The 44,908-nt window shown below is 60.8% G+C and carries 37 protein-coding genes; 14 read left to right on the top strand and 23 right to left on the bottom strand.

The window, feature by feature from the left end; translation table 11 throughout:
* Nucleotides 1-87: 87 nt before the first annotated feature.
* The 8 genes from AC1DXW_RS10235 to AC1DXW_RS10200 all read right to left on the bottom strand — a co-directional run bounded on the left by AC1DXW_RS10235 (nt 88) and on the right by AC1DXW_RS10200 (nt 8,378).
* Entirely contained in the window at nt 88-1,401 is a 1,314-nt protein-coding gene (locus AC1DXW_RS10235) for a leucine-rich repeat-containing protein kinase family protein (protein WP_477759987.1), read from the bottom strand.
* Between the two features lie 170 nt (nt 1,402-1,571).
* Nucleotides 1,572-2,633, bottom strand: a complete 1,062-nt coding sequence (locus AC1DXW_RS10230) for an ABC transporter substrate-binding protein (RefSeq protein WP_477755679.1) — start codon at nt 2,631-2,633, stop codon at nt 1,572-1,574.
* Between the two features lie 18 nt (nt 2,634-2,651).
* Nucleotides 2,652-3,767, bottom strand: coding sequence for an NAD(P)/FAD-dependent oxidoreductase (locus AC1DXW_RS10225; protein ID WP_477755680.1), 1,116 nt, complete (start codon nt 3,765-3,767; stop codon nt 2,652-2,654).
* Nucleotides 3,764-5,119 (bottom strand): FAD/NAD(P)-dependent oxidoreductase, encoded by a 1,356-nt coding sequence (locus tag AC1DXW_RS10220; protein WP_477755681.1) that lies wholly within the window; start codon nt 5,117-5,119, stop codon nt 3,764-3,766. Before AC1DXW_RS10220 ends, AC1DXW_RS10225 begins: the two co-directional genes overlap by 4 nt.
* Before the next feature lie 268 nt (nt 5,120-5,387).
* Entirely contained in the window at nt 5,388-5,678 is a 291-nt protein-coding gene (locus AC1DXW_RS10215) for a (2Fe-2S)-binding protein (protein ID WP_477755133.1), read from the bottom strand.
* 7 nt (nt 5,679-5,685) lie between these two features.
* Entirely contained in the window at nt 5,686-6,480 is a 795-nt protein-coding gene (locus tag AC1DXW_RS10210) for an ABC transporter permease (protein WP_477755132.1), read from the bottom strand.
* A gap of 6 nt (nt 6,481-6,486) precedes the next feature.
* Nucleotides 6,487-7,356, bottom strand: a complete 870-nt coding sequence (locus AC1DXW_RS10205; RefSeq protein ID WP_477755131.1) for an ABC transporter permease — start codon at nt 7,354-7,356, stop codon at nt 6,487-6,489.
* The gene (locus AC1DXW_RS10200; protein WP_477755130.1) at nt 7,353-8,378 is read right to left on the bottom strand and encodes an ABC transporter ATP-binding protein; all 1,026 of its coding nucleotides are present in this window, start codon (nt 8,376-8,378) and stop codon (nt 7,353-7,355) included. The genes AC1DXW_RS10205 and AC1DXW_RS10200 overlap by 4 nt, the downstream gene beginning before the upstream one ends.
* Before the next feature lie 244 nt (nt 8,379-8,622).
* On the opposite strand from AC1DXW_RS10200, the gene AC1DXW_RS10195 reads away from it, so the two are divergent.
* On the top strand, nt 8,623-9,459 hold the full coding sequence (locus AC1DXW_RS10195) for an IclR family transcriptional regulator (RefSeq protein WP_477755129.1): 837 nt from the start codon (nt 8,623-8,625) through the stop codon (nt 9,457-9,459).
* Between the two features lie 123 nt (nt 9,460-9,582).
* On the opposite strand, the gene AC1DXW_RS10190 is transcribed toward AC1DXW_RS10195, so the two are convergent.
* Both AC1DXW_RS10190 and AC1DXW_RS10185 read right to left on the bottom strand, forming a co-directional pair.
* Nucleotides 9,583-10,335 (bottom strand): anti-sigma factor family protein, encoded by a 753-nt coding sequence (locus AC1DXW_RS10190; RefSeq protein ID WP_477755128.1) that lies wholly within the window; start codon nt 10,333-10,335, stop codon nt 9,583-9,585.
* The gene (locus AC1DXW_RS10185; RefSeq protein WP_151214457.1) at nt 10,332-10,838 is read right to left on the bottom strand and encodes an RNA polymerase sigma factor; all 507 of its coding nucleotides are present in this window, start codon (nt 10,836-10,838) and stop codon (nt 10,332-10,334) included. The genes AC1DXW_RS10190 and AC1DXW_RS10185 overlap by 4 nt, the downstream gene beginning before the upstream one ends.
* Nucleotides 10,839-10,996: 158 nt before the next feature.
* On the opposite strand from AC1DXW_RS10185, the gene AC1DXW_RS10180 reads away from it, so the two are divergent.
* Entirely contained in the window at nt 10,997-12,082 is a 1,086-nt protein-coding gene (locus tag AC1DXW_RS10180; RefSeq protein WP_477755126.1) for a catalase family peroxidase, read from the top strand.
* On the top strand, nt 12,079-12,624 hold the full coding sequence (locus AC1DXW_RS10175; protein ID WP_477755125.1) for a cytochrome b: 546 nt from the start codon (nt 12,079-12,081) through the stop codon (nt 12,622-12,624). The genes AC1DXW_RS10180 and AC1DXW_RS10175 overlap by 4 nt, the downstream gene beginning before the upstream one ends.
* Nucleotides 12,625-12,727: 103 nt before the next feature.
* Here the strand turns inward: AC1DXW_RS10175 and AC1DXW_RS10170 are convergent, their stop codons facing one another.
* Together AC1DXW_RS10170 and AC1DXW_RS10165 are read right to left on the bottom strand one after the other, a co-directional pair.
* Nucleotides 12,728-13,879, bottom strand: coding sequence for a M14 family metallopeptidase (locus AC1DXW_RS10170; protein WP_477755124.1), 1,152 nt, complete (start codon nt 13,877-13,879; stop codon nt 12,728-12,730).
* A gap of 484 nt (nt 13,880-14,363) precedes the next feature.
* Nucleotides 14,364-14,705: a DUF6124 family protein gene (locus tag AC1DXW_RS10165; protein ID WP_477755123.1), complete on the bottom strand. Its 342-nt coding sequence runs from the start codon at nt 14,703-14,705 to the stop codon at nt 14,364-14,366.
* A gap of 129 nt (nt 14,706-14,834) precedes the next feature.
* Here AC1DXW_RS10165 and AC1DXW_RS10160 point away from each other — a divergent pair, with 129 nt between their 5' ends.
* Nucleotides 14,835-15,482 carry a LexA family protein gene (locus AC1DXW_RS10160; RefSeq protein ID WP_477755122.1) on the top strand — a complete coding sequence of 216 codons (648 nt, stop codon included), beginning with the start codon at nt 14,835-14,837 and terminating at the stop codon, nt 15,480-15,482.
* 39 nt (nt 15,483-15,521) lie between these two features.
* Here AC1DXW_RS10160 and AC1DXW_RS10155 read toward each other — a convergent pair whose 3' ends face one another.
* The 4 genes from AC1DXW_RS10155 to AC1DXW_RS10140 form a co-directional block, all read right to left on the bottom strand.
* Nucleotides 15,522-17,477 carry an acetyl/propionyl/methylcrotonyl-CoA carboxylase subunit alpha gene (locus AC1DXW_RS10155; protein WP_477755121.1) on the bottom strand — a complete coding sequence of 652 codons (1,956 nt, stop codon included), beginning with the start codon at nt 17,475-17,477 and terminating at the stop codon, nt 15,522-15,524.
* Nucleotides 17,477-18,289, bottom strand: coding sequence for a gamma-carboxygeranoyl-CoA hydratase (locus tag AC1DXW_RS10150; RefSeq protein ID WP_108219087.1), 813 nt, complete (start codon nt 18,287-18,289; stop codon nt 17,477-17,479). The genes AC1DXW_RS10155 and AC1DXW_RS10150 overlap by 1 nt, the downstream gene beginning before the upstream one ends.
* Nucleotides 18,290-18,417: 128 nt before the next feature.
* Nucleotides 18,418-20,025, bottom strand: coding sequence for a carboxyl transferase domain-containing protein (locus AC1DXW_RS10145; RefSeq protein WP_015094351.1), 1,608 nt, complete (start codon nt 20,023-20,025; stop codon nt 18,418-18,420).
* Between the two features lie 12 nt (nt 20,026-20,037).
* Nucleotides 20,038-21,201: an isovaleryl-CoA dehydrogenase gene (locus AC1DXW_RS10140; protein ID WP_477755015.1), complete on the bottom strand. Its 1,164-nt coding sequence runs from the start codon at nt 21,199-21,201 to the stop codon at nt 20,038-20,040.
* Between the two features lie 248 nt (nt 21,202-21,449).
* Here AC1DXW_RS10140 and AC1DXW_RS10135 point away from each other — a divergent pair, with 248 nt between their 5' ends.
* Complete coding sequence (locus AC1DXW_RS10135) at nt 21,450-23,147, top strand: AMP-binding protein (protein ID WP_477759986.1); 1,698 nt, start codon at nt 21,450-21,452, stop codon at nt 23,145-23,147.
* Nucleotides 23,148-23,829: 682 nt separating this feature from the next.
* On the opposite strand, the gene AC1DXW_RS10130 is transcribed toward AC1DXW_RS10135, so the two are convergent.
* From AC1DXW_RS10130 to AC1DXW_RS10120, 3 genes are all read right to left on the bottom strand, one after another.
* Nucleotides 23,830-24,729, bottom strand: a complete 900-nt coding sequence (locus AC1DXW_RS10130; RefSeq protein WP_477759985.1) for a hydroxymethylglutaryl-CoA lyase — start codon at nt 24,727-24,729, stop codon at nt 23,830-23,832.
* Nucleotides 24,730-24,876: 147 nt separating this feature from the next.
* Entirely contained in the window at nt 24,877-25,278 is a 402-nt protein-coding gene (locus AC1DXW_RS10125) for a MerR family transcriptional regulator (protein WP_223544032.1), read from the bottom strand.
* Between the two features lie 149 nt (nt 25,279-25,427).
* Nucleotides 25,428-26,363 (bottom strand): LysR family transcriptional regulator, encoded by a 936-nt coding sequence (locus AC1DXW_RS10120; RefSeq protein WP_477755012.1) that lies wholly within the window; start codon nt 26,361-26,363, stop codon nt 25,428-25,430.
* 164 nt (nt 26,364-26,527) lie between these two features.
* Between AC1DXW_RS10120 and AC1DXW_RS10115 the strand changes: the two genes are divergently transcribed.
* The gene (locus AC1DXW_RS10115; RefSeq protein ID WP_477755011.1) at nt 26,528-27,757 is read left to right on the top strand and encodes an acyl-CoA dehydrogenase; all 1,230 of its coding nucleotides are present in this window, start codon (nt 26,528-26,530) and stop codon (nt 27,755-27,757) included.
* An 82-nt stretch (nt 27,758-27,839) separates the two neighbouring features.
* On the opposite strand, the gene AC1DXW_RS10110 is transcribed toward AC1DXW_RS10115, so the two are convergent.
* Both AC1DXW_RS10110 and xthA read right to left on the bottom strand, forming a co-directional pair.
* A complete protein-coding gene (locus AC1DXW_RS10110; protein WP_477755010.1) occupies nt 27,840-29,180 on the bottom strand; it encodes a substrate-binding domain-containing protein in 1,341 nt (446 codons plus the stop codon).
* 181 nt (nt 29,181-29,361) lie between these two features.
* Nucleotides 29,362-30,174, bottom strand: coding sequence for an exodeoxyribonuclease III (gene xthA, locus AC1DXW_RS10105; RefSeq protein ID WP_477755009.1), 813 nt, complete (start codon nt 30,172-30,174; stop codon nt 29,362-29,364).
* A gap of 233 nt (nt 30,175-30,407) precedes the next feature.
* Between xthA and AC1DXW_RS10100 the strand changes: the two genes are divergently transcribed.
* The 7 genes from AC1DXW_RS10100 (at nt 30,408) to AC1DXW_RS10070 (ending at nt 41,611) form a co-directional block, all read left to right on the top strand.
* A complete protein-coding gene (locus tag AC1DXW_RS10100) occupies nt 30,408-31,058 on the top strand; it encodes a GNAT family N-acetyltransferase (RefSeq protein WP_477755008.1) in 651 nt (216 codons plus the stop codon).
* A gap of 65 nt (nt 31,059-31,123) precedes the next feature.
* Nucleotides 31,124-32,851 (top strand): autotransporter assembly complex protein TamA, encoded by a 1,728-nt coding sequence (locus AC1DXW_RS10095; protein ID WP_477755007.1) that lies wholly within the window; start codon nt 31,124-31,126, stop codon nt 32,849-32,851.
* Nucleotides 32,848-36,519, top strand: coding sequence for a translocation/assembly module TamB domain-containing protein (locus AC1DXW_RS10090; protein ID WP_477759984.1), 3,672 nt, complete (start codon nt 32,848-32,850; stop codon nt 36,517-36,519). Before AC1DXW_RS10095 ends, AC1DXW_RS10090 begins: the two co-directional genes overlap by 4 nt.
* A gap of 213 nt (nt 36,520-36,732) precedes the next feature.
* Complete coding sequence (locus AC1DXW_RS10085) at nt 36,733-37,206, top strand: MarR family winged helix-turn-helix transcriptional regulator (RefSeq protein ID WP_477755444.1); 474 nt, start codon at nt 36,733-36,735, stop codon at nt 37,204-37,206.
* Nucleotides 37,203-38,672: an efflux transporter outer membrane subunit gene (locus AC1DXW_RS10080; protein WP_477755443.1), complete on the top strand. Its 1,470-nt coding sequence runs from the start codon at nt 37,203-37,205 to the stop codon at nt 38,670-38,672. The genes AC1DXW_RS10085 and AC1DXW_RS10080 overlap by 4 nt, the downstream gene beginning before the upstream one ends.
* A gap of 15 nt (nt 38,673-38,687) precedes the next feature.
* On the top strand, nt 38,688-39,890 hold the full coding sequence (locus tag AC1DXW_RS10075; RefSeq protein WP_477755442.1) for an EmrA/EmrK family multidrug efflux transporter periplasmic adaptor subunit: 1,203 nt from the start codon (nt 38,688-38,690) through the stop codon (nt 39,888-39,890).
* A 188-nt stretch (nt 39,891-40,078) separates the two neighbouring features.
* Nucleotides 40,079-41,611 carry a DHA2 family efflux MFS transporter permease subunit gene (locus AC1DXW_RS10070; RefSeq protein ID WP_477755441.1) on the top strand — a complete coding sequence of 511 codons (1,533 nt, stop codon included), beginning with the start codon at nt 40,079-40,081 and terminating at the stop codon, nt 41,609-41,611.
* Nucleotides 41,612-41,671: 60 nt separating this feature from the next.
* On the opposite strand, the gene lpxH is transcribed toward AC1DXW_RS10070, so the two are convergent.
* Both lpxH and AC1DXW_RS10060 read right to left on the bottom strand, forming a co-directional pair.
* Complete coding sequence (gene lpxH / locus AC1DXW_RS10065; RefSeq protein ID WP_477755440.1) at nt 41,672-42,424, bottom strand: UDP-2,3-diacylglucosamine diphosphatase; 753 nt, start codon at nt 42,422-42,424, stop codon at nt 41,672-41,674.
* A complete protein-coding gene (locus tag AC1DXW_RS10060; RefSeq protein WP_046037821.1) occupies nt 42,421-42,924 on the bottom strand; it encodes a peptidylprolyl isomerase in 504 nt (167 codons plus the stop codon). The genes lpxH and AC1DXW_RS10060 overlap by 4 nt, the downstream gene beginning before the upstream one ends.
* Before the next feature lie 267 nt (nt 42,925-43,191).
* On the opposite strand from AC1DXW_RS10060, the gene AC1DXW_RS10055 reads away from it, so the two are divergent.
* Nucleotides 43,192-44,889, top strand: coding sequence for a glutamine--tRNA ligase/YqeY domain fusion protein (locus tag AC1DXW_RS10055; protein ID WP_477753965.1), 1,698 nt, complete (start codon nt 43,192-43,194; stop codon nt 44,887-44,889).
* Nucleotides 44,890-44,908 lie beyond the last annotated feature (19 nt).

Raw genomic sequence — 44,908 nt, 5'->3', positions numbered from 1 at the left:
GAGCAAGCTCGCTCCCACAGGTTTAGCGCTACCCTTGTGGGAGCGAGCCGGCTCCGGGCGGCGATCCGACGATTGACCGCGCAGCGGTCACAGATTTTTCAGTTGCTCCACGACTTCGCCAAACCCCGGCCGCTCCAGCACGTGCGGCTGACAGCAACGCCGCTCCAGATCTTCCAGCACCCCACGCTCTTCATCGCTCAACCCCGAATCAACCCGCTCCAGCAACTCCCCCAACAACACCCCGAACGCCCGCACCTCGATCCGCTGCAAGGCACGGCTTTCAAGGCTGTCGGAAATCGCGTGGAACGACGCCGCACCAAAGTCCCCCAGCAAGCAATCACCCTGTTCATTCCACAGAATATTGTGCCCATAGAGATCACCATGGGTGATGCCATGACCGTGCAGGTGCTCGGCCACCGAGGCAATGCCCGAGGCAATGCGCAGCGCCACCGCGGCACTGAAACGCAAATCGTCGGGGTAAATGTCGCGGCTGCATGACGCCAGGCTCGGCAGCGCGGCGAGGTTGCGAAAGCTCGGTGCGATCAGTTGCATCACCAGCCCGGCGGTTTGCTGCGGGTGATCGACAATCCGCCCTTCGACGCGGATCAGATTCGGGTGCAGGCCAGCGGTGATGCAGGCGTTCATTTCGTGCAATGGCGAACCGTCGCTGGTCATTTCGCCCCTGTAGAGCTTCACCGCAACGGCCATGGGCGGCTGCCCGGCGGGTTGCCAGGCGGCCTGATGAATCACCCCGGACGCACCTTCGCCGAGTTTCTTCTCCAGACGTAACGCCGACCAGTCAATGCGCGGTGTGGCGTCGAGGGCCGCGGCATCGGCTTCGGTTTCCAGCGGGTTACCGGCGTACGCCAGCCAGGTCAGGCTCGGCAGTTCCAGCAGCCATTGCGGCAACCCGGTCAACCGGTTGGCGGCGATGCGGATCAGTTCCAGCCGATGGCACTGGCGCAAAGACTCCGGCAGCGCGTGCAAACGGTTGCCGGCGAGCATGAGCTTTTGCAGGAACGGGCGCTCTCCCAGTTCGGTCGGCAAGGTTTCGATGCAGTTGTCGGTCAGGATCAGCCAGCGCAGCAGCGGTGGGAGCGCCGCTGCGGGCACGTGGTCGATGCGGTTGGCCTTGAAGCCGATCATCGTCAGTGCGGTGCATTGGCCCAGGCAGGCCGGCAACTCGGTGAAGCGGTTATCGGAACAGAACAGCACGCGCAAACGGGTCAGGCGATGCAAGTCCTCGGGCAGGGCGCTCAAGGCATTGCCGCTGAGGTTGAGCACTTCCAGCGAGTCCGCCAGATCGAAGATCTCCCGGGGGAATTCGGTCAGGCCGTCGACCAGATCCAGCCGCGTGATGCCCGACAACTCGCCGTTACGCAATTGAGCAAGGGTATGCATGAACAGATTCGCTATTGATCAAGGAATAGGCGCGTGGCCCCGGAAATGCGCGACATGATAGCGGGAAAGATGTGGCGACTGTCAGGCCGCCTTCGTCGGAACGCCGCCCGGAGCAAGCCCGCACTCACAAGGTCATGCCGATGCCCACACAGCTGTGCGTTGCCAGTGACCTAGCGCTCGATACTGCGGCTCCACCGCGCATTCCATGCCGGACGTTGTTCGTTGACCTGATCCCAATCCAGGGCAATCGCCGTATCGAGGTAATGTTTCATGGCTTCGACCTGACCATGGGTTCGCTCGGTGGTTGGGGTGTTGGGGTTGGACGGAATCTGGTCGCCATCCTCGAGTGCGACGGCCTGGGCTTGCGGGGTCAGCAAGAAGGCGGCAAGTTTTTGCGCCAGCTCCGGTTGCGTGTTATTGGCGATTGCGCATTCGGCGACGTTGAGCACCACGGCGCCTTCCTTCGGCTGTGCGTATTCCACTGGCATGCCCTTGAGCTTCAGAGCCGTCACCTGGGTCGGCGTCAACGGGAACAGCGCCGCTTCGTCGGTCTGAAGCATTTCGGAGATCTTCGCCGAGCTCGGAATGTATTCCAGTACGTTACGCCCGACGGTGTTCGGCCAGGCCTTGAAACCAGGGTCGACATTGGTTTCGGTGCCGCCCTGTATCCGGTTGAACATCAGGAAACCGTGCAATCCGAACGTCGAAGAGGCCATCGACTGGAACACCAGTTTGTCCTTGAAGCGCGGGTCGGCCATGTCCATCCAGGAGGTCGGCGCGCTCCAGCCTTTTTCTTTGAACAAGCGGGTGTTGTATGCCAGCCCGGTGACCCCGAGGCTGACCGCCACGGCCTGGTCCTTGATCCGTCCCTTGGCCGGAATCTGTTCCAGCGTCGGGCTGTCTTCGAGTTTGTCGCACAGTCCCATGGAGATCGCGCGGTACATGATGCCGTCGTCGAGGAACATCACGTGCATCTGCGGGTTGCCCTTGCTGGCCTGAACCTTGGCCAGGATATCGGATGAGGTGCCCGGTACGATCACTACTTTGACGTTGTTGGCCTTCTCGAAAGCCGGCAGCACCTTGTCGGCATAGAGCCGCTCCATGGTCCCGCCGTTCATGCCAAGATAAAGTGTTGGCTCGGCCTGGGCCTGAGTGACCGTGAGCAGGGCGCCCACGCAAGAAAAACTTAGCCAAGAGAAACCGAGCAGTGCACTGCGTTTGACGTTATTCATTGGCGCGACCTTCCTCTATCAAGCTACGGAGATGGAGTGAAACCGGGTGATGGAAAACGCATCCAGCGACGTCTTTGATGCGCCGCTACAGATGATTTCGGTGAGCGCCTGGCCCACCGCGGGACCGATCTGGAAACCGGCGCCGGCAAAGCCGAACGCGTGCAACAGACCGGGTTGGGTACCACTGTGGCCGATCACCGGTTGGCGATCGGGCAGATAACCTTCGGTGCCGCTCCAGGTACGAATCGCCTGGGCACCTTCAAGAAACGGGTAGAGCTCGACGGCCTGGCGGAGTATTTCCAGCACTGCGCCTTGACCGGGGCGGGCGCGGGTCTCGTCGAGGGCATAGCCCTGGCCGCCGCCCAGTACGCAATTTCCCCGGGTAACCTGACGGGCATAAATGCCACCGCCCTCGACGCCGGTGCTGGCATCCATCACCAGCGGCAACGGTTCGGTGACCAGCATCGCCGGGTGACCTGAATGCATCGGCACCGGTTCGCCGAACTGCGTGGCCAGGCTGCCGGCCCAGGCTCCGGCGCAGTTCAACAGCCAGGGTGCACGCCATTCCAGGCCAGTTTGCGTATGTACACGAAATCGTTGTCCGTCATGTTCTACAGCGTTCACCGCGCATTGTTCGTAAACCTGCGCGCTCTGTTGCCGCGCCGCCCGAGCGAACGCCGGAGACACCAGGCGCGGGTTGGCGTGACCATCGTCAGGGCAATAGGACGCGCCTGCCGCCACGTCTCCAACCCACGGAAAACGTGCGCGCAATTGGGTTCGGTCGAGCACTTGCAGATCGAGACCGAACCCCCGACTGCTATCGGCGTAGTCCCGCAGGGCTTGCAGATCGTTGAGACTGCGGGCCAGTTTAAGGTGACCGCTGCGCTGGTATTCGCCGTCGATGCCAATCAGTTGTGGCAACTGCGCCCAGATTTCGTGGGCCTTTTGCGACAGCGGCAATTGCGCCAGGGGACGACCCTGACGCCGCACGCCGCCGTAGTTCACGCCGCTGGAATGTGAGCCGCAAAAATCCCGTTCCAGCAGCGCCACGCGCCGACCGGCCCGACTGAGAAACAGGGCGGCGCTCGCACCGACAATGCCACCGCCAATGATGACTGCATCGACTTCGTTCAAAGCTCGATCTCCAGGCCAAACGGCAGCGGTTTGATCGGTGCCTGGGCACGCAACCGGCCGATATCGGACACGGCGCGCTGGCTCTGGCAGGCAATGATTTCTGCTGCTGCGGCACCGCACATCCGACCTTGGCAACGCCCCATGCCGACACGACAATGAGCCTTTACCCGGTTGATTTCCCAATGACCTTCGCGCACCACGTCGCGAATATCCCCGGCGCGTACTTCTTCACAGCGACAGACCATCACGTCATCGGTAAGACCAGCGGCCCAGTTGTCGGGAAATGTAAAGGCGCGTTCGAGGCCCTGACGAAATTCGCTAATGCGTTCCAGGCGGTGTTCCAACTGGGCAGGGCGCTGCGCCGAAATCAGATGACCCATGTCGTCGAGCAGTGCCAATGCGGCGCGCTCACCGGCCATTTCCGCCGCGTCCGCACCCATGATGCCGGCACCGTCGCCCGCCAGATAAACCTCGGCGACACTGCTGCGGCCCGCACGGTCACGTTGCGGTAACCAGGCGCGATTGAGCGGGTTCCAGGCGAATTCACAGCCGAGCAGATCGGCCAGTTGGGTTTCACTGCGCAGGCCGTGAGCGAAGGCCACGGCGTCGCAGTCGAGTGAGTGGTTGCCCCTGGCGTTGGACCAGCGCAGCGATTGCACGCGTTGCTCGCCGTCGATGGCTGCCAGGGTCGCGCCTTGATGCACAGGGATGCCGTGCGCGGTCAGCCAGCCGCGGTAATAAATGCCTTTGGCCAACGTGGACGGTTGCGCCAGCAGGCCGGGCAGGGCTCGGGCCTGTGCGCTGAAGGGTGAGCTGTCGAGCACCGCGACCACGTTGGCGCCAGCCTTGGCGTATTGATAGGCGACCAGGTACAGCAGCGGGCCGCTGCCGGCGAACACCACGCGTTCGCCGATGGCGCAGCCCTGGAACTTCAAGGCGATTTGCGCCGCACCGAGACTGTAGACCCCCGGCAATGTCCAGCCCGGTACGGGCAGAATCCGGTCGGTGGCGCCGGTGGCGACGATCACCCGGGAGAACTCCAAGCGTGCTGCGCGGCCGTTCTGCAAAGTGTCGAGGGCACCGTCTTCGGCATTCCACACCAGGGTTTCGGCGCGGTAATCGATTTGTTCGCGCAGTGTGTCAATCGTCTGATGCAGCGCATTGGCTTTGCGTGCTTCGAAGCCATACAGCTTGACCGGCGAACGTTTGAAGTTGGCCGGTTGACGCCGATAAATCTGCCCGCCGCCGCGTGCGGCTTCGTCCAGCAGCGCCGGACGCACGCCATGGGCAACCAGCGTTTGTGCCGCACGAATGCCCGCCGGACCGGCGCCGACGATGACCACAGACTTCATACTCTCACCCCTGTGGGAGTGAGCCTGCTCGCGATGACGGCGGCCCATTCAATAATTGTGCTGACTGACAGCCTGCAATCGCGAGCAAGCTCGCTCCCACATYGGATTGGCAGTGAKCCTGTTTTTTGTGCCCGACGTTGCCCCCCTGTGGGAGCGAGCTTGCTCGCGATGGCGGCGGCCCATTCAATAGTTGTGCTGACTGACAGCCTGCAATCGCGAGCAAGCTCGCTCCCACAAGGGATTCGGTTTCTGCAGATGGAATGTTTATTCATAACGATCGCCCCGGTTCGCGGCAGACCTGCTGCCCGGCTTCGAGCAGCGTCGAGCAGGCGCGCACCCGGCGACCATCGCCCAGTCGCACCCAGCAATCCTGGCAGGCCCCCATCAGGCAGAAGCCGGCGCGGGGTTCGGCACTGAAGTCGCTGCTGCGCAGGTGTTCGCTGCAAGTCAGCACGGCGGTCAGCACGGTATCGCCGAGCAAACCGCTGGCGCGATGGCCGTCGAGGGTAAAGTCCAGGGCCGGGCGGTCAGCTTCGGCCAGTCGTTTCAGCAGAGCCATGGCGCCCTCATTGTTTACCCACCAGAACCCGATCCAGGCCGTAGACCCGATCAAGCAGAATCATCGTCAGTGCGGTCAGCGCAATCACCAGTGCCGACACCGCCGCCATCATCGGATCGATGGACTCAGTGGCGTACACGTACATGCGCACCGGCAGGGTTTGTGTGGCCGGCGAGGTGACGAAAATCGACAGCGTGACTTCGTCGAAACTGTTGATGAACGCCAGTAGCCAGCCACCGGCCACCCCCGGCAGAATCATCGGCAGGGTGATCTGGCGGAACAGCGTGAAGCGTCCGGCGCCCAAGGATTGCGCGGCGTGTTCGGCGCTGCGATCCAGGCCAATCGCCGAGGCCAGCACCAGACGCAGCACATACGGTGTAATCACCAGCACGTGGGCGAAAATCAGCCAGACGAAGCTGCCATTGACACCCAGCAACGCAAACAGGTGCAGCAACGCCACACCAAGTACCAGGTGCGGAATGATGATCGGCGACAGAAACAGGCCGTTGAGAAAGTCTCGACCGGGAAACTCGAACCTGGTGATCGCCAGCGCGGCGGGCACCGCAATCAGCGTCGCCAGGGTGGCTGCACCGAACGCCAGGATCAGGCTGTTGTAGAACGCATCGACAAAATCGGCACGCTCGAACACCGCGCGAAACCAGCGTAGAGAGAACTCCGTGGTCGGCAGGCTCAGGGTGTTTTCCGGAGTGAAGGCCACAAGGCAAACCACCACCAGCGGCGCCATCATGAACACCACCACCAGGGTATGAAACAGCAGGGCGAAAGGACCGTTCCTGGACATGACGAATTATCCCAATGACTTCTTGTAGCGGCCTTCGATCATGCGATTCCACGACAGCATGATCAGCAGGTTGATGAGCAGCAGAGCCACGGCAATAGTCGCGCCCATGGGCCAATTGAGCTCCGATAGGTACTGGTCGTAGATCAGCGTGGCAACCATCTTCAGCCGACGACCGCCGAGCAGGCCGGGGATCGCGAATGAGCTGGCGGCCAGGCCAAACACGATCAATGTGCCGGACAACACACCAGGCATGACCTGTGGCAGCACGACTTGGCGAATCACCGTGAAGTGACTGGCGCCCAGCGACTGCGCGGCTTGTTCGGCGGCGGGATCGAGTTTCTGCAGCGAGGTCCAGACCGGAATGATCATGAACGGCAGCATCACGTGGACCAGCGCAATCACCACCGCGAACGGCGTGTAGAGCAGCTTCATCGGCGAGCCGCCGAGGGCTTGCAGGGTCTGGTTGACCAGGCCGTCGGCGCCGAGCAACAGGCTCCAGCCGAAGGCGCGCACCACCACCGAAATCAACAGCGGAGTGAGGATCAGAATCAGGAAAATCGAGCGCCAGGGTGTGCCCATGCGACTGAGGATGTAGGCCTCGGGCACGCCGATCAGTACGCAGAGCAAAGTGGTCAGGGCGCTGATCCACAAGGTGCGCAGAAAGATCTCGTAGAAATACGGATCGCCCAGCAGGTTGCTGTAGTGCTCGACAGTGTAGGCGTCGCCGTTGATCCCCGAGCTGTAGTCGAAGACGTTGAACGACAGCACCAGGGTCAATCCCAGCGGGATGATCAACAAGCAGAGGTACAAGGCCAGGGCCGGTGCAGACAGCCAATACCCCTGGCGTCCCTGGTGGATGGCGGTGAGCGTACTCATGCTGGCACCTCGTCGACACTCAGCACTCGCAGCAGCGCCGCGTCCCAGTCCAGACCGACTGCAGTGCCTTCGTTCAACGGCGCAGAGCCATCATTGCGGCGCACCACGCAGAGTTCGCCCAGGCTCGTCCCGACGCCGTACAGCCATTGGCTGCCGAGGAAAAACCGACTGACGATCTTGCCTTGTAAACGACCGTGGCCGGCATCGCGCAGATCGATTTTTTCCGGCCGCAGGCTCAGGGTCAGATCGCCTTTGCCAACACCGCACACCTGAACCACACCGGCACCATTGCGCTCGCCGGGCAGCAGATTGGCCTTGCCGACGAATCCGGAAATGAACTCGGTGCGCGGGTGTTCGTAGAGGGTGTAGGGCGCGTCGATCTGGGTGATGCGCCCGGCCTGCATCACCACGACACGGTCGCTGATGGACAGCGCCTCCGACTGGTCGTGGGTGACCATCAGCGTGGTGATTGCAACTTCGCGCTGGATGCGGCGGATCTCGAATTGCATCTCTTCGCGCAGATTGGCGTCAAGGTTGGACAGTGGTTCATCCAGCAAAAGTACCGGCGGCTGAATCACCAGGGCGCGGGCCAGGGCGACGCGCTGGCGCTGGCCACCGGAAAGCTCCCGCGGGTAACGCTCGGCGTGCTGATTCAGGCGCACCAGTTTCAGAACCCGGTCGACTCGCTGCTGGATATCAGCGTTCGCCACCTTGCGCATGCGCAGGCCGAAAGCGACGTTGTCCTTGACGGTCATGTGCGGGAACAGCGCGTAGCTCTGGAATACCACCCCCAAACCGCGGCTGGCGGGTTTGGCGTGGGTGATGTCGCGGCCATCGAGCACGATGCGCCCGCTGGTGACTTCGACGAAGCCGGCAATCATTTGCAGAGTGGTGGTCTTGCCGCATCCCGAGGGGCCGAGCAAAGACACGAATTCACCTTTCTCGACCGAGAGGTCGGTGGCGACGACGGCGTCGATTTCGCCGTAGCGTTTGCAGAGTTTTTCAAGTTGCACAAAAGCCATGACTGCGCTCCACCTGAGATTGTTATGCGTCACCCAAAGGCGCGCTTTTTTGTATGGGCAGATACGAAAAGATGTTGCCGGGGTGCGTGGCGCTCGACTTGAGTCGGCTGCCGCTGTTGTTCGAATCGCCCCTGTCTGGACGCAGAGTAGGACGAAGACTAGGATGGGCTCAATGGCCTATTTCACTGAGGCGATGACTATTTTAAGTTTTATTCGATCAGTAAATTAATAATCGGAAAACAAGATGCAAGATTCCATTGAGCGGAATGAAAGCAAAAGTGAAGTCGGTGTCGGCGCGGTCTCAAGACTGTTTGCGGTACTGCGAACACTGGGTGATAGCGTCGAGGGCGGCGAGCGGGTGACGCAACTGGCGCAGCGCATCGGCTTATCGCAACCGACGACGCATCGGTTGCTGCGCAGCCTGATGGACGAGGGCATGGTCGAGCAGGATGGGCGCAGTAAACGCTATCGCCTGAGCCTGGATTTTTTCGCGCTGGCGGCGCGTGCGGGCAACACCGGAAACTTGCGCGAACTGGCACGGCCGGCGCTGCTGCGACTCTCGGCTTCGCTGGGTGATTCGTTGTTTTTGCTGGCGCGCTGCGGCTTTGATGCGATCTGTCTGGACCGCAGCGAAGGGCCGTTCCCGATCCGTACCTTTACCGGGGATATCGGCGGGCGTGTGGCGTTGGGCGTGGGTCAGGGCAGCCTGGCGATTCTGGCGTTCCTGCCGGAGGAAGAGCGCGACACCGTCATCCATTACAACTTGCCGCGCCTGAAAGACTTCCACCTGTATGACGAGGTGTTCCTGCGCTCGGAAGTCGACAACGTGCGCGCCCTGGGTTACGCCGGGCGCAATACCGGCGTGCTGCAGGGCATGGCCGGGGTGGCCGTGCCGATTCTCGATCGTGAAGGTCGCGCGGTGGCGGCGTTGAGTGTGGCGACCGTGAGTGACCGATTGGGCCCGGATCGCCTGCCGACGGTGGTGGACATGCTCAAGCGCGAAGCGGCGCTGATCGGGCCGCGGATCAATCCGTTCGACCCGCTACTGCGCCGGCCTTCGCAGGTGTTTGGGCAAGGGTAAGATTTACATGTCCGCACAAATCCCCTGTGGGAGCGAGCTTGCTCGCGATAGCGGTCTGTCAGGCAACACTCAGTGACTGTCAGGCCGTCATCGCGAGCGAGCTCGCTCCCACAGGGGAGGGGATCAGAACTGTATGGTCTGTTTCAGCATCCGCGCCGCCGGCGTATCCGCCGGGCTGACCATCGCATAGTTGTAGCCACTTCCCGACCAGTACTCGGCCTGCAACTCGCCATCACTGCGACTGCCCCTGGGCAGCAGAAAGTTTTTCGGCCCAGGCGGGCGCACGTAGAAACTGACTTTCTGCCCGCCCTGGTTCTCGTAGACCACCATCGCCGCCGGGCCTTGCTCGGTGCTCAGCAGGCGCCCACTGACCGGTTTGAAACCGGCATCGGAAAGGTCGGGCAGGCGATTGGCCTGAGTGAAATAACGGTCGAGCCAGCCTTGCATATCACCGTCCTCGCCGACGTTGTAATCGGCCGGGAGGATGCCTTGCTGGGCAATCAGGCGATAGGCCTGTATAGCGTCGGCCATCGGTGCCGGGGCGCTGGCCAGGGTCATTTCCCGTGCTTGCCAACCGCTGAAACCGCCGACACTGACTGCGATCAACAGCACCGCCGCGCTGGCCAGGTGCCGACGGGACTGGCGTTTCAGGTGTTGGCGAATCACGGCTGGATCGAGGTTCGGATTGACCGGTTGCTGCAAGGCGCCACCGAGGGTCGCGCGCAGTTGCTGGGCGTCCAGTTGCCAGGCGCGCACTTGTGCGGACATTTGCGGATTGCTCGCCAGAAAAGTCTCTACCAGGCGTCGGTCGGCGTCGCTCAGTTGGTGATCGACATAGGCGTGCAGGTCACGCTCGCTGGGGGGCATGCTGATCATTTGAGTCTCCGCAGGGAAGGGCGGTTGATTTCGCCATCACTGAGTTGGCGCAGGGCCTGGCGAGCCCGGGACAGGCGGGACATCACGGTGCCGGTGGGTACGTCGAGAATCCCGGCGACCTCTTTGTAGCTCAGGCCTTCCACCGACACCCAGAGCAGCAGCGCGCGTTGCTCGGTGGGCAATTGATCGAAAGCGCTGAGGGTCGATTGAGCGATAACGGTGCGCTCCACCGAGGGCTGGGCATCGTCACGCCCGGTGAAGAATTCGAGCATGCGCGCATAGCGCCGGGAGCGACGGTGCGCATCGAGAAACTGCCGGTAGACAATCGAGAACAGCCAGGCGCGCAAGTCGCCCTCGGCGCGTTTGCCGCTCCAACTCGACAATGCCCGCTCCAGGCTCGCCTGCACCAGGTCGTCAGCGCTGCTGGTGTTGCGCGTCAACGACACGGCGAACCGTCGCAATCTTGGAATGATTTCCCTCAGTTGTTCGTCGATATCGTTCATGAAGTTCTGACTGGTCGCTACGCTTGGGACTAGGAAGACGTCCGGTACTGGAGGTTATTCCACGTCAGAAAAAATAAACATCGCGCGTGGGAATAAACCTGCATGCGGTTCGTCTGCTTGATTCTTCTCACTTGTGGCCGATGGCCCTGGAGTCTTTCATGGTAGATCGATCATCACCGCCAACCCGGCCACCCTTGAGTGCGGCGAGCCTGACGTTGCGTCTGGCCGGCATTGCCGTGGTCGTTGCGGCCGTGGCTGGGGCGTTTGCCTACGTCAACGGTACCTTCGACCCACAGCGCCTGACCCCGAAGAAACTGATCAACGTGCTGGAAACCAATAACGGCGTGCATCAGGGTTTCCGTCGCAACCATTCCAAAGGCGTGTGCGTGATCGGGCATTTCGAGAGCAGCTTTGATGCGCGCAGCTATTCCACCGCTCAAGTGTTCAACGAAGCGCGGACGCCGGTGGTGGGGCGTTTCGCCTTGCCGGCCGGTAACCCTTACGCGCCGGACAGTGCTGTGCCGATCCGCAGCATGGCCTTGCGCTTCACCCAGGCCAACGGCCAGCAGTGGCGCACCGGGATGAACAGCATGCCGGTGTTTCCGGTGGGCACGCCCGAGGCGTTCTATCAACTGCAAAAAGCCCAGTCGCCAGACCCGACCACCGGCAAACCGGACCCCAAGGCGGTACCGGCGTTTTTTGCTTCGCACCCGGAAGCCGCACCGTTCCTGGCCTGGATCAAGACCGCCAAGCCGTCGGCCAGTTACGTGACCGAAAACTACAACAGCGTGAATGCGTTCTACCTGGTCAACGCGGCCGGCCAACGCCAGGCCGTGCGCTGGAACATGGTGCCACTGGCCCAGGACACACCGGGGGGCACTGCACCGGAGGGCAATGATTTCCTGGAGAAAGACCTGGTTCAGCGAATCGCCGCCGGCCCGTTGCGCTGGCAGTTGAACATCACCCTGGCCAACCCCGGCGATCCGGTCAACGACGCCAGCAAGGCCTGGCCCGAAGGGCGCAAGGTGTTGAATGCTGGCACCCTGGTGCTTGAAAAGACTCAACCGCAACTCAACGGTGAATGCCGTGACATCAACTACGATCCGCTGGTGTTGCCTGCCGGGATCGAAGGTTCCGACGACCCGTTGCTCGCCGCCCGTTCAGCCGGTTACGCCAATTCCTACCTGCGTCGCACCAGCGAAGTAAGCCAGTTGCCCGCCGCCAAACAGGAGGCCCAGCAATGAGCAACCAACCGAACCACTTCGCCCCGCTGGCGCGCCTGCTGCACTGGCTGATGGCGCTGATGATCATCGCGATGCTGTTTATCGGCGCCGGCATGGTCGCCTCGGTGTCCGAGCGTCATGAATGGCTGATTCATCTGCACAAACCCTTGGGCATCGCGATTTTGCTGTTGGTGATCGTGCGCCTGGTGGTGCGTTTCTCCACCACACAGCCACCATTGCCGGCGGACTTGCCGGGTTGGCAGGTGCGGGCGGCCAAGGCGTCGCATGTGTTGCTGTACGCCTTGATGCTGGTTCTGCCGCTGCTGGGCTGGGCGATGATTTCGGCGTCGGGCGAGCCGGTCATGCTCAGCAGTTCGCTGCAACTACCGTCAATTGTGCCGGCGAACGCGCAGGTGTTTGCGTTTTTGCGCAAGGCGCACGGGTATCTGGCGTATCTGTTGTTTCTGACTGTGTTGCTGCATTTGGCGGCGGCGTTGTTTCACGGTTGGGTGCGTCGCGATGAGGTGCTGGACAGTATGTTGCGGGGTAAGGATCGCGGATAATAGCCGGGCGAAAAAAGATCGCAGCCTGCGGCAGCTCCTACAGGGAAACGCATTCCAATGTAGGAGCTGCCGCAGGCTGCGATCTTTTGATCTTGAAGGGCAATTAACGCAGGCTATCGACCATCTCGGCCACGGTGGTCAGCACATCCTTGCCCAATTGCTTCGAACGTTTGCCCGACCAACCGGTTTCCGCGTTCGGGTGGTCGTCGTGATCCTTGAACGGCATTTCCAGGGTCAACGACAGGCAGTCGTACTTCTGCCCGACGCTGTTACAGGCCAGCGTCATGTTGGCCCGGCCCGGTTCGTCGCGGGTGTAGCCGTACTTGGTCTGGAAGTCTTTGGTGGTGTGCTTCAGATGACTGCGGAAGTGCTCCTCGAGCTTTTCGATTCGCGGCGTGTAACCGGGGTTGCCTTCGCAACCGGCGGTGAATACGTGAGGGATTTCCTCGTCACCATGGGCGTCGAGGAACATGTCGACGCCRTACTTTTCCATCTGCTGCTGAACGAACAGGACTTCCGGGCTGATTTCCTGGCTGGCGCTCTGCCAGGCGCGGTTGAGGTCCTGGCCCATGGCGTTGGTGCGCAGGTGGCCGTGGAAAGCACCGTCCGGGTTCATGTTTGGCACCAGGTACAGGTCGGCGCTGGCCAGCAGTTTATTCAGCACAGGGTCGTCGTGTTTTTCCAGGCGTTCGATCACGCCTTCCATGAACCACTCGGCCATGTGCTCGCCCGGATGTTGCTGGGCAATCATCCATATCTTGCGTCGGCCTTCGGCCCCGGTGCCTTTGCGCAACAACTGAATGTCGCGACCTTCGACACTTTTGCCGGTGGCCAACAGTTCGGTGCCGGCCTTGGTCAGTGCCTGCTCGATCAGCCAGTCGTGGCGACCACGGCTGTAGGGTTCGAAGTAGGCGAACCAGGCGTGGGTTTGCTCGGCTTCAAGGCTGAAACGCAGGCAGTCGCCTTCGAAAATGGTCGGTACGCGGAACCAGTTGACGTGATCGTAGGACGCCACCGCCTGATAACCGGTCCAGGCTTTGTTATAGGAGGATTGGCTGGCATTGTTCAGGCGAAACCAGTGCTCCTGGCCAACATGCAGGCCGCTGGCCTTGAAGTGGAACCACTGGAAATGCGGACTGCGGGTGTCCGGGCGAATGGCCAGAAGCGGTTTGAGCGGGTCGCTGATGTCGATGACTTGGATGTTGCCGCTGTCGAAATTGGCACTGATGTCGAAAGAGGATTTAGCGACGCTCATAATCGGGTCCTGAATATGATTTTTATGGCGGCTACTTTACACGCAAGAGTGGGGTGAAACCGAGGGAAATTGCGGGGTGCAGGGGTGGGGGCGTCCTCCTTGACGCTGTCGCAGCTTAGAGGCTGTGCGATTGATTCTCAAGTGCTATCTGTCACTGGTTTGAACCCATGATTCCGGGCCTCTCTTGCCATCTGGCATTCTTTTGATATCATCCGCGCCATCGAATTTGCGGCACCCAAAGACTTCATTAGCCTGAAGCCAAAAGCCAGAAAACTGGCAAAAAAAGACCCGGCAAAAAGCCGGGTCAAAAACCGTGATTAGCCTGATGAGGAGATAGTCCAGGAGACCGACCTAAGGTCACCTGGTCCATCGACTGATCTCGCGATCAGCTGATGCAATAATAATCATTCTCGTTTGCAAGTCAAACGTTTTTACCTGCGCGATAGGAAAATTCTTTCCTGTCCTCTCTAATCGCCTTTTCACCTCAACCGTTTTCATACTTCTCCAGCGATCGATCGACCATCGCCTTGGCCATGTCGATCATGTGCACCGTCGAAAATGCCAGGTCGCGGTTTGCGCCTTGCAGGTGATTGGCTGATTCGTACGCGGTGGCGGCAGCACAGCGCAACAGGTCCAAAGCATGGACCAGCGCCTCTTCGCCGCTGATGTTGCGGTTCACATCAAAAAAGCGCGGTTCGGTCACTTCCTCTGAAATAGCTGGTTTCAAGTAATAGTCCAGCGCGCGTTGTGCCGCCGCTGAGCCCTGGGGCGAGGTGAGGGTGGTGTCGATTTGCATGTCCGACAGGTCATTGGTGGGTGGGTTCATGGCGATGGCAAGCTCCGTGTTAGATTCAGATCCGTGAATCGATCCTAATACGTAATGTATTTGTGACGATAATTTAAATACTACAATATGTGTTTTGATGGCCGGAGTTGCCCACGTATCGTGCCGCACATGGATAAATGGATTGAATTGGTCAAGGCCAAGATGAGTGAACTCAAAATCACTCAAGAGATACTCGCCGAGCGCCTCGGGATGTCCCAGGGCGGCATTGGCCACTGGCTCAACAAACGTCGTGAACCCGGCATCGAAGACATGAACCGTGTCCTGCAGGCGCTGGGTCTTGAGTTTCTCGAAGTGGCGCTGGTAATCCGGGAACCGCAGGCGTCAACGGACGACGAAATCCCTTTGACACAGAAGTACAATCCGTACTTCCGCTACCCGGTCAGTGACTGGCGCGAACCTGTCGAAGTGCGCGATGGCGAGGTCGCGGTGTATGGGAAAGGGCACTTTGAATTGTCCGATTATCACGCGCAGGGACCGGCATTCTGGTTGAGAGTGTCAGGTGATGCGATGACCGCACCCACTGGCATCAGTATTGCGGAAGGCATGCTGATCCTGGTGGACCCGGCGGTGGACGCCGAGCCTGGCAAACTGGTCATTGCCCAGTGGCCGGGCAGCGCCGAAGCCACGTTCCGCAAGCTCATCGAGGAGGGCGGGCAGCGTTATCTGGTACCGCTCAATCCGACGTATCCGAAAGCCTTGTACGCCGAAGATTGTCGAATCATCGGCGTAGTGGTTCAGGCAACAGCCAGGTTCTGATCAGATCGGTCCTCGCGATGCGCAGGACCGATCTTCATTTCACGCTTCTTCCAGTTCAACCAGTGCACTGCCTTCGCTGACCATCTCGCCTTCCTGACAATACAGCGCCTTGATCACCCCGGCATGGGGCGCGCGAATGCTGTGCTCCATCTTCATCGCTTCCAGTACCACCAATTGCGCCCCGGCTTCGACCGATTGCCCGGCGTCCACCAGTACGCGCACGATGCTGCCGTTCATCGGTGCGGTCAGCCCGCCATGATGGCTATGGCTGGCCTCGACGGCGCTGATCGGATCGTAAGCCTCGATGCGGCGCAACTCGCCATCCCATTGCAAATACACCTGTTCGCCACGGCGTATTGCGCGGTGTTGACGGCGCACTCCAGCCTGCTCGGTCAGCAGCTGCTCGCCCTTGAGCCGAGCGCTGTGGGCATTGATGTCGCCCAGCGTCAGCGCCCGGTCCTGGCCTTCACAACTCAGGTGCAGGGTGATTGCTCTCGGCAATCCGGCACGCAGGCCATTACGCGCCGCCCACGGCGAACTCGGGTCATCGGCGCGGGTGGCAGGTGGCTGGCTCTGGGCAAACGCCTGGGCGGCGGCTTGCCAGAACTCATCGCTGAGTTGCGCAGGCGTCGGCAGCAATTGTTCCTGATAGCGCGGAATGAAGCCGGTATCGAGTTCGGCAGCGGCAAATGCCGGGTGGCCGATGATGCGCCGCAGGAAATTGATGTTGGTCTTCAGTCCGCCGATGGCGAATTCGTCGAGCATGCTCAGCAGACGCAACCGCGCCTGTTCACGGTCCTCGCCCCAGGCAATCAGCTTGCCGAGCATCGGGTCGTAGAACGGTGAGATCTCGTCGCCTTCTTCAACACCGCTGTCCACTCGACGCCCCGGTCCTTGGGCGGATTCGCGATACAGCTCCAGGCGACCGGTCGCCGGCAGGAAGTCATTGCCCGGATCTTCGGCATACAGCCGCACCTCGATCGCGTGCCCTGCCAGCGGCACCTGGTCTTGCGTCATCGGCAACGCTTCGCCGCGTGCCACGCGAATCTGCCAGGCCACCAGGTCGAGGCCGGTGATGGCTTCGGTGACCGGGTGTTCCACTTGCAGGCGGGTGTTCATTTCCATGAAGAAGAACTCGCCCCGCGCATCCAGCAAAAACTCGACGGTGCCGGCACCGACATAACCGATGGCCTGCGCTGAACGCACAGCGGCTTCGCCCATGGCGCGTCGCAGCTCCGGGCTCAGGCCAGGTGCCGGCGCTTCTTCGACGACTTTCTGGTGACGGCGCTGAATCGAGCAGTCGCGTTCGTTGAGGTACAGGCAGTTGCCGTGCTGGTCGGCGAACACCTGGATTTCCACGTGACGTGGTTTAAGCAGGTACTTCTCCACCAGCATCCGCGAGTCGCCGAACGACGATTGTGCTTCGCGCTGGGCTGAGGCCAGGGCTTCGGCCAGTTGGCTGACGTCCTCGACCACTTTCATGCCTTTGCCGCCGCCACCCGCGGTGGCCTTGAGCAGCACCGGGTAGCCGATGCGTTCGCAGGCGGCGCGGAAGGTTTCCAGGTCCTGGGCTTCGCCGTGATAACCGGGCACCAGCGGCACGCCAGCGGTTTCCATCAAGGCTTTGGCCGCGGACTTGCTGCCCATGGCGTCGATGGCCGAGGCGGGCGGGCCGAGGAAGATCAGGCCGGCGTTTTCGATGGCGCGGGCGAAACCGGCGTTCTCCGACAAGAAGCCGTAGCCGGGGTGAATCGCCTGGGCGCCGCTGGCCTTGGCGGCGGCAATCAGTTTGTCGATCTGCAGATAGCTGTCGGCGGCTTTGCTGCCACCCAGGTCGACGCGAATATCGGCTTCGCGGCTGTGCCGGGCGTCACGGTCGGTGGCGCTGTGTACGGCCACGGTGGTCAGGCCCAGGGCCTTGGCGGTGCGCATCACCCGGCAAGCGATTTCGCCACGGTTGGCCACCAGCAGGGTGGTGAGGACAGGTGCGCTCATCAGCGGGGCTCCTTGGTGGATTCGGCTTGCCAGCTCGGCGGACGTTTTTGCAGGAAGGCACGCAAGCCTTCCTGGCCTTCAGGGCTGACGCGAATGCGGGCGATGGCGTTTTCGGTGTAGCGACGCAATGCCGGGGTCAGTGAGCCGTCGCCGACTTCGCGCAGCAGATCCTTGCTGGCGCGCATGGCCGCCGGGCTGTTGAGCAGCAGATTGTCGATCCACTGTTCGACTTTCTGTTCCAGCTCGGCACTTGCATAACTCTCCGACAACAAACCGATTTCCCGAGCCCGTTGCCCGCCGAAACGCTCAGCGGTCAAGGCATAGCGACGGGTAGCGCGTTCGCCAATGGCTTGCACCACGAACGGGCTGATCACCGCCGGTGCCAGGCCGATGCGTACTTCCGAGAGGCAGAACTGCGCGTCATCGGCACCGATGGCCATGTCGCAGCAACTGATCAGGCCCAGTGCGCCACCAAAGGCTGCGCCTTGCACCACCGCCAGGGTCGGGACTTTCAGCTTGGCCAGGTTGTACATCAACTCTGCCAGTTCCCGGGCGTCATCGAGGTTGGTGGCGTAATCGAGTTCGGCCGATTGCTGCATCCAGGCCAGGTCGGCGCCGGCGCTGAAATGCTTGCCGCGACCGCGCACGATCAGAAATCGCAGGCTGGCATCGCTCGCGACTTTGTCGAGGGCGAGGATCAGTTCACGGATCATTTCGGCGTTGAAGGCGTTGTTCTTTTCTTCACGGCTGAGCCACAGGGTGGCAAAACCCCGAGGATCGCTCAGCAGTTCGAGGGTGTTGAAGTCGCTCATATTCGTCCGTCTCCACGGTCCTTGTAGGAGCGAGCCTGCTCGCGATGGTTTACAGGGCGGCGCGTTTATTCAGAAAACACGCGTTATCGTTAACGTCCATCGCGAGCGAGCTCGCTCCTACAAAAAAATCACATCCGGAACACGCCGAAGCGGCTCGGTTCGATTGGCGCGTTCAACGACGCGGACAAGGCCAGGGCCAGTACGTCGCGGGTCTGGGCCGGGTCGATGACACCGTCGTCCCACAGGCGTGCGCTGGAATAGTAGGGGTGACCCTGTTCTTCGTACTGGTCGAGGATCGGTTGCTTGATCTCGGCTTCCTGCTCGGCGCTGAAACCATGGCCGCTGCGTTCGGCCTGCTCGCGCTTGACCTGCACCAGCACGCCGGCCGCCTGTTCGGCGCCCATCACGCCAATACGCGCATTCGGCCACATCCACAAAAAGCGCGGATCGTAGGCGCGACCGCACATGCCGTAGTTACCGGCACCGAAGCTGCCGCCGATGATCACCGTGAATTTCGGCACCTTGGCGCAAGCCACCGCCGTCACCAGTTTCGCGCCGTGCTTGGCGATGCCGCCAGCTTCGTACTTCTGGCCGACCATGAAACCGGTGATGTTTTGCAGGAACAGCAGCGGGATGCCGCGCTGGCACGCCAGTTCGATGAAGTGCGCGCCTTTCTGCGCCGCTTCAGCGAAGAGAATGCCGTTGTTGGCGAGGATCGCGATCGGGTAACCGTGCAGGTAGGCAAAACCGCAGACCAGCGTGGTCCCGAACAGCGCCTTGAACTCGTCGAACACCGAACCATCCACCAGCCGCGCAATCACTTCGCGCACGTCAAACGGTTGCTTGGCGTCGGCCGGGACCACGCCGTACAACTCGTCACTGCTGTAGAGCGGGGCGATCGGAGTGCGTTGCTGAACCTCACCTTGCTTGCGCCAGTTGAGGTTGGCGACGCTGCGTCGGGCCAGCGCGAGTGCGTGCTCATCGCTCTCGGCGTAATGGTCGGCCACCCCGGAAATCTTGCAGTGCACATCGGCCCCGCCAAGGTCCTCGGCACTGACCACTTCACCGGTCGCGGCTTTCACCAGCGGCGGGCCGGCGAGGAAGATCGTCGCTTGTTCGCGGACCATGATCGCTTCGTCGGCCATCGCCGGTACATAGGCGCCACCAGCGGTGCAGGACCCCATGACCACGGCAATCTGCGGAATGCCCATGGCGCTCATGTTGGCCTGATTGAAGAAGATCCGCCCGAAGTGCTCGCGGTCCGGGAACACTTCATCCTGGCGCGGCAGGTTGGCACCGCCCGAATCCACCAGGTAGATACACGGCAGGCGATTTTGCTGAGCGATGGTTTGCGCGCGCAGGTGTTTTTTCACCGTCAGCGGGTAGTACGAGCCGCCTTTCACGGTGGCATCGTTGGCGACGATCATGCATTCGACGCCCTCCACACGGCCGATCCCGGCAATCACGCCAGCGGCGGGGACGTCTTCGCCATACACCTCGTACGCCGCCAGTTGGCTGATTTCGAGGAACGGCGAACCCGGATCGAGCAAGCGGTTGATGCGCTCACGGGGCAGCAGTTTGCCCCGCGAGGTGTGGCGTTCTTGCGCCTTCGGGCCACCACCTTGCGCCACTTGGGCGAGCAGGGTGTGCAACGCGTCGACCTGTTTGAGCATCGCCGCGCTGTTGGTGGCGAACTCCGCTGAACGGGGGTTGAGCTGGGTATGCAGGGTAGCCATGGGCAGCTCCGTTTAGCGGGTTTCGTTGAACAGTTCGCGACCGATCAGCATGCGTCGGATCTCACTGGTGCCGGCACCGATTTCGTACAGCTTGGCATCACGCAGCAGACGACCGGCCGGGAATTCGTTGATGTAGCCGTTGCCACCGAGAATCTGGATCGCGTCGAGGGCCATTTGTGTGGCGCGTTCGGCGCTGTACAGGATTACCCCGGCGGCGTCCTTGCGCGTGGTTTCGCCGCGCTCGCAGGCCTGGGCCACGGCGTACAGATAGGCGCGGCTGGCGTTGAGTTGGGTGTACATGTCAGCGACCTTGCCCTGGATCAGCTGGAATTCGCCGATGCTTTGGCCGAACTGCTTGCGGTCGTGGATGTACGGCACGATCAGGTCCATGCACGCCTGCATGATCCCGGTCGGGCCGCCGGAGAGCACGACGCGCTCATAGTCGAGGCCGCTCATCAGTACCTTCACGCCGCCGTTGAGTACGCCGAGGATGTTTTCTTCAGGCACTTCGACGTCATCGAAAAACAGTTCGCAGGTGTTCGAACCGCGCATGCCGAGCTTGTCGAACTTGTTGCTGCGGCTGAAGCCCTTCCAGTCGCGCTCGACGATGAAGGCGGTGATGCCGTGGGGGCCCTTTTCCAGGTCGGTCTTGGCGTAGATCACGTAAGTGTTGGCGTCCGGACCGTTGGTGATCCAGGTCTTGCTGCCGTTGAGCACGTAGTGATCGCCGCGCTTGTCGGCGCGCAGTTTCATCGACACCACGTCGGAACCGGCGTTCGGCTCGCTCATGGCCAGCGCGCCGATGTGCTCGCCGCTGATCAGCTTGGGCAGGTATTTGGCTTTCTGTTCGTGGTTGCCGTTGCGGTTGATCTGGTTGACGCAGAGGTTGGAGTGGGCGCCGTAGGACAACGCCACCGAGGCCGAGCCACGGCTGATTTCTTCCATGGCCACCACGTGGGCCAGGTAACCCAGGCCGGCACCGCCGTACTCTTCCGGCACGGTAATGCCCAGCAGGCCCATGTCGCCGAACTTGCGCCACAGGTCGGCGGGGAACAGGTTGTCGATGTCGATCTGAGCGGCGCGCGGGGCGATCTCCTTGGCGACGAAGGACTGGACCTGATCGCGCAGCATGTCGATGGTTTCACCGAGGGCAAAGTTCAGGGATGGATAGCTCATGGGTCACCTTTTGGCTTTTTTGTCGGTTGGTGAGACTGTCAATGGGTTCTCACCTTTACGTTAACGTAAGCCTGTGACGAGTGGCTGTCAATCACCCTTTACGTTAACGTCAACTTGGGTGATTCTGTAGGAGCGAGCTTGCTCGCGAAGGACGTCAACGATAACGCGTGTTGTCTGGATAAACGCGGCGCCCTGACGTTCTTCGCAAGCAAGCTCGCTCCTACAAAATAAAGACAATAGGGGTCGTCATGGATCAACCCAGTGCAAGCCCGCAACGCAGTTACACCCGTGGTTCACAGGACAAAGCCTTGCTGGCGATGACCATCGGCCAGGCGTTCGATAACACCGTCGCGCAATACCCGGACGGGGAGGCGCTGGTGGTGCGCCATCAACAGCTGCGTTTGAGCTGGCGGCAATTGGCCGAGGTCGCGGACCTGCACGCCAGAGCGTTGCTGGCGTTGGGGCTGCAGACGGGTGACCGCCTCGGCATCTGGGCGCCGAACTGTGCGCAATGGTGCATCAGCCAGATTGCCACGGCGAAAATCGGCGTGATCCTGGTCAATATCAATCCTGCGTATCGCAGTTCCGAACTCGAATACGTACTCAAGCAATCCGGTTGCCAATGGCTGGTGTGTGCCGGGGCCTTCAAGACCTCGAACTATCACGCGATGCTGCAAGGCCTGGTGCCGGAGCTGGCCGGGCAGTCCATCGGCAAGTTGCAGAGTGAGCGGTTGCCGGAGTTGCGTGGCGTCATCAGCCTGGATGCGCAGCCGCCGAGCGGTTTCCTGCCGTGGTCGCAATTGGCCGGTCTGGCGGGCAGCGTGACGGTCGAGCAACTGCATGAGCGCCAGGACAGCCTGCATTTCGATCAACCGGTGAATATCCAGTACACCTCCGGCACCACCGGTTTCCCCAAGGGCGCGACCCTCAGTCACTACAACATTCTCAACAACGGCTACATGGTCGGTGAAAGCCTGGGCCTGACGGCGGCCGATCGGCTGGTGATCCCGGTGCCGCTGTATCACTGCTTCGGCATGGTCATGGGCAACCTCGGTTGCATCACCCATGGCAGCACGATGATTTACCCGAACGACGCGTTCGATCCATTGCTGACCCTCAGTACCGTGGCCGACGAAAAAGCCACGGCGCTGTACGGCGTGCCGACCATGTTCATCGCCATGCTCGATCAGCCTCAGCGTGCCAGGTTCGACCTGTCGAGCTTGCGCACCGGGATCATGGCGGGTGCAACCTGTCCTATCGAAGTGATGCGCCGGGTCATCAGCGAAATGCACATGAGCGAAGTGCAGATTGCCTACGGCATGACGGAAACCAGTCCGGTGTCATTGCAGACCGGTCCTTCAGATGACCTGGAGCTGCGCGTGACCACCGTCGGCCGCACTCAGCCACAACTCGAAAGCAAGATCATCGACGAAGCGGGCAACCTGGTGCCCCGTGGCACCATCGGTGAGCTGTGCACCCGCGGTTACAGCGTGATGCTCGGCTATTGGAACAACCCCGAAGGCACGGCGGAAGCCATCGATCAGGCGGGGTGGATGCACACCGGTGACCTGGCGAGCATGAACGACGAGGGTTACGTGTGCATTGCCGGGCGCAACAAGGACATGATCATCCGCGGTGGTGAGAATGTTTACCCGCGGGAGCTGGAAGAATTTTTCTTCACTCATCCGGCCGTTGCGGATGTTCAGGTGATCGGTATTCCTTGCTCGCGCTACGGCGAAGAGATCGTCGCCTGGATCAAGTTCCACCCCGGCCACAGCGCCACCGAGCAAGAACTGCAAGCCTGGTGCAAGGAGCGCATCGCGCACTTCAAGACGCCGCGCTACTTCAAGTTCGTCGAGGAGTTTCCGATGACCGTGACTGGCAAGATCCAGAAATTCCGGATGCGCGAGATCAGTATCGAGGAGTTGCGCGGGAACCAGGGCTGACCACAATCCCCTGTGGGAGCGAGCTTGCTCGCGATAGCGGAAGTACATTCAGAAGATCTGTCGACTGAACCACCGCAATCGCGAGCAAGCTCGCTCCCACAGTGTCTTGCACAGTTTTCAGAATCGCAGACAGCACAAAGGGGAGCCGAAGCTCCCCTTTAATTTCGTTGCGCGTGCTCTTTTTTTATTATTGAGGGTCGGCCTGTTGTTGTTTTTGGCAACCGTTGCCCTTTACCGCTGTTTTTGGCGATCCCCATCCGGGATCAAGAGCAAACGTATTTTTTTGAGCGCTGATCTACTTTTTCGCTGAGCGATCCAACCAGTACGGGAGCTACCTGAAGGTAGTTTTATTATTCTCTGTCTGGTTGCGGGTAACTCCGAAAAGCACCCTGAAAAGCACATCTTCTCCAAAAAAATCTGTTAGCTGCGTCTCTGCCGTGTTGTTTTTGTTATGTCAGAGTCGTTACGTCTTGTTTTTATTAGGTTTGCCGCAATTTTTTTATTCTTGTTGTGCCATAGAGATAGCAGGAGCCATGCCAACTTTTTAAAAGCCTTTAAAATCAACGATTTGGAGAATTGTGAGGTTTTGCGCTTCAGGCAAAACCCCACATTTTGTTTCCGTGTTACTCGCTTGCGCCCACGTTTCAGACACAGCGGTAACACCCGGACACACTCAGCACACTCACTGTGCGCTGCGAGCCTTGGCCACGCGGSAACCGGTAGGGCGACCCAGTACGGTACAAATCTGTTGACCGGCAACCATCAAGGCGTCGAGGTCGATTCCGGTGTCGATGCCCAGGCCGTTGAGCAGGTAAACCACGTCTTCGGTCGCGACGTTACCGCTGGCGCCCTTGGCATAGGGGCAGCCGCCCAGACCGGCGATGGAGCTGTCGAACACCGAGATGCCTTCCAGCAGGCTGGCATAGATGTTGGCCACGGCCTGACCGTAGGTGTCGTGGAAGTGCCCGGCGAGTTTTTCCCGGGGCACATCCTTTGCTACCACTTCAAACATCTTGCGGGTTGCGCCAGCGGTGCCGGTGCCGATGGTGTCCCCCAGCGAGACCTCATAGCAGCCCATGGCATACAGTTCACGTGCGACCACGGCGACTTGCTCCGGGGCGACGTTACCTTCATAGGGGCAGCCCAGCACACAGGACACATACCCGCGCACGGTAATTCCGTGTTGTCTGGCGGCGTCCATGATCGGCGCGAAACGCTCCAGGCTTTCGCTGATCGAGCAATTGATGTTGCGTTGGGAAAACGCCTCTGAAGCCGCCGCGAACACGGCCACTTCCTTGACCCCGGCGGCGAGGGCATCTTCGAAACCGCGCAAGTTGGGAGTGAGTGCGCCGTAGACCACACCCGGTTTGCGCTGGATCTGCGCGAAGACTTCGGCGGAGCCGGCCATCTGCGGTACCCACTTGGGCGACACAAAACTGCCGACTTCTATATAGCCAAGTCCGGCTGCGGTCAGTGCATCGACCAGTTGTACCTTGTCGGTAACACTGATGGGCCGGGCTTCGTTTTGCAGGCCGTCGCGTGGGCCGACTTCGACAAGGCGTACGTGGGTGGGGAGGGACATGGGGTTCGACCTGTGCTGATTGTCTGAATGCGCTGAGAACCCTGTGGGAGCGAGCTTGCTCGCGATAAGGGCATCACATTCAACATGTTTGGTGACTGACACTCCGCTATCGCGAGCAAGCTCGCTCCCACAGTGGATAGTGTGGATTTATTGAACTGACTCCTGGTTTTTGAGCGTCTGCTCCAAAGCCTGCACACAGCGCTCTTCGGCGGTATCGAGTTCCAGTTTCATCTGTTCGATGTCCAGCAACTGCTGTTCAAGCTGCTCACGGCGCTCGCTGATTTTCGCCAGCATGCTGTGCAACTGCTTGGTGTTACCGCTGGACGGGTCGTAGAGCTCGATCAGTTCGCGGCATTCAGCCAGCGAGAAACCGATGCGCTTGCCCCGCAGGATCAACTTCAGGCTGACCTTGTCGCGGGGTGAGTAAATACGTTCCTGGCCACGACGCTCAGGGCTGAGCAGGCCTTGCTCTTCATAAAAGCGAATGGCCCGGGTGGTGATGTCGAGCTCGCGGGCGAGATCGGAAATGCTGTAGGTCTGGCTGCTCATGGAAGCGCTCGCAAAAGGTCATGGCGCTAAGCTAATGGCAGGTTGACGTTTACGTCAAGGGAGAAAAGATCGCAGCCTGCGGCAGCTCCTACCCGGGATTTGTTTTCACCCTGTAGGAGCTGCCGCAGGCTGCGATCTTTTGATTTTTCTCAAACCGGTTGTTTATCCAGTTTTCTCTCCTGCGCCGTCACCTGCTGGCACAACTCGATCATCTGTTCGCGCATCCAGCGGTTCGCCGGGTCCTGGTCGGTGCTTTCGTGCCAGTAAAGGTGGGTTTCCACTGGCGGCACATCGTTGACCGGCAGATAAAAGGCGTGCAGGTCGTTACGCCGGGCGAAGCGTTCCGGCACGGTCATGACCATGTCCGTCTGTTGCAGCACTTGCGAAGCCATCAGGTAATGCTGGGAGCGCAGGGCGATCTTGCGCTGGATGCCCATCTTGCCCAACGCCAGGTCGACATAGCCGAGGCCGCTGCGGCGGCTGGAAATATGGATGTGGGTCAGGCCCAGGTAATCATCCAGGGTGAGTTTCTCCTTGCCCGCCAGCGGATGCCCCTTGCGCATGGCACACACGTAGCGGTCTTCCATCAATTTGACGTGGCGCACCTGCGGGTCGGTGTTGAGCGGAGCATCGACCGCGAAGTCGAGCCGACCGGCCGCCAGCTCCTTGGTGGTTTCACGGCGTTTGGACAGGAAGCTTTCGATGATCACCGTCGGCGCCAGGCGGCGCAGGCGCTGGAACAGCGGCGGCAGGATCACCGCTTCGGTGAGGTCGGTCATGCTGATGCGGTAGGTCTTGACCGCTTGCTGCGGGTTGAAAATGCGGCTTTCCTGCACCGATACGCGCAGTAGCGAGAGGGCGTTGCGCACCGGGCCGATGATGTTCTGCGCCATCGGCGTGGGCACCATGCCCTGGGCGGTGCGCACGAATAGCGGGTCGTTGAAGGTCTCGCGCAGACGCGCCAGCGCGTTCGACACCGCCGGTTGGGTGATGCCGACGATTTGCCCGGCGCGGGTCAGGTTGGCTTCGGTATAGATCGCGTCGAAGACGATGAAAAGGTTGAGATCGACCTTGCTCAGATTCATTACGCGGCTCTCTTATTGTGTGGGCGGACTGACCTTGAGGATCAGTCGATCATATATCGGTGATGAATGTTTATACACGCCGAGAATAGGCTAGGTAAATTATCAACGCTGTTCTAGCATCGATACATGACCTAAACAACCTCCCCCAAGAAGGTATCTTGCTCATGGATTTCGCTTATTCGCCCAAGGTTCAGGAACTGCGCGAGCGCGTGACTGCGTTCATGGACACCTACGTTTATCCCGCCGAAGCCGTGTTCGAGCGCCAGGTCGCCGAAGGCGATCGCTGGCAGCCGACCGCGATCATGGAAGAACTCAAACTCAAGGCCAAGGCCGAAGGCCTGTGGAATTTGTTTCTGCCTGAGTCCGAACTGGGTGCCGGCCTGACCAACCTCGAATACGCGCCGCTGGCGGAAATCATGGGCCGCTCGCTGCTGGGGCCAGAGCCGTTCAACTGCTCGGCACCGGACACCGGCAACATGGAAGTGCTGGTGCGTTACGCCAACGAAGAGCAGAAACAACGCTGGCTCGAACCATTGCTGCGCGGCGAGATCCGCTCGGCCTTCGCCATGACCGAACCGGATGTCGCATCCTCCGACGCCACCAACATGGCTGCCCGTGCGGTGCGCGATGGCGAAGAGTGGGTGATCAACGGCAAGAAATGGTGGACCTCGGGTGCTTGCGACCCGCGCTGCAAAATCCTGATTTTCATGGGGCTGAGCAATCCTGACGCGCCACGCCACGCCCAGCACTCGATGATCCTGGTGCCGGTGGATGCTCCCGGCGTGAAGATCGTGCGCCCGCTGCCGGTGTTCGGTTACGACGATGCACCTCATGGTCACGCCGAAGTGCATTTCGAAAACGTCCGGGTGCCGTACGAAAACGTCCTGTTGGGCGAAGGACGCGGCTTCGAAATTGCTCAAGGTCGCCTTGGCCCGGGCCGGATTCACCACTGCATGCGTTCGATCGGCATGGCCGAGCGCGCACTGGAACTGATGTGCAAGCGCTCGGTGAGCCGCACCGCATTCGGCAAACCCCTGGCGCGGCTGGGCGGTAACGTCGACAAGATCGCCGACTCGCGGATGGAAATCGACATGGCACGCCTGCTGACGTTGAAAGCGGCGTACATGATGGACACCGTCGGCAACAAAGTGGCCCGTAGCGAGATCGCGCAGATCAAGGTTGTCGCGCCAAACGTTGCGTTGCGAGTGATCGACCGGGCGATCCAGATTCATGGCGGGGCAGGGGTTTCCAACGATTTCCCGCTGGCCTACATGTACGCGATGCAGCGTACCCTGCGCCTGGCCGACGGCCCGGACGAAGTGCACCGAGCGGCGATCGGCAAGTTCGAAATCGGCAAGTATGTGCCGAAGGATATGATGCGTAGCGGGCATTAAGAAAAGTTAAAAGATCGCAGCCTTCGGCAGCTCCTACAGGATACGCGTACATCTGAAGGAGCTGCCGAAGGCTGCGATCTTTTCAGTACACCCAAACCTCAACCCGCCGATTCCTGATCCTTCCCTCATCGGCGTTATTGGCCGCCACTGGCATTTCGGCACCGAATCCACGAATCTCGCGAAACACCACGCCGCTCTTCACCAACTCCCGCCGTACCGCCATGGCCCGCAGTTTCGACAACAGATCGGCACGCGCCGGGTCGCTCTTGGCATCGCCAAACCCTACCAGCGTCACTTGCCCAGACATTTTGTCTTGCTGCTTTATATAGTCGAGCACTCGCGTCAGGTCTTGCCGCGCCTTGTTGTCCAGGCTGGCACTGCCTTCTTCGAAGCGAAAATTCACCGACAATCGCTGGGCATGCCGACTCAGCGCCTGATACCCCTCGGGCATCAACGCATTGGGGGTGACGGCCATGGCCTGGACGGTTTGTGCAATAAAACCGTTGGCCGCGACGATGGCCTGGCCATTGCTGCTTTGAGCGAAGGCCACTAGCGCGTAGGCCCAGGGATTTTTGCCGTTGGGTGGCAGGTAGAAGAACAACCGGCGGGACAGCGGATAGTCTTCCGTGGCAATCAGGCTGTTGAGCGGCAACATGGCTTGCGATTGCCCGTCGACAATGGCCACGGCTTTGGCCTGGCGCACATAGGGCAATCCGATAAAACCGATGCCTTGCGGGTCGGCGCTGACCGCATCGGACAGTTGCTCGCTGGACTCGAAGCGTTTTGCCGTGCTGCTCAGAGTTTTCCCACGGCTACTGAGGACCAGTACCTTGAAAGTGTCGAAGGTCCCGGACTGATCATCCCGTGCATACAGATGAATCGGCCCGCCGCTGCTACCTATGTCTTCCCAGGTTTTCACCTCGCCACTGAAAATGCGCGCCAGTTGCACGGTGTCGAGTTGGTTCAGCGGATTGTCCGGATGAAGGATGATCGCCAGGCCATCGATGGCGATGACCTGTTCGGCGCTCGGACTTTTCAGGTCACCGAGGGATTGCAGGCTGGCCAGTTCGCTGTCCCTGATCGGGCGCGACGAGGCGGCAAGGTCGGCACTGGCGGTTTTTAGCGCGGTGAAACCGGTGCTGGAACCATGGGCCGCCACCTCCACCACGACCCGATGGCCTTGAACGGTTTCACCGACAATGCGCAGTTCGTTGGCGGTGTCCGAGGCTTCGCGGTGAATCCTGCGCAGGCCTTGTTCACTCATCAGGCCCTCGACCAGCGCCGGTCCCAATGCCGCGCCAATGGTGTTGGAACCCTGGATGCGCAGCACGGTGCCGTGTTCGGGTGTCGGCAAGTCGCCGGCCGGGGCCGCCTGCGGCAAGCCCATGCACAGCATCAACAGGAACAGCACGCGCAGCATCATGCCGGCACCTTACATAGCCAAAGGAGGTGCCGGGAGATTAAGTCAGTAAGGTTTCCGAAAAATGACACTTGTAGGAGCGAGCTTGCTCGCGATGGCGGACTGTCAGTCAACATTGGTGCTGAATGTCACACCGCAATCGCGAGCAAGCTCGCTCCCACAGGGGATTGTGGTTGGTCCTGAATCAGCTCAATTCAAGCCAGATCGGCGCATGGTCCGAAGGTTTTTCCATGCCGCGCAGTTCGTAGTCCACCCCTGCGGCTTTCACCCGTGGCAGCAAGCCGTGGGAGGCGAGGATCAGGTCGATGCGCAGGCCACGCTTGGGCTCGTCTTCGAAGCCACGGCTGCGGTAGTCGAACCAGCTGAAGGTGTCGGTCACTTTCGGGTTCAGGTGCCGGAAACTGTCCACCAGGCCCCAGTTCTTCAGGCGGGCCATCCACTCGCGCTCTTCCGGCAGGAAGCTGCATTTGCCGGTTTTCAGCCAGCGCTTCATGTTGTCCGGGCCGATGCCGATGTCGCAGTCTTCCGGGGAAATGTTCACATCGCCCATCACCACCAGCGGCTGGTCGTTCTTGAACTGGCTTTCCAGCAATTGCTGCAAGTCGCTGTAGAAACGTTCCTTGGCCGGGAATTTGGTCGGGTGGTCGCGGTTTTCGCCCTGTGGGAAATAACCGTTCATGATGGTCACCGGCGCACCATTGGCGTCGGCGAAGGTGCCCCAGATGAAGCGTCGTTGGGCGTCTTCTTCGTCGGTGGCGAAACCCTTGTGCAGGGCCAGCGGTTCCTGGCGCGAGAGCAGGGCGACGCCGTAATGCCCCTTTTGTCCGTGGAAATACACGTGGTAGCCCAGTGCTCTGACTTCATCGAGGGGAAACTGGTCGTCGTGGACCTTGGTTTCCTGCAAGCCGATCACGTCAGGCTGGTGTTTTTCGATCAGCGCCGCCAGCTGATGGGGGCGGGCGCGCAGCCCGTTGATGTTGAAGGAGACGATCTTCATGGTCGGCAGTCCTGGCAAAAGGGCGATGCTAGCTGACATGTGGGAATCGGGCCAGTGTGGGGTGAGGGGATTTAATGTGTTCTGTCAGATCTGCGTTGACCGTCCCGACTTGCTCGCGAAGGCGATTTCATTGCCTACACTCATTTCGGATCTGTAAGGAACTGTGTCAGCGCCGATCAGCTCGTAACAACAAGAGCGCAGCCACCCGAGCTGTGCCGGGGAGATCAACCGTCATGCCCGAAACCTCGACTGCCATCGCCGATATTCACATGCTCGACAGCGGCTACGCCCGCGAAGCGCGTTCGCTGCTGTACCAGGCTTATCGACACGAGCCGACTTTCGGCTATTTGTTTGAAGCCGAACGCCCCGGTTACGAACAGCGGGTTCGCGCCACCGTGCGCGAACTGGTGAGCCAGCATTTTCTCCAGGACCTGCCTGCCATCGGCCTGCTGGTCAACGACCGCCTGATCGGCATCGCTCTGATCGCGCCGCCGCAACGTCGTCTCGGCGTCACTGAAAGTTGGGCCTGGCGCCTGCGGATGCTGCTCAGCACGGGATTTCGCTGCACCCGTCGCTACCTCGAATATCACGCTGCCGTGGAGGCCTGCGTGCCGAATGACTCGGTGCATGTCTTGCCATTGCTGGGGGTTCATCCGCAGTTCCAGGGCAAGCATTTCGGCGAGCAACTGTTGCAAGCCGTGCACAACTGGTGCGCCGTGGATGAAAACTCACAGGGCGTGATCCTCGATACCGGGAATCCTCGCTATCTGGAGTTCTATAAGCGCCAGGGCTATGAGGAAATCGGTGAAGTTGCCGTAGGACCGATTCGCGAGCATGTGTTTTTTCACCCCAATCCCCAGGTGTTACAAACAGCAACGGCTTGAACGGCGAACTTTCCGGGCATGTCAGGCTCTATCACGCTCTCAAGCTCGTGATAGCATCCGCGCCTATGAAGTTTCCAGGAAGAATTACCAGCGGTGTGCTGATGCTGATGACCAGCTGCACGGCGCTGGCTCAAAGTGAATTGGATGTACGGATCAAACCGTCCAATGATGAGCTGAAGGCCAATATAGAAGGCTATATCGGCAGCCTCGGCGATCGCGACGAGCAGGCGTTGCTGCGCTTCAGCCGTGGCGCTGAAGAACAGGCGCACAAGGCCGCCCAGGCCTTGGGCTACTACCAGCCGCACATCGACAGCGAGGTGAAGGGCGGCGAAAAGCCGCGCCTGGTGCTGAAAGTCGACCCCGGCGAGCCGGTGCACTTGCGTAACGTCACGGTGCGTGTCGACGGTCCGGCAGCCTCCCTCAAGTCCTTTCGAATCCCTAAAAGCGACGCGCTCAAGCCCGGCGCTGTGCTCAATCATGGGCATTACGAGGACGCCAAGCGGCTGATCCAGAATCAGGCTTCGCGCTATGGCTTTTTCAGCGGCCGATTCACCCGTTCAAAATTGTCGGTCGACCCGCGTGCCGGCGTCGCCGATATCGAACTGATCTATGAAAGTGGCCCGCGCTATACCTTGGGCAAGGTCAGTTTCGAGGGCGATACGCCGTTCGACGACGAGCTACTGCAACGCATGGTGCCGTTCAAGGCCGGTACGCCGTATGACTCGGAACTGATCGCCGAACTCAATCAGAACCTGCAATCGAGCGGCTACTTCGAAGGCGTGCGCGTGGACGCGGCACCCGCGGCGTCCAAGGACGATGCGATCCCGGTGGACGTCAAGCTCGAAACCCGCAAGCCGCGGACCATGGGCCTGGGCCTGGGTTTCTCCACCGACGTCGGCCCACGTGCCAAGGCCAACTGGACCCGACACTGGGTCAACGCCCAAGGGCACAGTTATGGCTGGGAGACCGAAGTCTCGGCGCCGCGGCAAAACGTCGGGTTGTTCTACGACATTCCACTGGACCCGCCACTGACCGACAAGCTGCGTTTTGCCGGCGGCTATCAGAATGAGGACATTGCCGGCACCGACACCCACAGCAAGTTGCTGACCCTCGGCCCCGAATGGCACAGCAAATTGCCCAGCGGCTGGCAGCGGGTGGTGTCGCTCAAATGGCAACGCGAGGATTACCAACTCGGCGACGACTCCGGGCTCAGTAACCTGCTGATGCCCGGCGTGAATTATTCGTACCTGAAAAGCGACAACCGCATCGACCCGCATAACGGCTATCGGCTGCAATTCGAATCCAAAGTGGCCAAGGAAGGTCTGGGTTCCGACAGCAACCTGATCTACGGCACGGCGCTGGTCAAAGGCCTGACCACGGTGTTCGACAACCATCGTTTCCTCGGACGGGTGCAGGTCGGCGGCAGTGCCACCAACGGCTTCAAATCGGTGCCGCCATCGCTGCGCTTCTTCGCCGGTGGCGATCAGAGCGTGCGCGGTTACGACTATCAGAGCCTGTCCCCGGAAAACTCCGACGGCGACCGCATCGGTGGCCGCTACATGGTCGCCGCCAGCGCGGAATATCAGTATTCCATCGCTGAAAAATGGCGGATCGCGACCTTTGTCGATCAGGGCAACTCCTTCAACACACTCGAACTGCCGAACCTCAAGACCGGGGTCGGTATCGGCGTGCGCTGGGTATCGCCGGTGGGGCCGATCCGCCTCGACCTGGCCCACGCGCTGGACGACGATGGCGGCATTCGACTGCACTTTTCCATGGGGCCTGAGCTGTGAAGCGTGGTTTGAAAATAACGCTGCTGGCGATAGCGGCACTGTTGATGCTGGTTGTCCTGACGCTGGCCACAGTGCTGGGCACGGCGACGGGCAGCCGCTGGGCGTTGGGCTTCGTACCGGGGTTGACCCTGGACAACTTCCAGGGCCGGCTGGGCGGGCAGTGGAGCGCCGACCGGGTGTTGTGGCAACAGGCCAACAACCGGGTTGAGCTGAGCAAGGTGATTTTTGCCTGGTCGCCGTTGTGCCTGTCCCGCAGGGCCTTGTGCATCGAGCAATTGCAGGCCGATCAGGTCAGCCTGACGTTCCCGCCGGGTGCCGAAGAGCCAGACAGCGGCCCGATCACGCTCCCGGAGCTCAAGTTACCGTTGGCCCTCGAACTGGGGGAGATCAAGGTCGGTAGCCTGTTGTTCAACGGCAGCGAGGAGCTCAAGGGCTTGCAACTGGCGGCGCACTGGACGGCGGCCGGTTTGAGGATCGATTCGGTGGCGTTGCAGCGCGATGACCTGAGCCTGAACCTGTCCGGCCTGCTGCAACCCTCCGGTAACTGGCCCCTCAGTGCCGAAGGCAAGCTGACCCTGTTGTCGACGCCTGAGCCCTTGGCGCTGGCGCTGAAAGTCGACGGCGACCTGCTCAAGACTCTGAACCTGAAAGCCGACAGCAGCGGTTACCTCAACGGGCAACTGACCGGCGAACTGCAACCGCTGGTGGAAAACCTGCCGGCCAAGGTGCGGATCACCGCCGATGGCTTCAAGCCCGGTGCCGATCTGCCGGACACCCTGCAACTCAATCAGCTTGAGCTCACGGGTTCCGGCGACTTGATGAACGGCTACGCGCTGCTCGGCAAAGCCACGCTACCCGCCGAGCAAGGGCCAGTCGCCCTGGCGCTGCAAGGCAAGGTCGACGCCAAGGGTGCGCAGATCGCCGCGCTGGACCTGACCGCCAACGACAAGCAAAGCCTCAAGCTCACAGGGCTTGTGGATTGGAGCAAGGGCCTGAGCGCCGAGGCGAAGATTGACTGGCTGGACTTCCCGTGGCACAGGCTCTATCCGCTCATCGACGAACCGCAAGTAGCGCTTCGCACGTTCACCGGCGAAGTTTCTTACACCGACGGCAAGTACCTCGGGCATTTCGCCGCCGCGGCGGATGGTCCGGCCGGCGCTTTCACCCTGGCCAGCCCTTTCGCGGGCGACCTGACGAAAATCTACCTGCAACAGATTCAACTCCAGGCCGGGCAGGGCAAGGCTGAAGGGCACCTGAACCTGCAATTCGCCGACGGCATTGCCTGGGACACCGCGCTGGACCTGTCGGCGATCAACCCCGCGTACTGGGTCGCAGAGCTGCCGGGTACGCTGGCCGGGCCGTTGCGCAGCCAGGGCGAGATGAAGAACGAAATGCTCAGCCTCAATGCCGACCTGGACCTCAAGGGCAAACTGCGCGGTCAACCGGCGGTGATCCAGGCCAAGGCCGATGGCCGTGGTGAGCAGTGGAACCTCAACGCCCTGCAAATCCGCCTCGGTGACAACAGCATCACTGGCAAGGGCAGCCTGCAACAGAAACTCGCCGGGCAGATTGACCTCAAGTTGCCGCGCCTGGCCCAGCTCTGGCCAGAACTGCGCGGCCAGCTCAATGGCCGCGTGGATGTCGCCGGCACACTCAAGGCGCCCCAGGGCAAGCTTGACCTGCAAGGCTCGCAATTGGCTTTCCAGGACAATCGCCTGCAAAGCCTCAACCTGGACGCCACGCTGGACAGCGCGCAACGGGCGAAAATCGACCTCAAGGGCAGCGGCATCCAGGCCGGCGACACCTCACTGGGAACCCTGACCGCCAGCGGCCAGGGCGACATCGAAAACCAGAAGCTGAGCCTCGATCTGCAAGGGCCGAAGTTGAAACTGGCGCTGGGTCTGGACGGTGCGCTGGACAAGGGCAATTGGCGCGGACGCCTGGCCAGCGGTGATATCCAGGCCGGTGGCCAGGACTGGAAGCTGCAAGGGCCGGCGAAACTCGAACGCCTGGCGGACGGCAAAATCAATTTTGGCGCCCATTGCTGGGCATCCGGCCAGGCCAGCCTGTGCGGTGAAGACTCGCGCCTGATGCCCGAGCCGAAGCTGCGTTATCACCTCAAGCAATTCCCGATCGACAGTCTCGCGCAATGGTTGCCGAAGGATTTCGCCTGGCAGGGGCGGCTCAATGCCGACCTGCAACTGGACCTGCCGGCCAGCGGCCCGAACGGCCTGATCAGTGTCGATGCCGGCGGTGGCACCTTGCGCATCAAGGAAAAGGACCAGTGGCTGGACTTCCCGTACCAGACCCTGAAACTCACCAGCAAACTCACGCCCAAACGCATCGACACCGAGCTCAATTTCGTCGGTGGCAAACTCGGTGAACTGATGGTGCAGGCGCAGCTCAATCCGTTGCCGAAAAACAAACCGTTGAGTGGCTCGTTCCGCTTGAGCGGGCTGGACCTGTCGGTGGCGCGGCCGTTTGTGCCAATGGTCGAAAAGCTGGCCGGGCGCCTGAATGGCAGTGGCACGATTTCCGGTGGGCTGTTGGCGCCACAGGTCAATGGCAGTCTGCAACTGAGCGACGGCGTGATTGCCGGACCTGAGCTGCCGATGGAGCTGCAAAACCTGCACGTTCAAGCGCTGATCGCCGGCGAAAACGTATCGATCAATGGTGGCTGGAACAGCGGCAAGGTTGGGCAGGGCAGCCTGAACGGCAACATCGCCTGGGGCCAGGCGCTGGTGGTGGACCTGGCGCTCAAGGGCTCGCAGTTACCAGTCACCGTCGAGCCTTACGCCAAGCTTGAGGTCGCTCCGGACCTGAAAATCTCGATGAAGGATGACGAGTTGGCCATCGCTGGCAAAGTGCTGGTGCCCAGGGGCGAAATCACCATTCGCGAATTGCCGCCGTCGACGGTCAAGGTCTCCGATGACACGGTGATCGTCGGTCAGCAAACTGAGGAGGGTAAACCGCCGCTGGCGATGAAGATGGACATCGAAGTGCTGGTCGGCGAGGACAAGCTGAGCTTTGCAGGATTTGGCCTGACCGCGAATGTGCAGGGGCATGTGCACATCGGTGACAACATAGACACCCGTGGCGAGCTGTGGCTAAACGATGGCCGATACCGCGCCTACGGCCAGCGGCTTTCGGTGCGCCGGGCACGCTTGCTGTTTGCCGGGCCCATCGATCAGCCGTACCTGGACATCGAGGCCATTCGCAAGACCGACGATATCATCGCCGGCATTCGCCTGAGTGGCAGCGCCGAGCAGCCGACCACGCAGATTTTTTCCGAACCGGCCATGAGCCAGGAACAGGCCTTGTCCTATCTGGTGCTCGGGCGTCCGCTGAGCAGCAATGGCGAAGACAACAACATGCTCGCCCAGGCGGCCCTCGGTCTGGGCTTGATGGGCAGTTCCGGAGTGACCAGTGGCCTGGCCAAGAACCTGGGCATCCAGGACTTCCAGCTTGACACCCAGGGCAGCGGCACTGCCACCAGTGTGGTGGCCAGCGGCAATATTTCCGAGAAGCTCAGCCTGCGCTACGGTGTCGGCGTGTTCGAACCGGCCAACACCATTGCCTTGCGCTACAAGCTGAGCAAGAAGGTCTACCTCGAAGCCGCGGGTGGCGTGGCCAGTTCGCTGGACATCTTCTACAAGCGGGATTTCTAGTCCCTTCAAAATCAAAAGATCGCAGCCTTTGGCAGCTCCTACAGGGTTTTGTGTACACCTGTAGGAGCTGCCGAAGGCTGCGATCTTTTTGCTTATATCCGATGCCTTTAGTCAACTAAATACAAAGCTTCCTAACTATTACGTTGACATTCGCTGCTTAGGCAGTAATATCTCGACATACATTCACTGCCTAGGCAGCTAATTGGTGGTCAGATGAAACATTTCTCTCCAGACGATTTCCAGAATTGCCATCTCGGTTTGTTGCTCGGACGCGCCGCGCTGCTCAAGGACCGGATCATCGACACCCACATGGAACCCCACGGCATCACTGCCGCGCAGTTCAAGGTGTTGATCATCATGGCCCAGTTCGGCGTCGATTCGCCGGGCGAGTTGTGCCGCCACCTGTCCCTGGACAGCGGTTCAATGACCCGCATGCTCGATCGTCTGGAACAGAAAGGTTTCCTCGCTCGCCAACGCTCCGAGGCGGATCGTCGCCAAGTGCAGCTTGTGCTCACGGAAGAAGGGCAGAAGCTCGCCGGGCTGCTGCCGCACATCGGCGCCGAAGCCATGAATGAACTGGCCGGTGCCATCACTCCAGAGGAGCTGAAAACCCTGGAGTTGATCCTGAAGAAAATTTTGGTGGCAGCCGGTGACGCGATCACCCTGCTGCGGGTAGGTGACAAATGAGCAGTACCCCCTTGCGTACCGGTCTGAGCCTGGTGCTGTTGGCCATGAGCGTCGCCGGTTGCGCCAGTTATAGCGGCCTGAAAACCGAAGGCGTCAGCCTCGACGCGAAAAACCTCAAGGCCGGACAATCCCTCAGCGGCGTGACGTTGTCGCCGGCCGCCTGGCCGAAAAGCGACTGGTGGAAAAGCCTCGGCGACCCGCAACTCGACGGCCTGATCCGCGAGGCCTTGCGCGACAGCCCGGACATGCAGATCGCCGACGCCCGTGCCCATCAGGCCAGCGCTGCCGCTTCCGCAGTCGACGCCGAGCGGATGCCGACCCTGGATGCCAGCGCCGGTGTCAGCCGCTCGCGCCAGGCCCGGGACCAGGATCCGCGCGGGCAGGGCGACACGTACGCCACCATTCGCAACATCAGCACCAGTTTCAATTACAACTTCGACCTGTGGGGCGGTCAGCGCGATGCCTGGGAAGCGGCCCTCGGCCAGGCCCGCGCCGCCGAAGTCGACCAGCAGGCTGCGCAATTGACGCTGGCCGCCGATGTCGCCCGGGCCTACAGCGATCTCGGCCAGGCACACATCGTCTATGACCTGTCCAACGAAGACCTCAAGCGCACCCGGCAAATGCTCGACCTGAGCCAGCGGCGCCTGACTGCCGGGATCGACAGCCAGTACCAGTTCCAGCAGACCGAAAGCCTGGAAGCCACTTCCCAGGCCAACCTGATCGACGCCGAAAAGCGCTTGAACAGCGCGAAAATCGCTCTCGCGGTGCTGCTCGGCAAAGGCCCGGACCGTGGCAATGAAATTGCCCGACCCAACATTCTTCAGCCGAGTGCGGTAGCGCTACCTTCGGTGCTGCCGGCCGAGTTGCTCGGACGTCGCCCGGACCTGGTGGCCGCGCGCTGGCGGGTCGAGGCGGCGAGCAAAAGCATCGACGCCGGCAAGACCCGGTTCTATCCCAACCTGAACCTCAGTGCCGCCGCCGGTGCCGAATCCCTGTTGGGGGATGCGATGTTTGGTTCGGCCAGCCGCTTCTTCAACATTGCACCGACGATCTCGGTGCCGATCTTCGACGGTGGTCGCTTGCGCGCCGACCTCGATTCGCGCGACGCCGATTACGACCTCGCCGTGGCGCAGTACAACAAAAACCTGGTGAAGGCGCTGGGGGATGTCAGTGACAGTATCAACCAGTTGCGCGATATCGGCCGGCAGATCGCTGCCCAGCAGCACGCCACCGACATCGCCCAGGATTCCTACAACACCGTGGTCCAGCGTTACGGTTCCGGCATCGGCAACTACCTGGACGTGCTCAGCATCGAGCAGCAACTGCTCCAGGCCCAGCGCCAGCTGGCCAACCTGAATGCCGAGCAGATTGACCTGTCGATCCAGTTGATGCAGGCGCTGGGCGGCGGTTTCCAGCCTGAGGCCATTGCCTCGGCCACCGCCGCGCCAGCCACGCTGACCCACTAATTCAAGGTACTTGTCATGGCCACTGCCGATACAACTCAACCTCCTGAAAACACCCAGGGCAACCCCAATTCGGGCAAGCGCAAATTCATGTTGTTGATCCTGGCGGCCGTCGTCGTGCTGAGCGGCGCGGGCGTCTGGGCCTACCACGAGTTCTACGGGCGCTGGAGCGAAAGCACCGACGACGCCTATGTGAACGGCAACGTGGTGGAAATCACGCCGCTGGTCACCGGCACCGTGGTCAGCATCGGTGCCGACGACGGCGATCTGGTCCATGAAGGCCAGGTGCTGGTGAACTTCGACCCGAACGATGCCGAAATCGGCCTGCAAAACGCCCAGGCCAACCTGGCGCGCACCGTGCGTCAGGTGCGTGGCTTGTACAGCGATGTGGATGGCATGAAAGCCCAGGTCAACGCCCAGAAAGCCGAAGTGCAAAAGGCCCAGGACAACTTCAACCGACGGAAGAATCTCGCCGCTGGCGGGGCGATTTCCCAGGAAGAGCTGTCCCATGCCCGCGACGACCTGACCTCGGCGCAAAACGCCCTGGCCAACGCCGAACAAAAGCTCAAGACCACCAGCGCGCTGGTCGATGACACCGTGGTTTCGTCGCACCCGGACGTAATGGCCGCTGCCGCACAACTGCGTCAGGCGTACTTGAATAACTCGCGCAGTACGCTGATTGCACCGGTGACCGGTTACGTGGCCAAGCGTTCTGTACAACTTGGCCAGCGCGTGCAACCAGGTACCGCGCTGATGGCGGTGATTCCGCTGGATCAACTGTGGATCGACGCCAACTTCAAGGAAACCCAGCTGCGTGACATGCGCATCGGCCAGCCGGTCGAGATCGAAACCGACCTCTACGGCAGCGACGTCAAATACAGCGGCACCATCGACAGCCTCGGCGCCGGGACCGGCAGCGCCTTTGCCCTGCTGCCGGCGCAGAACGCCACCGGTAACTGGATCAAGATCGTGCAGCGCGTGCCGGTGCGGATCCACGTCAACGCCGAAGAGCTGGCAAAACACCCGTTGCGGGTTGGCCTGTCGACCATGGTCGATGTGAATCTGCGCGACCAGAGCGGGCCGGTGTTGGCGCAACAACCGCCGCAGAAGGCTTCGTTCAGCACTAACGTCTACGACCGTCAGTTGGCCGAGGCCGACGCGATGATCACCCAGTTGATCCACGACAACAGCGCCGCGGTCAGCAAAACCGCGCAACGCTGATTCGCCAATCCGTCATCACACCGACCTCTGTGGGAGCGAGCTTGCTCGCGATAGCGGACTGACATTCAACATCAATGTCGACTGAACCGACGCAATCGCGAGCAAGCTCGCTCCCACAGGGCCAGTTGCGTCTGTAACAGGCGCAGCGCCAATCCTGCTCCAAAAAATTCAGCTCCAAAGGATTCGCGATGAGCAATAACGCGTCTTTCACGCCACCCAGCCTGCTGCTCAGCACCATCGGCCTGTCGCTGGCGACCTTCATGCAAGTGCTCGACACCACCATCGCCAACGTGGCGTTGCCGACGATCTCCGGCAACCTGGGCGTGAGTTCGGAGCAGGGCACCTGGGTCATCACCTCGTTCGCCGTGAGTAACGCCATCGCCTTGCCGTTGACCGGTTGGCTCAGTCGTCGTTTTGGCGAGGTGAAGCTGTTTGTCTGGGCGACACTGCTGTTCGTGCTGGCCTCGTTTTTGTGCGGGATTTCCACCTCAATGCCCGAGCTGGTGGGCTTCCGGGTGCTGCAAGGGGTGGTGGCGGGGCCGTTGTACCCGATGACCCAGACCTTGTTGATTGCCGTTTATCCTCCAGCGAAACGGGGGATGGCACTGGCATTGCTGGCAATGGTGACGGTGGTCGCGCCGATTGCCGGGCCGATCCTCGGCGGCTGGATCACTGACAGCTATAGCTGGCCGTGGATCTTCTTTATCAATGTGCCGATCGGCCTGTTCGCGGCATGGGTGGTGACTCGGCAGATGAAAAAGCGTCCGGTGGTCACCAGCCGCCAACCGATGGATTACGTCGGTCTGATCGCGCTGATCATTGGCGTCGGGGCGCTGCAGATCGTGCTCGACAAGGGCAACGATGCCGACTGGTTCGAATCCAGCTTCATCGTGATCGGCTCGGTGATTTCGGTGGTGGCCCTGGCGTTCTTCGTGATCTGGGAAATGACCGACGAACACCCGGTGGTCAACCTGCGCCTGTTCGCCCATCGCAACTTCCGTTACGGCACCATCGTGTTGATTCTGGGGTACGCCGGGTTCTTCGGGATCAATCTGATCCTGCCGCAATGGTTGCAGACGCGACTGGGCTACACCGCGACCTGGGCAGGTTTTGCCGTGGCGCCGCTGGGGATCCTGCCGGTGCTGCTGTCGCCGTTTGTCGGCAAGTACGCGCCGCGATTCGACATGCGCGTGCTGGCGGGCGGGGCGTTCCTGGCCATCGGCCTGAGCTGTTTCATGCGCGCAGGCTTCACCAATGAAGTGGACTTCCAGCACATCGCGCTGGTGCAGTTGTTCATGGGGATCGGCGTGGCGCTGTTCTTCATGCCGACCCTGACCATCCTGCTGTCGGACCTGCCACCGAGCCAGATTGCCGACGGTTCGGGGCTGGCGACGTTCTTGCGTACCTTGGGCGGCAGTTTCGCGGCGTCGTTGACCACCTGGATCTGGATTCGCCGGGCGGATCAGCATCACGCCTACCTGACCGAAAGCATCACCCCGTTCGATCCGGCGACCCGCGAAGCGCTGACCAACCTTGGCGGGGCAGGGGTCAAGGCCTACACGCAGCTGGAGCAGACGGTGATCAGCCAGGCGTACATCATGTCCACGGTGGATTACTTCACCTTGCTGGGCTGGATGTTCATGGGGTTGATCCTGATTGTATGGCTGGCCAAGCCGCCGTTTACTGCCAAGGCGGGGCCTGCGGCTTCAGCGGGACACTAAACACCGCACAACCCCTTTAGGAGCGAGCAGGCTCGCTCCTAAAGGGGTTGTGTTTGGTAGTTAGTTCGCGGGTGCAGCGAGTGGTGGTGGCGGAGTGAAATCAAACGGCGCCAGCGCAAACCCTTGCTCATCCACCTGCAACGCCCACCCTTGACGATCCCAATCCCCCAGCACAATGCGCCGGGCCGCTTGCTCGCCAAGCTGCAACTTGTGAATCGCGGGACGATGGGTATGCCCGTGGATCAAGGTTTTCACCCCGTACTCCTGCATGATCCGCGGAATTTCCTCGGGCGTGACATCGACGATGTCATTGGCCTTCATCCGCACCTGCGCACGGCTTTCACTGCGCAGCTTGCGTGCCAGCTTGTGCCGGGTGCTTAACGGCAGGTTGCGCAGGATAAACAGGGTGATCGGGTTACGCAGGTAGCGACGCAGCTTCATATAGCCTTCGTCGCGGGTGCACAGGCTGTCGCCGTGCATCAACAGCACCGGTTCGCCGTTGAATTGCACGACACTCGGGTCTTTCAGCAGGGTGCAGCCGGCCTGTTTGCAGAAGGCCTTGCCGAGCATGAAGTCGCGATTGCCGTGCATCAGGAAAATGGCCGTGCCGCTGTCGCTCAAATCGCGCAGGGCCTGGCAGATGGAGCGCTGGAAGGGTGTCATGGCGTCGTCGCCGATCCACACCTCGAAGAAATCGCCCAGAATGTACAACGCACTCGCCGAGCGGGCGCGTCCGGCGAGCAAATCCAGAAACGCCCGGGTAATGTCCGGGCGCTCCTCTTCCAGATGCAAGTCTGAAATCAGCAATATCACTCAATGATCTCGGCTTTCTCGATGATCACGTCGTCTGCTGGTACGTCCTGGTGGCCGGACTTGGAAGTGGTGGCCACGCCTTTGATCTTGTCGACAACGTCGGTGCCGGCGGTCACTTTACCGAATACCGCGTAGCCCCAGCCCTGAACGTTCTTGCCGCTGTGGTTGAGGAAGCTGTTGTCGGCCACGTTGATGAAGAACTGTGCGGAAGCCGAATGCGGCTCCATGGTGCGGGCCATGGCGACGGTGTACTTGTCGTTGGAAAGGCCGTTGTCAGCTTCGTTCTGGATGCTTGGGCGCTTGTCTTTCTTTTCTTTCATGCCTGGCTCGAAACCGCCGCCCTGGATCATGAAGTTACCGATGACACGGTGGAAAACGGTGTTTTCGTAGTGACCGGCTTTAACGTACTCGACGAAGTTGGCCACGGTGATCGGGGCTTTGTCGGCGTTCAGTTCGAGGACGATGTCGCCATGGTTGGTAGTCAGTTTGACTTGGGTCATGATCGGGACTCTTTTAAGGAGAAGCGTTTCTAAGGAATTCGTGGTTTTGGGACATTCCGTCCCGCAACCGGTTCAGCCTGTCTCGGCCAAGGTGCGCAGTTTAGCGTGACAGGCACGAATTTCGAGGCTGTTTTTTCATTTACGGCCTATTAAATACGACGGTTTACAGAGTGCGCTCTGTCAGGTACTTGACGGCATCGGCTATGATAGCGGCTTTGTTTTGTCCGGCCTTCATTACGGCCACGCACTTGTACGTTCAAGGATCCTATGAGCAAGCCCACTGTCGACCCTACCTCGAATGCCAAGACCGGCCCTGCCGTGCCGGTCAATTTCCTGCGGCCGATCATCCAGGCAGACCTGGAATCGGGCAAGCACACGCAGATCGTCACCCGTTTTCCGCCTGAACCCAACGGCTACCTGCACATCGGCCACGCCAAGTCGATCTGCGTGAACTTCGGCCTGGCCCAGGAGTTCGGCGGCGTCACGCACCTGCGTTTCGACGACACCAACCCGGCCAAGGAAGACCAGGAATACATCGACGCGATCGAAAGCGACGTCAAATGGCTGGGCTTCGAGTGGTCCGGTGAAGTGCGCTACGCCTCGCAGTATTTCGACCAGTTGCATGACTGGGCGGTGGAGTTGATCAAATCCGGCAATGCCTACGTTGATGACCTGACCCCGGAACAAGCCAAGGAATACCGTGGCAGCCTGACCGAGCCGGGCAAGAACAGCCCGTTTCGCGAGCGCAGCGTCGAAGAGAACCTGGATCTGTTTGCCCGAATGAAAGCCGGCGAGTTCAAGGACGGCGCACGGGTGCTGCGGGCCAAGATCGACATGGCCTCGCCGAACATGAACCTGCGCGACCCGATCATGTATCGCATCCGTCACGCCCACCACCACCAGACCGGTGACAAGTGGTGCATCTACCCGAACTACGACTTCACCCACGGTCAGTCGGACGCCATCGAAGGCATTACCCATTCGATCTGCACCCTGGAGTTCGAAAGCCACCGTCCGCTGTACGAGTGGTTCCTCGAGCACTTGCCAGTGCCGGCCAACCCGCGCCAGTACGAGTTCAGCCGCCTGAACCTGAACTACACCATCACCAGCAAGCGCAAGCTCAAGCAACTGGTCGATGAAAAGCACGTCAACGGCTGGGACGACCCGCGCATGTCCACGCTGTCGGGCTTCCGCCGCCGTGGCTACACGCCGAAATCGATCCGCAATTTCTGCGAAATGATCGGCACCAACCGTTCCGACGGCGTGGTGGACTTCGGCATGCTCGAATTCAGCATCCGTGACGACCTCGACCACAGCGCCCCGCGCGCCATGTGCGTGTTGCGTCCGCTGAAAGTCGTGATCACCAACTACCCGGAAGGCCAGGTCGAGAATCTCGAGCTGCCGTGCCACCCGAAAGAAGACATGGGCGTGCGCGCACTGCCGTTCGCCCGTGAAATCTACATCGACCGTGAAGACTTCATGGAAGAGCCGCCAAAAGGCTACAAGCGCCTGGAACCGGCCGGTGAAGTGCGTCTGCGCGGCAGCTACGTGATCCGCGCCGACGAAGCGATCAAGGACGCCGATGGCAACATCGTCGAACTGCGCTGCTCGTACGATCCGGACACCCTGGGCAAGAACCCGGAAGGTCGCAAGGTCAAAGGTGTGGTCCACTGGGTGCCGGCCGCGGCCAGCGTCGAGTGCGAAGTGCGCCTGTACGATCGTCTGTTCCGTTCGGCCAACCCTGAGAAGGCCGAAGACAGCGCCAGTTTCCTGGACAACATCAACCCTGATTCGCTGCAGGTACTCACCGGTTGTCGTGCCGAGCCTTCGCTGGGCAATGCACAGCCGGAAGACCGTTTCCAGTTCGAGCGCGAAGGTTACTTCGTCGCGGATATCAAGGACTCGAAACCAGGTCAGCCGGTATTCAACCGTACCGTGACCCTGCGTGATTCGTGGGGCCAGTGATTTAGCGTCAAGGAACTAA

It is taken from the genome of Pseudomonas sp. P4_C4, assembly GCF_056402055.1.
This window is presented reverse-complemented; position numbering and strand designations above follow the sequence as displayed.

Coding starts and splice junctions, on each gene's coding strand:
- xthA (WP_477755009.1), bottom strand. CDS start 30,174: ATGAAGATCGTCTCCTTCAACATCAACGGGCTGCGCGCCCGCCCCCAT.
- AC1DXW_RS10135 (WP_477759986.1), top strand. CDS start 21,450: ATGGATCAACCCAGTGCAAGCCCGCAACGCAGTTACACCCGTGGTTCA.
- AC1DXW_RS10075 (WP_477755442.1), top strand. CDS start 38,688: ATGGCCACTGCCGATACAACTCAACCTCCTGAAAACACCCAGGGCAAC.
- AC1DXW_RS10165 (WP_477755123.1), bottom strand. CDS start 14,705: ATGAACCCACCCACCAATGACCTGTCGGACATGCAAATCGACACCACC.
- AC1DXW_RS10180 (WP_477755126.1), top strand. CDS start 10,997: ATGGTAGATCGATCATCACCGCCAACCCGGCCACCCTTGAGTGCGGCG.
- AC1DXW_RS10155 (WP_477755121.1), bottom strand. CDS start 17,477: ATGAGCGCACCTGTCCTCACCACCCTGCTGGTGGCCAACCGTGGCGAA.
- AC1DXW_RS10160 (WP_477755122.1), top strand. CDS start 14,835: ATGGATAAATGGATTGAATTGGTCAAGGCCAAGATGAGTGAACTCAAA.
- AC1DXW_RS10185 (WP_151214457.1), bottom strand. CDS start 10,838: ATGAACGATATCGACGAACAACTGAGGGAAATCATTCCAAGATTGCGA.
- AC1DXW_RS10115 (WP_477755011.1), top strand. CDS start 26,528: ATGGATTTCGCTTATTCGCCCAAGGTTCAGGAACTGCGCGAGCGCGTG.
- AC1DXW_RS10215 (WP_477755133.1), bottom strand. CDS start 5,678: ATGGCTCTGCTGAAACGACTGGCCGAAGCTGACCGCCCGGCCCTGGAC.
- AC1DXW_RS10150 (WP_108219087.1), bottom strand. CDS start 18,289: ATGAGCGACTTCAACACCCTCGAACTGCTGAGCGATCCTCGGGGTTTT.
- AC1DXW_RS10190 (WP_477755128.1), bottom strand. CDS start 10,335: ATGATCAGCATGCCCCCCAGCGAGCGTGACCTGCACGCCTATGTCGAT.
- AC1DXW_RS10205 (WP_477755131.1), bottom strand. CDS start 7,356: ATGAGTACGCTCACCGCCATCCACCAGGGACGCCAGGGGTATTGGCTG.
- AC1DXW_RS10125 (WP_223544032.1), bottom strand. CDS start 25,278: ATGAGCAGCCAGACCTACAGCATTTCCGATCTCGCCCGCGAGCTCGAC.
- AC1DXW_RS10100 (WP_477755008.1), top strand. CDS start 30,408: ATGCCCGAAACCTCGACTGCCATCGCCGATATTCACATGCTCGACAGC.
- AC1DXW_RS10120 (WP_477755012.1), bottom strand. CDS start 26,363: ATGAATCTGAGCAAGGTCGATCTCAACCTTTTCATCGTCTTCGACGCG.
- AC1DXW_RS10070 (WP_477755441.1), top strand. CDS start 40,079: ATGAGCAATAACGCGTCTTTCACGCCACCCAGCCTGCTGCTCAGCACC.
- AC1DXW_RS10235 (WP_477759987.1), bottom strand. CDS start 1,401: ATGCATACCCTTGCTCAATTGCGTAACGGCGAGTTGTCGGGCATCACG.
- AC1DXW_RS10175 (WP_477755125.1), top strand. CDS start 12,079: ATGAGCAACCAACCGAACCACTTCGCCCCGCTGGCGCGCCTGCTGCAC.
- AC1DXW_RS10110 (WP_477755010.1), bottom strand. CDS start 29,180: ATGATGCTGCGCGTGCTGTTCCTGTTGATGCTGTGCATGGGCTTGCCG.
- AC1DXW_RS10145 (WP_015094351.1), bottom strand. CDS start 20,025: ATGGCTACCCTGCATACCCAGCTCAACCCCCGTTCAGCGGAGTTCGCC.
- AC1DXW_RS10195 (WP_477755129.1), top strand. CDS start 8,623: ATGCAAGATTCCATTGAGCGGAATGAAAGCAAAAGTGAAGTCGGTGTC.
- AC1DXW_RS10200 (WP_477755130.1), bottom strand. CDS start 8,378: ATGGCTTTTGTGCAACTTGAAAAACTCTGCAAACGCTACGGCGAAATC.
- AC1DXW_RS10085 (WP_477755444.1), top strand. CDS start 36,733: ATGAAACATTTCTCTCCAGACGATTTCCAGAATTGCCATCTCGGTTTG.
- AC1DXW_RS10220 (WP_477755681.1), bottom strand. CDS start 5,119: ATGAAGTCTGTGGTCATCGTCGGCGCCGGTCCGGCGGGCATTCGTGCG.
- AC1DXW_RS10095 (WP_477755007.1), top strand. CDS start 31,124: ATGAAGTTTCCAGGAAGAATTACCAGCGGTGTGCTGATGCTGATGACC.
- AC1DXW_RS10140 (WP_477755015.1), bottom strand. CDS start 21,201: ATGAGCTATCCATCCCTGAACTTTGCCCTCGGTGAAACCATCGACATG.
- AC1DXW_RS10210 (WP_477755132.1), bottom strand. CDS start 6,480: ATGTCCAGGAACGGTCCTTTCGCCCTGCTGTTTCATACCCTGGTGGTG.
- AC1DXW_RS10060 (WP_046037821.1), bottom strand. CDS start 42,924: ATGACCCAAGTCAAACTGACTACCAACCATGGCGACATCGTCCTCGAA.
- AC1DXW_RS10230 (WP_477755679.1), bottom strand. CDS start 2,633: ATGAATAACGTCAAACGCAGTGCACTGCTCGGTTTCTCTTGGCTAAGT.
- AC1DXW_RS10055 (WP_477753965.1), top strand. CDS start 43,192: ATGAGCAAGCCCACTGTCGACCCTACCTCGAATGCCAAGACCGGCCCT.
- AC1DXW_RS10080 (WP_477755443.1), top strand. CDS start 37,203: ATGAGCAGTACCCCCTTGCGTACCGGTCTGAGCCTGGTGCTGTTGGCC.